The sequence below is a fragment of the Paenibacillus sp. JT22N7 genome (genome assembly GCF_059383875.1).
The window spans coordinates 1-57671 of sequence record NZ_JBXENY010000014.1; the positions used below are offsets into that span (position 1 = coordinate 1).

Here is a 57671-nt window from a genome sequence, read left to right on the forward strand (position 1 = left end):
AAGCACTCCATCAACTCCGCTCGACTTGCATGTATTAGGCACGCCGCCAGCGTTCGTCCTGAGCCAGGATCAAACTCTCCATTTAGGTGTTGTTTGACTTGCTCATTACTTTTTTTGTATCGCTTTACATTAACTAAGTTAATGTGGCAGTTTCACTCGTTGTTCAGTTTTCAAAGAACAATTTCTCTTGCTTGCGTTTCGTTCGTGTCTGCCGTATGTCTCAGCGGCGACTCATATAATATATCACAGGCGCCTAGGCAATTGCAAGTACTTTTTTCAAAAAACTTTTTCGGTGTTTTTCAACCCCGTATGTACCTGCCCTTGACGCGAGATATAGAATACCATGAACCATAAGAACAAGTCAACCCAAACGCAAAAAAATCAGGAAAGCCCTTATTCCAGGCTTGTCCTGATCACCTTTAGTCCATAAACATTGCCTTCCGCTGCTTGCGGATAACTACACCATTATGTGCTGCAGGCCTACAATAAGCGCAATACCCGGAATACCGAGTACGACCACCGTTGATATCGTCGCCGGATTAATGGGGATTTTAATATCAGAAATAAGACCGGAGTAATTCAGCAAATAAAGAACTGCGCAAGCACTTATCAAGTGCAAGGTGAAGCTTTTTGCCCATGACCATGAAAGACGATGTCGAACAATTACCGCAAGCAGTGCAACCGAAGAGAATACCAGAACCACGAGTAGGATCGTATTCATCATTGGACCGCCCTCCATTCCGACCAGCTCTTGCAAGCTCTTTTGGCGGTGCGGAGCAAAGAGTCATATCGCTTTTCAGCCGTAATAATGGCGTATATCGCATAATCAATCTGATCTTTGCCCAAAGCATAGTCAAAAAAACGGTTTGCATTTTCCCATTCCAGATGGGCCTCATAAATTTCCTGGCGCAGCCGGTCGGTCCACTGCAGGGCATCCATCTCCGCTTGAGCCCCATTAACCGACTTTTTCTCCGCTGTCTTACTGCCGATTCTCCATTTATTGAGCTGCTTCATTCCCTCACGACCTCCCGCTTGTCCATTCAAAAGCCAAGGCTGCCTTTATTCCATATATAAGCGGGGAGCCTTGCAAATAGAACTAGCACCGAGATCAATCAGCCGCAGCAGCTTTCTAAACGAAAAGGCAATACGCTATACGCACCAACCCTATGTATACTTCATATAAAAAAAGCTGCCCCTATCGTTTTGAACGATAAGAACAGCTTTGCCTACTTTAACCCAGCTCTCTGCGGCCTTCCAGTGCTTTGGACAGCGTAACTTCATCGGCATATTCCAAATCGCCGCCAACCGGCAAGCCGTGAGCGATTCGCGTGACCCGTATGCCAAAAGGTTTCACCAGCCGCGATATATACATAGCGGTTGCTTCTCCTTCGACATTCGGATTGGTCGCCAGAATAAGTTCCTGTACTCGCTCATCACTGAGGCGGCGCAGCAGCTCGGCAATTTTGATCTGATCCGGACCAATTCCCTCCATAGGAGAGATTGCCCCTTGCAGCACATGATAATGCCCCATGAACTCCTTCGTCCGCTCCATCGCCACCAAATCTTTCGATTCTTGTACGACGCAAATGACGGAGTTGTCCCTGAGCTTATCTTGGCAAATACGGCAAGGGTCCGTATCGGTTATATTGCAGCAGATGGAGCAATAAGTCAGATTGCGCTTCACGCTCACGAGCGCTTTAGCAAAATCAATGACATCGTCTTCCTTCATGCGAAGCACATAGAAAGCCAGTCTTGCAGCTGTTTTCGGTCCAATACCCGGCAGCCTGGTGAAACTGTCAATCAACTTCGCTATCGGTTCGGGATAATGCAACAGGTGTAGCTCCTTTCAAATCAGAACGAGCTGCGGCTTGTTTTTAGAACAAGCCTGGGATTTTCATGCCACCTGTAAATTTGCCCATGTCCTGGTTCGCGACATCGTCCACTTTTGACAAGGCATCGTTTACAGCTGTAATAATCAAATCCTGCAGCATTTCAACATCTTCCGGATCGACAGCTTCCGGTTTAATTGTAATATCAAGAACTTTTTTGTGGCCGTTTACGGTAACGTTAACTACGCCGCCGCCTGCTGTGCCTTCAACGGTTTTGTGGACAAGCTCTTCCTGTGCTTTCATCATTTGCTCTTGCATCTTCTTCACTTGCTTCATCATTTGATTCATATTGTTCATTATAATCACCTCTTATTTATAGTTAAAAATCCTCTTTCACAACGACGAGCTCTTCACCAAAAAGCTTAACCGCTTCTTCTACCCATTTAGGCTGGGCTGGTGCTGCGTCCGGCATATCCGATTGCAGTTCAAACGCTTCGTCCGGCGTTCCTGAACCATTATCGGTGGCCGATTGCCATTCTTTAATCATAACCGTTGCAAGCTGAAGGGGCTGCCCAAACACACTTTGCATAACCCGCTCAATAATTTCTTTATGCGTCGGCTTCTCCGTTGTTTCTCGGTGCATCGTATTTTTGAAAGCAACCAATACGTTGCCGTCCACAACGGATACCGGCTCGCCATCCATCAACCACGCATGAACCGTGATTTTGGTTTCCTTCACCCGCTGCAGCAGCTCGCTCCACTTCATGCGAACTTGCCCCGTTTCACTGCTGCCAGCAGCGGATAAATATGGCCCCAGCTTAACTGGCGTCCGAACAGATACCGAGTTAGAGCCGCCGCTGCGGTTATTAAAGGCAGGACGATTGCCATTCGCCCCAGCCCGAGCCGCTGCGCCGCTGGCAGACGCTCCTCCGCCAGCAGCTGGAACGCCATTTTGCAGCAGCTGCTCCAGCTTATGCTCAAGCTGCTCCACCTGCTGGCGCAGACGGCCCACCTCTGCGGAAGAACTCGCCGTCCCACCAGATGGCTGGGCAGCGTCCCCCGCAGATGCGCTTTCGCGGCTATCGCCGATGGTGCAAATTTTCATCAACGCGACTTCAAACAGCGTCTGCGATTGAGCAGCATGCTTCATTTCGGATTGATAGCTGTTCAGCGTATCAATCATGCGAAACAGGCGGTCCGGCGTAAAAGCATCCGCCATTGCCTGGAAGCGTTCTGCATCAACGACGCGTTCCGTCGCCGCTCCGCCTTGCGGGGCAAGCTTGAGCACAAGCAAATCCCTGAAATAATAAATCAGGTTTTCCATGCACTTATCCGCGCTTTTGCCCGCTTGCGTCAAGCTTTCGACAAGTGGCATCACAGCACCAACATCACGGTCGCGAACCGCTTCCGCGAGCTCGTAGAACTGGTCGGCCGCCATTCCGCCCGTCACATCGACAGCGCCGTCGAGCGTAATGCTTCCGCCTCCAAAAGCTGCTACCTGCTCCAGCAGGCTGATCGCGTCACGCATGCCGCCTTCTGACAGCCTTGCAATATAAGCAATCGCATCATCTTCGGCGGTAATGCCTTCTTCCTTGCAAATCTCATGAAGCCGCTCCGATTGCTCTGCAAGCGACACCTGCCGAAAATCAAAACGCTGGCAGCGAGAAATAATCGTTGCAGGAAGCTTATGCGGTTCAGTTGTTGCTAATATAAAGATAACATGTGCAGGCGGCTCTTCCAATGTTTTGAGCAAAGCATTGAATGCCTCTGAAGTAAGCATGTGCACCTCATCAATAATGTACACTTTATATCTCACTTCAGATGGGGCGTAGCGCACCTTATCCCGAATATCGCGAATTTCGTCGATGCCCCGGTTGGAGGCAGCGTCAATCTCCACAACATCCATAATATGACCAGCTGTAATACCGCGGCATGCGTCGCATTCGTTGCAGGGCTCCACTGCCGGGCCGGATTCACAATTGACTGCTTTCGCCAATACCTTAGCTGTCGTCGTCTTCCCCGTCCCCCGGGGACCGTTGAACAAATAGGCATGCGAAACGCGATCCTCTTTTATCGCATTTTGCAGCGTCTGCACAATATGCTGTTGTCCCACCATGTCCCGAAACGTCTGGGGACGCCAGGCACGGTACAAGGCAATATGAGTCACATGGACCGTTCCCTTCTTGTTTCCTTACAGGAATTCTGCAAAAATACTCTATAATACTCTATCTCTTATTATACATCATCAAAGCCTCAAGCCAAACAAAAAACACCCGCAGCACCATTCGAGTTCATCGAAAAGCGTCGCCGGTGTCTGTTAACATCCGTAATATAAAACTTTAATACCGTGCACCTGCCCTTGATTAATGTAACCCAGGCGGCACTCTTGCACCACAGCTCGAGCCAGGCACTCCCCCGGCACATGAACTAACTTACTTACGGCTGCTTCCTTCCGGACCTGACCGAGTTCACAAGCGTCCATTGCGGAGGACCCAACTGTCAACACTGCTCGCAAGCGCCAAACCCCGCATAGACATAACCTCAAACAGGAATTCAACCTCGCTAAAGCGGATTGCGAGTTACAGGGCACCGCTAACTCCCCATCTAGCACGGCAAAAATAAGTATAGCTGATAATGTTACAAAGCGCAACTTTTCTGAGGACAAGACATAAAATGCGCCTTGTCATCAAGCGTGAACAGCTTGCCCTTTCCTTGACGAAAGGCGCCGTTTCGCTTAAAAACGGGTATTATCGGCTCGTTTTGACCCGCACCTCATAGCGCGGCATATTATATTGCAAAGTCTCCTCTGCTTTATGCTGAAGCTGCTTCACCTGTGCATCGGACATGCCCGGCTTGGCAGTCAAATGAACGACCAGATGCTCCCCGTTAAAATGAATCCAGCTTTTTTGAACGCCGTCCATCTTCTTAATCAACTCGCCGACGAACTTGCCGTCTGAGCCATAATTTAAATACGAATGCTTATTCGGTATGTTCGGGTTGCTGTTGGACAGCCCCATATAACCGTCATGGCCATAGGATTGCATCTGCTGTTTATGATCAGGCTGGCCACAGCCGGCAGCACTTGACGCTGCCAGCAGCAAGACACCTGCCAATAACAGCATGCGCGAGCTTTTTAAAGGCAATACGCTCTGGTTCAATCTCATCAAAAAAACCTCCCTTATAACCATTAGAATGGCTACGGGAGGTTCTTGTATTCTGCCAAATATAGACAAAATAGACATCACAGCAATTAGATGCCGTATTTCTTTTTGAAACGATCGACGCGGCCGCCCACATCCAGGAACTTCTGCTTACCCGTATAGAATGGGTGGCATTGGGAACAAATCTCTACACGAAGGTTCTGTTTAATGGAACCAGTCTCGAAAGTGTTACCACAAGCGCAAGTTGCTGTAGTGATATGGTATGTCGGATGAATAGCTTGTTTCATCTCTTTCACCTCTTTCTGCCCTGAGCCACAGGCGGACCCAGAATTAAGTCATACATCTCTGCATTATAGCATAGCCCCGTCCTTGTTGTAAAATACAAAAGAAGGAGCTGTCCGTCACCGGAACAACCGCTCCTTCTGGGGCATCAAGATTGAATTAAGCTCGCAGGCGGAACATGCGTGAATGAGCCAATTACGACATCTGGCAGCTCGTCGCGGAAAATTTCCAGCATCTGCTTCATTCCATAAATTTCGCCTTGTGCCGGCGGAATCAAGGACAAATAGCTTTCCGGGTCGATGTTCAGGTTCCGCATTTGGATAAGCTTAAGGCCGGTCCGCTTTACAAAGCCGATCATGGCCTCCATCTCTTCCTCACGATCCGTCACACCAGGAAAAATCAAATAGTTGATCGACGTATAAACACCCTTGTCCGCCGCATATTTCAACGACTTCTCTACATTGGCGAGCGTATAGCCACGCGGCTTGTAGTAGGCATTGTAATGGTCATCAAGCGCACTGATGGTGCTCACACGCATCAAATTCAGTCCCGCATCAACAATGGCACGGATGTGATCTGTCAGCCCAGCGTTCGTATTAATGTTAATGTAGCCAAGCGACGTCTGGCTTCTCACCCGGCGCATCGCATCGACAATAATCCGCACCTGCGTTGAAGGTTCGCCTTCGCAGCCTTGGCCGAAGCTAATAATGGAATCTTCATGGCGAAGATGCTCCAGCATAATCTCCGTCACTTCGTCCACCGTCGGCTTGAAATTCATCCGGGTTTGCGGAGCAACAAAGCCGCTGTCATCCGGCTGTTCGGAAATACAGCCAAAACAACCCGCATTGCACGAATACGATACCGGAACCGCACCTTCCCAGCGCTGCAGGAACGTATTGGACGACGTCAAGCATTCATACCCCAGTGCACAGTTCGACAAATGCTTGTACAGACGATTTTCTGGATATTTGGACGTGATGCGCTCGACTTGCTGCTTTACCTCATCGCGGTCGCAATTGAGCGGATCCCAGCGCTCCGGATCATCGCACTGCTCAGCTGCAACATAGAAGCCATTGTTTTTCCATACGACAGCCGTATAACCGAACAAAGGCAGCTTTTCATTTTTATCCGCTTTGACATAGCCTGGCAGGGCAAGCCGCGTAAAGCCTTGCGGCAAAAGTGCGCCTACCGCCTGCTTATTGCCTGGAAGCAGCTGCATTTCGCCCGTATCCGGGTTCAGGCCAACCGCCTTCGTAAATGGCAAGCTTACAAGCGTCGCCCCTTCCGGCAACGGAATGAGCTCGTCCTCCATCATTTCGACAATCATATCGCCGCTGCGGCCTAAAGCTATATAGTGAGGATGATCAAAGACATTTCCTTGCTCATCAGCATATACAAGATTCATGATGTTCTCCTTTCAGGCAGCGCTATGAGCTATGCGTCGTGCGAGGGGCTGCCGAACGGCGTCCAGCCGCTGGCGTTGATGATGACGACGAACTGGTACTGCTGCTTTTGATCGTGCTGCTGCGCTGCGGCGGCTTCGTCTCTGGCATGGAATCGAGCGACATGAGAAATTCACTATTCGTTTCGCTGTTTTTCAGCTTTTTGAGGAAGCCGTCAACGAACTCGATGGAATCGTTCATATTTTTGCGAACTACCCATAGCTTCTCCAGTTCTTCTTGCGTCAGGAGCATTTCTTCTCGGCGCGTGCCCGATCTGCGGATATCCAGCGCTGGGAAAATCCGGCGTTCAGCCAGTTTTCTGTCCAGGTGCAGCTCCATATTGCCGGTACTTTTAAACTCTTCATAAATGATGTCATCCATACGCGAGCCTGTCTCCACAAGCGCTGTCGCGAGGATCGTCAAGCTTCCGCCTTCTTCCACATTCCGCGCCGCACCGAAAAACCGCTTCGGACGATGAAATGCAGCAGGGTCAATACCACCGCTCAGCGTACGGCCGGATGGCGGCACTACCAAGTTGTAGGCACGAGCCAGACGCGTGATGCTATCCATCAAAATAACTACATCCTTCTTATGCTCCACCAGTCGCAGCGCTCTCTCCAAGACAAGCTCTGTTACCTTAATATGATTTTCCGGCACTTCATCGAAAGTGGAAGCGATGACTTCGCCCTTAACCGAACGCTGCATATCCGTTACTTCCTCAGGCCGTTCATCAATAAGCAGTACGAACAGCTCGATTTCAGGATGATTGGTAGAAATGCTGTTGGCAATCTCTTTGAGAAGCAACGTTTTGCCGACTTTCGGAGGTGCAACAATGAGTCCACGCTGGCCAAGTCCAACAGGCGCAATTAAATCCATAATTCGTGTGGAAAGTTTAGAGGATGCCGTCTCAAGCACCAGTTTTTTCTGTGGAAAAAGAGGAGTCAATGCGGGAAAATGTAACCGTTCAGCTGCGAGTTCAGGACTCGTCCCATTAACTGCATTTACTTGCAGCAAACCAAAGTATTTCTCCGAATCTTTCGGAAGCCGGCATTTGCCGGATACGAGATCGCCCGTACGAAGATCGAACTTGCGAATTTGGGAAGCCGAAATATAAATATCCTCTTTGCTTGGCAAATAGTTGATAGGCCTAAGAAAGCCGAAGCCTTCCGGCAAAATTTCCAGGACGCCTTGCATGAACATCAGGCCGCTTTTCTCAGCCTGGGCCCGCAATATTGCGAAAATCAATTCCTTCTTCTTGAGTTGGCCATAATACGGAATTTGATACTGCTTCGCCAGCTTGTACAAATCCGTCAGCTTCAACTCTTCCAGATCGGCGATCTGAAGATCTGTCATGTTCTCACCACTTTATTCAGTTTTATGGTACAGCAAACCGCTATATTCCGATCTATCAGTATATACCAGAGTTGGCGCCGGATATTCCTCATCCCATTGAACCAGCGCCAAGCTCCAATCTTCCTGCCTATTTAGGAGGTTTCCGTCTCGCGCCACACATCGGCGCCTAGTCTGCGCAAATTATCAACCAAGTGGTCATAGCCACGGTCAATATATTCCACACCGCTTATTTCGGTAATGCCTTCCGGTACAGTCAATCCAGCAATAACAAGCGCCGCGCCTGCGCGCAGATCTGCTGCTCGTACCTTAGCGGCGTTAAGCGGTCCGCCTTCAATAATGGCCGATCTTCCTTCAACACGAATGTTAGCGCCCATGCGCGCAAGCTCAGGAACATGCTTGAAACGATTACTGTATACATAGTCGGTTAAAATGCTTACACCGCTCGCTTGGGTCAGCAAGCTCGTCATAGGGGACTGCAAATCGGTCGCAAAGCCCGGATAAACCAATGCTTTAACATCAATGGCATTGTACTTTGGAGCGCCTACGATGCGGATAGATTCATCCATTTCGTATACGGTAACGCCCATTTCCTCCAGCTTCGCCGTCATAGCTTCCATATGCTTCGGGATGACGTTGTCAATCAGGACATCTCCACGCGTTGCCGCGGCGATAATCATGTAAGTTCCAGCTTGGATGCGATCAGGAATGATGGAGTGGCGGCAGCCGTGCAGGCTATCCACTCCTTCAATCCGAATGGTTTCCGTGCCGGCCCCTTTGATTTTTGCGCCCATGGCATTGAGAAGAGTAGCTACATCTATAATTTCAGGCTCTTTTGCCGCGTTTTCGATTATCGTAGAGCCTTTGGCCCGAGAGGCCGCAAGCATAATGTTGATCGTTGCTCCTACACTTACCACATCAAGATAAATTTTCGCTCCCCGCAGCTGCTTCGCAGATATGCGCATCGAGCCATGCTCATTTGTTACAGTTGCACCCAGCGCTTCAAAGCCTTTAATATGCTGATCGATAGGCCTTGGTTCAAAATTGCAGCCGCCAGGCAAGCCAATAACGGCTTCTCCAAAGCGTCCTAGCATCGCTCCCATCAAATAGTAGGAAGCGCGTAGCAGCTTAACTTTTCCATTCGGCATAGGCTTTGCTTTAAGATTAGAAGGATCAATACGCATCATGTCGCCTTGCCAGTCTATGACCGCACCAAGATCTTGCAAAATTTCGCTATAAACAGCAACATCACTCAAATGAGGCAAATTGTCCAGCACAACCTCGGACTCCGCTAGTATTGCAGCGGGAACCAACGCTACGGCGCTGTTCTTAGCACCGCTGATTTGGACCGTTCCTTGCAGCGGACGTCCGCCGCGTATCATCAATTTCTCCATCAATTTTGTAGTCCTCCCGTTGTATCGAAAGAGAACAAAGGAAAAACCGCCACAGCGAGCACACGCCGCCGCATGCACACTGTTAGAAGGCGGTTCGTCATCCCGTGCTCCTGTTGTTACGCTTGATTGTTACTTCCGAACAAGCGGATTTTCTCTTGAAATACGGCTTGCTTTGCAAAGCGAGCAGGAGCCAGGTGCCTCCATGGATGAATGCCTTGTCCATTCGCCGACATCATTTTCGAGAATTGCAGAGCTGCAAGCCACTTGGTTCTCTGTGTTTACATTTATTTTACCAATACCTAATGCGATAGACAAATAAACAGCTTGATTCTGAGCCATTATACCATAATGGCGTCAGGAATGGTAAAGCTCTTTTGCCAAGGTACAAACCGTAGAATAATAAAAAAGGGCCCGCTAATCAGGACCCTATCGCGAAACGACTGCTGGAACCGCCTTCTAGCTGCATGTTCACCGCTATTCGCATTTCATCAATATCAAACGGTTTGGTGAAATGCATCAGAGCTCCGAGATCGGTCGCTTCCTTAATCATATCCAGCTCACCATAAGCCGTCATCATAATGACTTTTATGTCTTTATTAATGGCTTTCACATGCTTTAAAATTTCTAAACCGTCCATCCCGGGAATCTTCATGTCAAGCAGCACCAAATCAGGGCTTTCCTTCTTCACAATTTCCAAGGCAAGCTTGCCGTTGGAGGCTTGAAAAGTCGCATAACCCTCGCTGCTGAACACTTCCATCAAAAGCACACGGATTCCATTCTGATCGTCCACTATTAATAGCTTCTTTTGTTCCAAAATATAATACCTCCCACGACAGAGCGACAACAATTGGTCAGCTCTTCCATCATCGTTAATATATTCGCGGATCAAGTCGGAATATCCTTCTGCCCCAGGAAAAAAATTGGACGGTTTATACATTTATGTTACGAATACACTATCTCTCCGAAAACGCAAGCGCAGCGCGGACAAAACCGCGGAACAGCTTCTGTGGACGATTAGGTCGGGAAGTGAATTCCGGGTGGAATTGCACGGCCAAGAACCAAGGGTGATCCTTCATTTCCACCATTTCTACCAGTCTGCCATCCGGCGAAGTTCCCGAAATGGTCAAGCCAGCTGCTTCCACTTGCTCGCGGAATTCATTGTTGAACTCGTACCGGTGACGGTGACGCTCATAGACGAGCTCATCATCATATTCTGTAGCACCAAGCGAGCCTGGAATAAGCTTGCAAGGATACAGGCCAAGACGCATCGTGCCGCCCATGTCTTCAATGTCCTTCTGCTCAGGCAGCAGGTCAATAACAGGGTATGGCGTCGATGGGTTAATCTCCGAGCTGTTGGCGCCATCAAGGCCAACCACATGACGTGCATATTCAATAACGGCCACTTGCATGCCAAGGCAAATACCAAAGAACGGCACTTGCTGTTCGCGAGCATGGCGAATGGCAATCACTTTGCCTTCAATACCACGATCACCAAAGCCACCTGGCACGAGAATGCCGTGAACGCCCTGCAAACGGTCTGCTACATTGCTGTCCGTCAGCTCTTCCGCATTTACCCAGCGGATTTTCACTTCGGAATCTGCATCAATACCTGCATGAGCAAGGGATTCCACGATGCTGAGGTAAGCATCATGCAAAGCTACGTATTTACCAACAATTGCGATTTCTGTTGTTTTGTGCAGCGACTTCACGCGCTGAACGAGGCTCGTCCACTCCGTCATATCCGGCTCGTTCGTGCCGAGCTTCAAGTGGTTGACGACGATATCGTCCAAGCCTTGCTCGCGAAGCATCAAAGGCACTTCATACAACGTGGAAGCGTCGCGGCATTCCACAACTGCATTTGCATCAATATCGCAGAACAAGGCGATTTTGTGCTTCAGGTCTTCAGCCATCGCATGCTCTGTACGGCATACGATTACGTTCGGCTGGATGCCGATGCTGCGAAGCTCCTTTACACTGTGCTGAGTCGGCTTCGTTTTCACTTCACCAGCAGCTTTAATAAATGGAATCAGTGTAACGTGAATATACATCACATTGTCACGGCCAATATCGCTCTTGATTTGACGAATAGCTTCCAGGAATGGCAAGCTCTCGATATCGCCAACCGTACCGCCGATCTCCGTAATGACAACGTCGGATGCCGATTCTTTGCCTGCGCGGAATACACGATCCTTGATTTCATTCGTAATATGCGGGATAACCTGCACCGTTCCACCTAAGTAATCGCCACGGCGCTCTTTGGTAATAACGTTAGAATAAATTTTGCCTGTCGTTACATTGCTGTTTTTGGAAAGGTTGATATCGATGAAACGCTCGTAGTGGCCAAGGTCAAGATCCGTCTCTGCGCCATCATCGGTTACAAACACTTCACCGTGCTGATAAGGGCTCATCGTTCCCGGGTCTACGTTAATGTACGGGTCGAACTTTTGAATCGTTACTTTGAGGCCTCTGTTTTTCAACAATCGACCAAGCGATGCGGCTGTAATCCCTTTACCCAAAGAAGAGACAACGCCTCCGGTTACGAAAATATATTTTGTCACTGTGCCAATACCCTCCAAGCTCTAGTGTGTATTCCTATAGGTTTCCCAATCTATCCAATAAACATAGGCGCTTTCGCGCCACAGCGGTTTATCTGTATCATCAAACGAAAAGCCGGAGCCTTCCGTCGCCGAACATGTTCTTCTACAAACAAAAAAAGTGACACCCGTAGAGTACGGGGCACTTTTCGTTTGGCGTATTATTAAGCGGTTGTCTTAACCGAATCTAAAGCCCATGCAATAGTTTACTCTGACGTATACAACCTGTCAAGTATAAACGGCGCTGCCTGTCATACTTGGCGTCAGCGAGCGTTCTGCCCAGAAATAGAAGGGATGGTTAAGAAACCTCCTTACCCTTTCTTCGATTTCAAGCCTACACGATTCATGGGTGAACAAGGACTTACTTGTCGTCCTCTTCCTCTTCATCTTCTTCAAAATCGTCCGCTTCCTCGCCGTCTTCCAGCTCCTCATCCGAATCATCCTCTTCATCTTCCAGCTCTTCGCCTTCGATTCCGGTTTCTTCGTCTGCTTCGGCTTCTTCTTCAGCTTCCTCGAACTCACGATCTTCATCATAAACATCGTAGTCCTCTTCGTCCGCTGCGTAAGTTTCCTCTTCTTCATCCGCGAACAGATCATCATCATCGAGATCGTCGTCGTCGTTAATGATTCTGGAGCGTTTGGCGTTGGAAATTGGATCTTCGCTGCGCTCTACTGGATACCAGCGCTTAAGGCCCCACATATTTGTGCCGACGCAAGCGAAACGGCCGTCAATATTAATTTCAGTATATACTTGTGCAATGACCTGATTAATCCCATCCGTAGACAATCCGCGTATTTTAGCAATCTCCATCATGAGATCACGGTAGTAATACGGCGTATTAGCTGTCTTAAGAAATTCAAATGCCAAATCAACCATTGGCATTTCCTTAATCCGCTCAGGGTCCAGCTTCAAAGTGATGTTGCTGCCGCTCATATGGACACATCCTCTCTTGCCATCTTCATTCATTATCAAACTATAGTAAAACCTATTTCTTTCAAAAAAGCAAGCGTCAGCCTATCCATTGTAACGCTTGTCCACAAAGCTCACACCGCGATAATGAATTTATTAGCGCTAGAGCGGCTTGAACCGCTCTTCACAGCTTGGACAACAGGATAAAAAGCGAAGGAATCCCTTCGCTCTGACTGTATCCATCCGGGCCGCGCTGGCCGCTAACGTTCCGGAGAGGTAAGAGCCCCATAGAACTCTTACATCATCCTATGTGCGACTGTGCATTTTGACACGGTTTCACGCCTAATTATATCAAAAAAGGCAAGTGGCTCATGCAGCTTGCTCCTCTCCGTCATACAATAGCTCAGCATCGTCCGTCGGGAGGGGACGCGAAATTTGGACACCACCGTTTTTCTCCATTGGTTGCAAGGCGCGATGGCAAGCTCGGAGCAGACAACACCAAAGCGCATTATCCGTTTTTACCATCAGAGCGAGTACCAGCGCTTTATAAAAGACTGGTCGGAGCTGCCGGATGGCAAGGCTGCGCTTAAAGCCGTCAAACAGATGCCCATCATACGCGCTATTTCCTGTCGTCTGCCTGTCGAAGAAACCCTCGCCCGATTCTCCACAGGGGTATGGATTGAGGAAGATCGACGCATTACCGTTCATGCCGCTACACCCAAATCCTTAATGTCCGAAAAAGGAGTTCCTTGGGGCGTGCAGCATGTCAAAGCTCCGCAAGTCTGGGGCATGACTACCGGCCATCGCATTAAAATTGGCGTCATTGACACCGGCGTCGATTTCAGCCATCCCGACCTGCGCCAGTCGCTGTCGCGCGGCATTAATTTGCTGAACCGCAGCATGCTTCCGCATGATGACAATGGACATGGCACCCATATTGCCGGAACAATTGCAGCCGCCAATCAGATGCAGGGCATGATTGGCATCGCTCCGCGTGCGCAGATTTATCCCGTGAAAGCGTTCGACCACAACGGCAGCGCTTTCGTCTCGGACATAATACTCGGCATTGACTGGTGCGTAAGAAACCGGGTTAACATTATCAATATGAGCTTCGGCATGAAAACCCGCAGCAAAGCGCTGCTTACCGCCATTACCAATGCTTATAACGCAGGAATCATAGTAGTCGCCTCATCAGGCAACGACGGAAAACGCCGCTCGGTTGATTATCCGGCCCGTTATCCGCAAACGATTTCTGTAGGCGCGACTACACGGCTTAGGCGCGTCGCCCCCTTCACCAATCGTGGTGCCCATATCGATATTTACGCCCCTGGCGATAAAATCGTTTCCTCATGGCTGCGCGGCAAATACCATGAGATGAGCGGCACCTCCATGGCAACCTCTCATGTCAGCGGCGCCATTGCGCTGCTGCTCGCCTATAAACCGGGCCTATCGCCCGCCGACATTAAATGGATACTCAAGCGATCCACCCAGCCGCTGAGGGGCAGCAAAGCCCAGCGGCTCATCGGGGAGCTTGATATTATGCGCATGCTGCAAGCCGCCGACCGATGAGGTCAGCGGCTTTTTCGCTTGCTGCTGTCTTAACGCAAATCAGACTGCAGCTCGCGCGTACAGTCTGTTGCTTTCATCCCTCATGCCCGCTAGCAGCCGTGCAGCACCGCTGCGGCGCAAGCCCCATTTAAGGCTTCGCCGGCGCGCTGGAGGCGCCCTCAGACGCTGCGGCAGCATCAGTTGATGCGTTGCCTGCTGCATCTGCCGCCGGTGCTGTGGCCCCAGCTTTGCTTGCTAGGTCAGCAAGGCTGCGATTGATTTCTTTTTCAGCCTGATCCAGAATGGTCTTCGGCTTCCAGCCTTTCTCCATGCCTTTGGCAAGCTGCTCATTCCAAAGCTTCTGCACATCATTATCCAGCGCCGTGTATTTGCGCTCATGCATCTTGCTAGCGAGCTCTACATTAAGTGGATAAACGATTTGCCCGCCTAAAAATGTCGAAGGCTCCGGCTTCTGACTGCTCTTGCTCAGCACGGGAGCATAAGCCGGAACCGCATTGCCGAGACCGTATTTCGCATGATCGGTTACGACGTAGTTCATGAACGCCCATGCCATCTCCTTATGCTTGCCGCCGGAAGGGAGCAGAAATACGGAGCTGTTCTCCCAGCCGTTCAATTTCAGCGGCAGACGGGTTTGCCGCCACTTGCCTGCCGTTTCCGGCGCCCATTGCTCCAGCACAGAATCCCCCCAGATGCCCAGGTACACCATAGCCAGCTTGCCGTCACGAATTGCCTGTTCACCTGACTCTTCCCAGATGTTGACGCCAGGCACATGCTCCTTCAAGCGCTGCGTCAGGGCAATCGCCTGCTCAAACGTATCATTATTGAAGGCGAACTGCTGGTTATCATTCACCAAGCCGGTCTTTTGGGCGCTGGCGAATAGATTTATCGTCTCGCCGTACCACTGCGTAATGCGAACGCCTTTATTTTGCAGCGTATTGTTCATCTTGACCCAGTTGTCCGGGTCATCCATATACGTCGCCAGCTTCTCCGGATCGGTAGGGAAGCCGTATTTTTTCAAAATATCCTCGCGGTAATAGGTCACCTTTGGCGATGAGGAGAGCGGCCAGCCGATCAGGCGCTTTCCGTCGAACGAAAGGTTGCTGTCCCACAGCGGCTGGCTGAAGCCAGCCTTGTACTCGCCAGCATTGTAAGGAGCGTCGAGCAAATTTTCCAGCTTGTCGCTATCCCCAAAGTTCGGAAAGGCGGCACTATCGAGCATAATGACATCGGGAACGCTGCCTGAGGCAAGCGCTTCGGTATATTTTTCAACTTGATCGGCGTAGGTAACCTCTGTCACCTTAATCGTAACCTCCGGATGCAGGTCGTTAAAGGCTTTAATCGTGTCCTCCCAGCCGCCGTAATACGTCCAGAAGGACAAGCTGATTTTCTCCGCAGGCTTTGACGGAGACGCTTCCGGAGAGGCACCTTGCTGCTTCGTTTGGCCGAAGGCCAGATAGATACCTATCACAAGCACAAGCAGCGCAAGGACCACCCACATTTTTTTCATCACAAGACCCCCATTGTAAAATCATTCTGGCTGCAGCTGTCGTTGTCCCATTCAGAATACAGCTTTATTCAAGCGTTTAAGCAGGCGTTTGGCCTCCTTCCCATCGATACCGAGCCAATTCCCGCCCAGCTTGATATATTCGTTGCCCGTGATCATCAGGCTGGTTTTGCTGCTCCACCATTTGGCGGCGTTAAACTGCGGACTTTCGTAGCTGGCATAGGTGAGCCGAAAATGCCCATCCTCAAACGTTTGCTCAAAAAGATACCTCGCGCGGCGCATATGAAAATCAGAGGTGACCACAATAGCGGAGCTGAGCCCATGCTGGTCCATAAGCTCCCGTACGTAAGCCGCATTTTCTTTCGTGCTTCGCGCCTGCGTCTCCAAATAAACCCCGCTTGGCGGCAAAACAGCAAGGCGAAGCTCCTCTTGAATATAATGGTCGTTTGCGCTTGAAATAATGAGTGCTTCTGCTCCATATTGCTGAAAAACTTCCAGACCCTTCGCCAGCCGCCCTTCTTCGCCGCTCAGTACAATGATCGCCTGCGAGGGAGCAGGGTTCGGCGCAACCGCCAAAAAGTAGCCGGCGCGCCATACGGCAAGCGCAAGCATAACGAGCAGCATGCCGAGCGTCCATAAGGTGACACGTTTCCTTCGACTCCATTGCCGCTTCACGCCTCGTCCCCCTTAAAACTGAAAATAAATAAATGGTGTGGAGGCTGTTGGCATAAGCAATAGGAGTGCGAGCAATACGAAAAATAAAATAAACAAGCCGCCAAAGGTCGTTAGCTTAACGCGAGGGTAATCTTTCAACCGTACACCAACGATATGGCCGGCCAGTACAAGCACAAGTACGAAGCCCAAATAAGGGTAGAACCACATGAGGCCGCCGGTGTCGATGAGGAACATTTTGCGCAGCACCAGCCAAGAATGCTCAAAGCTTTGGGAGCGGAAGAACACCCAGGTGATGCAGACAAATACAAATGTAAGCGCCCATGCAGCCGTTCGGTACAGCCAGTGGTTGATTTCCTGTTTTTTGAGCACATGGTTGAAATAAAGCTTATGAATGACGAGCGCAAGGCCGTGCAGCAGCCCCCAGAATACGAAATTCCAGCTCGCTCCGTGCCACAGGCCGCCAAGCAGCATTACAAGAATGAGGTTAATGTTTGCACGGATAGGCCCTTTGCGATTGCCGCCGAGCGAGAAATACAAATATTCTCTCAGCCAAGACGACAGCGAAATATGCCAGCGCCGCCAAAATTCCGTCACGCTGCGGGACAGGTACGGCATATTGAAGTTGCGCGGAATGTCGATGCCCATACATTTTGCCGAACCGATTGCCATGTCGGAATAGCCGGAAAAATCGCAATAGATTTGCACCGCATACGCAATGACGGCGAGCCATACGGTTAGTGGCGAATATTCGCCGGGACTTGCGAATACCGGATCGACAAACATCGCCATATGATCGGCAATAATAATTTTTTTGACTAGACCAAAGATGAATATTTGTCCGCCTTCAATTAAGTTGCTGCGCTTGATGACGATGTCACGGGCCATTTGCGGCAGAAAATGCCGCGGCTTGAGAATCGGCCCTGCGATCAAATGCGGAAAAAACACGATTAAAAGCGAGAAGTCCCAAATGGACGACGGCTTAATGTCGCGCTTGTACACATCTATCGTGTAGCTCATTACCTCGAACGTAATAAACGAGATTCCCACGGGCAGCACGATCGAGAGCAGCGGAAACGTCATGCCAAACTGATCCAGCAAGCCATTCGCCGAATCTATGAAAAAATTAAAATATTTGAAGAAGCCAAGAATTGTTAGATTGGCAATGACGCTGAATATGAGCCAGCGCTTGCGCACCGCAGCCTCTGTTGCCCGGTCGATCGACACGGCACTCACATGGTTTATAAGCGTCATCACGATCACGAGCAGGACGAAGCGGTAATCCCATACGCTGTAAAAATAATAGCTGCCGATCAGCAAAACTGCTTTTTTCAGCGCATGTATTTTAATAGTAGATAACAGGATAAGCATTACGGCAAAAAACAGCAGATACTCCCAGCTTGAAAATATCATTTTCTCATCTTCCTTCGAAATAATTCGCTACTGCTTTGCTCACTAAATCATGCCCCGAGCTGTTCATATGCCCAGTTCCATACGTAGTGTTGGAGAAGCCATAGGCTGGCAGCCCCGTATCCTGATAGGCCTTCACAAAATCCTGTCTCATATTCAGCATCGGAATACCCTGCTCCTTGGCCGTACGCTCGGCTAGCTCTTCAAAATAACCCGGCTGCTGCTCATCCTCTGGCGACTGAAAATCGATTTGCGGTAAAAAAACGAAAACAAGCTGCGGATATTGTTCCTTCAAAATTCCGAATATCCACTTCACCAGCTCTGCATCCCCCGCTTGAGGCGTGAAGTCCGAGCCTTTCGTTTCTTCCGCTGCCGCATCGTCCTTCTCCAGCAGCTTTTGCATGTGGTCCGAGCCAACACGCACTACCGACAGCCGCAGCAAGCCGTAAAGAGCTTGAAGCTTCGCGGCAACCGCATTGCGGCTAATAAAGTCTTCATTAAAGACAAGCTTATACGAGTCTCCGTCCTTCTTGGCATAGTAGCTCGTATTTTCACCATATAAATCCTTGAGATCATTCTCATTAATTTGGATGACAACGGCATCCGGATCGACCCGCTTCTTATAAAAGTCCGCCAAATAGGCATAATGCGCAGGGGAGGCAGAGCTGCGTCCAGCATCATAGGTCATCACCTTGCGGGAATCCAGCTCGGGCATCCTTGTCTGCACTTGGCGAAAAAACTTCACTTGATCGCCAACTTGAAGCGCTTCCGTATAGGAGTCGCCCAAAAACAAAATCCGGTACTCTGCCTTGCGGGCAGCGGCCGTCTCATTGGGATCAGGGAAAGGCTGTGCGATGGCGCCTTCCGCATAAATTTTAGTGATGCCGTAGCCTTCCTGCCCATTTACATACAGCCCCGGGTTCAAGATGCGCCCCAGTTCCGGATGCTGCTGGAAGCCTGTCGTACGAATCGTTGTAACCTCCAAAATGCCTTCCCAGGCCACGAGCGCAACTAGCAAGGCCAGCAGCGCTTTACCCGCAAGTTTGTACCTCATTATTCCCACACCCCATTATCAACTTCCACTGCGCAGATACCTTCTACCTTGTACTTTCTACTTTCTACCTTAAATCTTTTGTTTTCGATGTTCTAAATCACAAGTGGCATCAGAAAACACGAGATTGAAGCACACAATTTCAAAAAAATATTTTGTGCATCACCTGATGTTAAGCAGCTGCAATCCAAACGACAGTTTAGAAAGTGATCGTTCCCTACGAATAGTAGAGCTGGCGGACACCAGAGCCGTTATTTCGGTAAAATGTCGCCTTTTATCCGCTAGCCGGACACCAGAGCCGCTATTGGTCCATTTCCCCTTTGTTTTTCGGGGTTTTGAAGGGAATAGCGGCTTCCCTGTCCGCATAACTGCCCATTCTTCTTATATCCGTATCAATAGCGGCATCTCAGTCAGCTGACACTATTCTTCCGCCAAGTAACCTTCTACCAAGTAAATACGATCGAACACCACACGAACCCCACACCTGTCCACGCAGCGCAGCCCTCTCTTCACCAAGCAAAGCCCTATTATCCGCCGCTATAAACCGCAGGGTAATGGGTGGATCTCGTAAAGATACCAAACGAATTAATAACCGCCTTGCCGCTGCCAGCTGTAACGCCGACCCAAATCTTCTTCACATTATCCTTCACGTCGAAGTAGATTGGGTCCGCCATATCGCGAGCAGACATATAAACACCGCCGTACGTATCGGCGAAATAAAAGCTGTTGTTGCTCATGCCGCGCAGCCAATTGCCCGAGCTGCTGAGCTGCTTGCCATTTTTGTCATAGCCGCGAACAATAACCCGTCCACCCAGCTCATCCTGCGCCGCCCGCTTAATAACGAACTGCTTAACGACCGAGACATCAACCATGGCACCCACAGCTACACAGCCATTGGCAAAAGTAACAAAGCCTTTGCTGCTGCTGATGCAGGCAAAATTATTCGTCGCTGCAGGCTCTCCGCCCGTATTGCTCAAGAAGGACATGCCGTCAAGCGTGACCGCAGTATTCGTCTTGCTCCAGCGCTCCGACAAATTAAACGATTCGCGCAGCGTGAACTGGTCAAAAAAGCTCGATTCCTGCGTCGAAACAATTTGATTGCCGAACTCCGACTGGTCATCCAGCTTGGCGTCGCCGTAGCTGACGTTAAAGGTGTTGTTGTTGCTTTTATTTTTCAACCGGGCCATATAAACGCCATTCGTCTCATTGCGAACATAATCAAACGTATTGTTTAGACCATGTTCAATGACGATTGGCACACTTTCGGCAGAGCCCGTCGTATTTCGCTGATTCAGCTCAAAGCTAGGCTTCACGAATACATTGTTGTTGTTATTCGTATAAGAGCCATCCTCCGTCGTAATGACAATGCCGTATCGGCTCTGCGACGTATTGTTGCCGCTCCAGACTGCAAAGTTGCCGCCCGAATACAAATTCTCATTGTTCCAGCCGGATACTTTGGCCTTATTGCGCTTGTTGGTCACCTTTAGGCCGATTTGGTTGGAGGTGATTTTGCCAAGCCGAATGTCATTATAGGCGAAGCCTGTCCCAATCCCGATCGTCTCTACACCTACGGAGAAATTTTCAGCACGTTGAATGTGGATACCGGAATTGTTCGCATTTATCACAAGAATGCCGATGGACTTGCGCGACTTGTCCTTGGACCAATCGACCAGCTTGCTTCTCCGAACATTAAGGCCGCTATATTCAGCTCCCGTTACTGTACTTTCCTCGCCCAGCGTCAGAAATGGCACATAGGCCGTTCCGGAATAAATGAGCGGGGCACGCTGATCCACCGAAATATTCGCTGGAATCACAATTGCCTTGGAGGAGCGGAATTCCGTTAGCTCCGGGAAAAGCAGCGTTACTTGCCGTCCCTTATCCCGCAGCGCCTTTGCCTTGGCAATCGCTTTGGAAATCGCGCTCCAATCATCCTTTTTCCCGTCACCTACTGCACCGTAATCCACTACATTGATATAAGTGGCATCTGCGCTGTTTGTCGCTGCGGCAGCGCTCGCCACCGGATTCCCCTCTACCTCCAGATGGAAGCCTGTGCTCCCGCCAGTAGTAGAGGTTTGCGCCTTGTCCGACTTCAGCGATGGCAAAGCCAGCGCGGCCAAAATGACGACTACCAAACTAATTCCCCAAATCCAGCTGCGTCTCATCGTGTTGTTGTTTCCCTCTCTCGTGAATCGGCTCATTATATCGTCCCATGCTTGCGAAGCGCTGCAACTTCCAGCACGATCGCTTCATCGAAGCCAATCGGCTTGAAATCCAGCTCTTTCGCCGCTTTGGAATAGTCAAAGTTTTTGTCCTCATTCAAGCGGAGAACCTTCTCGTAATTAATAATCCGGTTCGGTATTTTCTCTCCGATTCGGCCCGCGATGAGAGCAAGCTTATAAGGAATATGCAAAAATACAATCTTCTTGCCCATCGCCCCCGCGATCAGGCTAAGCAGCTCCTTGTATTTCAGCGGCGCCTTTCCCGCGACATCATATTCCTGGCCGCGTGTCAGCTCCTCGCGATTCAGCATCGAGACGAGCACCTTGGCCAAATCGTTGGCGTAGATCGGATGCATGAGGCCATCCCCAGCACCCAAAATCGGATAAACGGGAAAACGCTTCATGATTTTGACGAGCATATGGATGTTGCCATCCTGATGATTGCCGCAAATCATCGACGGACGAATAATCGTATAGGTCAGACCGCTGGCACGCAGCAGCTGTTCATTTTGCAAATCAATATGCGATGAGCTCTTGAACTTGCTGTAGATGCCGGTGCTGTTCACGTAATAAATGCGCTGGATGCCATGCTGTAGGCAAGCTTCAAGCACATTTTTCAGTTGATTGCGCGGCGCCAGATGCAGCACCTCCGTTATACCTTCATGGCCGAGAGCCTTCCTCACATCGTCTGCATCGCGCAAATTGCCGTAGACGAAACGCTCGCCTTCCTTCATCCAGGATACGTCGCTTGATTCCCTGACCATGTAGCATACTTGATCACGCTTGAAATCCCGCTGAATCTGCTCATATAGAAATCGGCCCGTCAGCCCTGTTATGCCCGTTACCAGAATCATTGCTCCTACCCCCGCCTTAAGCTTTAATATCGCTTGCTTTGAAAACTTTGAAAATAGTGATGAAAATAATTTTGATGTCAAAGCCGAAGGACATCTGCTGCAAATAATGCTCGTCCAGACGAACCTTCTCGTCATCGGAGATGGAATCCCGGCCCGACACTTGGGCGTAGCCCGTCAAGCCCGGCTTAATATCATTGATTTTCCGGTCATTTCGCTTCTCAATAAGGGAATATTGATTGTACAGCGCAGGCCTTGGGCCAACGACCGACATTTCCCCCTTCACGACGTTAATGAGCTGAGGCAGCTCGTCGAGGCTCGATTTTCGCAAAAATCTTCCCGTCTTCGTTATGTAGGATGCTGGATCCTGCAGCAAATCCGTCGCCACGTTCGGCGTATCTGTCCGCATGCTGCGGAACTTATAAATGGCGAACAGCTCGTTATTTTGCCCCATCCGCTGCTGAACGAAAAACACGGGGCCCCGTGATTCCAGCTTGATCAAAATCGCCACCACCAGCATGACCGGGCTAAACACAATCAGCGCAATGCCAGCGGAAATAAAATCGAAGGCTCTTTTCCCAAATTGATTGTACATGCGTCTCCACTCCTCCCCACACTATATGGCATCTATCTCTACAATCTCTTAAACACGGCGTTTTTAACGTAATTCGTCAAGCACCATAAGGCTTTAAACGGGTTCAGCTTCTCTACATCGCGGTACAGACGCCACATTTTGTAGACGGCTTTCACTTTATTGTTTGAAATCGAGCCTTTCACGAGGCGATAGTAGCTCAGCTCAACGGGCAGGCCGTAGGCCAAATGCCCTTTTTTCAAAATCGACAGCCACATGCCCGTGTCCTGCTTCGCCCGAATGTTCGGCATTTGCACCTGGCCGAGCTTATGCCGATCCAGCATGACGGTTAAACAGCCGATAATCGTATTTTTCAATAACGTATCGTAATTAATAGAAGGAACTACTCCGATCACACGCTCCGTCAGCTCCCCTTCCTCCGACATCACCCGGTAGCTCGTGAAGGAGAAACCGATATCCTGCGTACGCATAAAATCAAGCTGCAGCGCCAGCTTCGTCGGGAGCCACAAATCGTCGCTGTCCAGAAAGGCGAGATAACGGCCCCTCGACAAATTCATCGCAGTATTGCGGGCTACCGCCGCTCCGCTGTTCTTCTGCAAGCGATGCAGCTTAATCCGGCTGTCCAGCGCAGCTTCCGCCTCAATAATCTCGCAGGAATTGTCCGATGAACAATCATCCACGATAATCATTTCCCAATCGGTGAATGTCTGGGCTTTGACCGAAGCAATCGTTTCCTTAATAAAACGCGAGCAGTTGTAGGACGGCGTTACAATCGTAACGACCGGGTCCATCAAATTAGACACGAATATCCCTCCAGCTTATCATTAGGTGCTTGCGGCGCGGGCAGGCTTACTGCCTACTTCCTGAATAAATCCAGCGGCTTGCGCTCTTGGAGCGTAGCATAGGGCAGCAGCCAGGCTATCGCTACGTAACAGAACAACAATCGGTTCTCATTCAAATCGCCAGACACATTGGCGTTCAGGAACAGGAACACTACCGAGAAAACAGTAACTAAAGTGAAGCGGTCTGTCATTTTACCAGCTATAAAGTGCGCAGCTGCTCGAACCGCACCCCAGAATATCGCAAGAAACAGCAATACGCCAGCAAGCCCAAGCTCGCTCCACAGCTCCAGAAAAATATTATGCGGATAATTCGATACATCCTCATGGGCGAAAGCGATCGTAAAGCTGCCAATACCGCCGCCGAAGAAAAAATGATCCTGTATCATTTGCCACGCTACCGCATAACGCTCCACCCGGCCTTCCGCCGATTCTCCGCCTCCCGGCTGATTAAACAGCACCGAGATGCGATAAATGAAGGTGTCCATTACGCCAGAAGCTACGAGTGGTACTGCGAGCGCAGCGAGCAGCAAAATAATGAAAAAAAGCGTGCCTACTCCTTTGGAGAAGGTAATTTTGCCCCGGTTCACTTTCACAGACAGGAACATAATTAGCACGATCGTTCCGACCAGCGTAATAAGCGGCGTCCGGGCACCACTGACGGCAACCGATAGAAAGGTCAACGCCAGGAACAGGCTGGCGACAATTTTGGCCGGTGTCCGCAGCAGCGGATTGTATAAATATAAACCGATCAAGGCGATAACCGCGATGCCATTCGTTCGGCCAAGCGACAGATAATCCGAGCCAAGCACCTCAATCTGTCCAATGAATTGGCCAGCTTGCAGCTTCTCCAGAAACATCTGCAGGCAATAAAAGGTCATTAGCGAGGAGACGGCAATAATGCCGACGAAAAATCGCTCCAGCCCTTTTTTATCACGAATAAGCAAAAAAGGCCCGATGAAGGACCAGGCGGTCAGCAGCATGAAACGGGATGTTTTCTGAATCGCGAAGGAATAGCTTGTCGAATAAGAAAAGCTGAACAAAATGTAGCCAATCAGCAGCACAAACAGCAGCAGCGGAATTAGCGCCGGCTTCGGCAGCTCTTGGGATTGCATAAGGCGAACAAAATAAAGAAGCATCGTCACTGCCATTAGAAAAAAGGTTAAGTCGACGGGAAAGGAAATGCCCGATTTAATATAGCCGGATAATAAAAATACGCCCAGCAGAAATTCCCCTGACGCCAATATCGCAAACGGGGCAGCCAAAGCCCCCCACTTCCGCTTGGCGCCAGGCAAGAGCGTGGCCCCAAATGCATTCGATTTTAACATCAGTGACCACCCTCTCTTTCCTTCTTAAAAGTATGCTGTAAAGCTATACGGCGCTGCGGTTCTGGGATGTTATCGTCCGCTTCACGAAGGCTTTAACCTCCGACAAATCCGAACGGATAATGCCTTCCAAATGCTGAAGCTCCAGCATGACCGGCTCAATATCCTGCGCCATTGGCTTACCGATGAAAATGCGGTTGTTGAGTGTAGCCGACATGCCTTCAGCATCGGTCAGCAGCTCCTCATACATTTTCTCGCCCGGTCGCAGGCCGGTGAATTTAATGTCAATATCGCGGTACGGCTCGAAGCCGGATAAGCGAATTAAGTCTTTGGCCAGCTCATAAATTTTGACAGGCTTGTCCATATCGAGAATGAACACCTCGCCGCCCTTGGCGAAGGCGCCTGCTTGCACGACCAGTTGGGAAGCTTCCGGTATCGTCATAAAATAACGAATCATCTCCGGATCGGTTACGGTAACCGGGCCGCCCTCGGCAATTTGCGCTTTAAACAGCGGAATGACGCTGCCCCGGCTGCCCAATACGTTGCCGAATCGCACAGCTGCAAATTTTGTTTTGCTGTAAAAGCTGATCGACTGCACGATAATTTCCGCTACGCGCTTCGTCGCACCCATGACGCTCGTCGGATTGACCGCCTTGTCCGTCGAGACAAGAACAAATCGCTCCACGCCGTGCTGGTCACAGGCTTCGGCTACATTTTTCGTACCCATAATATTGTTCATGACCGCCTGCTTCGGATTGCGCTCCATCAGCGGAACATGCTTATGAGCGGCTGCGTGGAATACGACTTGGGGACTGTATTCGCCAAACAGCGCGAACAGCGTCTCACGGTCTTGTACATCGGCAATAATCGCCTCCGTCTGCAATTCCTTAAACGTCTTGCCCAGCTCCATATCAATTTGATAGATGCTGTTCTCCCCATGACCGAGCAGCAGCAGCTTGCCTGGCTTAAACGGCGCAATTTGGCGGCACAGCTCTGAACCAATGGAGCCGCCTGCTCCCGTCACCAGTACAACCTTGCCTTCCACGTAATTCGCGATGCCTTCGAGATCGATAGCCACTGGGCTTCTGCCGAGCAAATCTTCTACTTCGACATTGCGAATCGACGATGCCGTCACTTTGCCGAGAATAATGTCGTCCAGCCGCGGTACAATTTTCAGCTCACAGCTTGTTTCCTTGCAGAGATTGATAATTTCGGAAATATCCTTCTTGCTTGCCGCCGGAAGGGCGATAATGATGTGGTTGATCTCATGCTTCTCGACAACTGCGGCGATATCATTGCGATTGCCTAGTACGCGAAGGCCGCCAACGCGGTTGCCCCGCTTCTGCTCATCATCATCAATAAAACCAACCGGATAGCTGTTGTTGATGTATTTGTTTTGCTTAATTTCCTTAGCCACCATCGAGCCGCAGTCGCCTGCGCCGATAATCAATACTTTGATATCGCCAGTGCCTTTTTTGTTGTAGGTATCGCTTCTGAGACGCAGCGCAAAGCGCGTGCTGCCTTTAACGATCAGCGAAGATTGGAAGATGAACAGCAGCAGAGCTAGATCCACCCACTCCCACTTCAAAACGCTAAACAACAGTCCGCTGACGATAACGCCCAACGTGACCGCTTTGAAAATCGACACAAGCTCGCCGACGCTCGAATACTTCCATATTCGCTGGTACAAATTGTAACGAAGCATGAATAAAATCGTTGATGTAGACAGGACAGGCGCAAAAATAAGCACCGCATGCCAGTAGCTCGCTCCTTCGCCTTCATACATTAAGGCGAAGCAGATTAATGTGATGAGCGTACTTGTTAAAATATCAACGAATAACAAGAGTGGAATTCTTTTTTTCCACATCTCTCTTCTCTCCTCCTATACCAACTCACTATAATTGTAGACTCTATTTGGTCAGCAGCTGCGAGTAGAAACCAAGCAGCTTGTTCTCTTCATGCACCCAGTTCAGCTGTTCGCGTACGGCCCGCTGGCCATTACGTCCCATTCTCGCCGCTTTCGCCGGGTCGTTCTTTAGTTCATTAATCGCTCGCAGTACCGCCAGCCCATCGTTAGGATCGACCGCAATGCCGCATTGATGAAGGTTCACGAATGCTTCCCAGCTTGGAAAATTGGAGCAAATGATCGGCAGCCCTGCATTCATATATTCAAAAAACTTCGTCAGCTCTTTCTTCGCATAATGCTCCGTCGGCGGAAACAGTGCGAGACCCGCCAGCCAGCGGCTCTCGGCGTAATAAGCGTCAATCGCCTCGCGGGCGATAAACTTCTCTACACCGTCGATCGTTACGCGATCCGCCGCAGCACCGGCAGCTTCGGCAACCCGGTCTGCAATCGGCTGGGCGCATTTGCCTACATAATGCACATGAATGCGCTCATCCAGCTTTGCTATCTGAGCATGCAGCTCGGAGCCGCGATCCAATGTGACATTGCCCGTGTACAGCAGATGAATGGCATCATCGTGCTGCGCTGCGCCAGCTTCCGCGTCTGCAGCAGGCTTGTCCGCCATCGGCTGCAGGATCGGATAGTTCAGCACATCTACGCCGCGCAAATATTTGTCCCGGTAATATTTTTCTGCCAGCACAATTTCGAACTGATTAATACAAAGCTTCTCTACAATGCGATAAATGCTCGCAAGCGTATTTCTAGCCCAAACCGGCAAATATTTCTTCTGCCGAATGCCCGTTTCGTAATCCTCATGGATGTCGTAAACGACATGATTGGATTTATTTTTGAGCAGCCACCCTACCCAAATCAGCTCGGGATCGTGAAAATGGTACACATCCGCCTCAAGCTGCTTCGCGAGCCGGTAAGCCTGCCAGCTGTTCTTCGTCATACGAACCCAGCGGTTCGCTGCTTTCTGAAGCTTGATCAGCTTGAAAGCCGGTTTTACTCGGTCCAGATCCGGATGGTCCGTCGCAATCAGCGTCACATCATAGGCCGCATTCGCGAGCGAGGCGCATTCTTTATGGAAAATGCGGGTATCCATCGGATGGTGCACCGTTGTCATATGAACCACCTTATGTTGAACCATTGTAAACCACCTTCTGCCTGAAAATTTAAGCTTGCCGTTTTCTGCGCACCTTGCCCAGCACCTGCTGCATTTTGCCCCGGAGCGCCGTTCTGCTGGTATGTACCATTACTTTAGGGAACAACAGTACAACCACTGCAAACCATACCATCGCAAAAATGCCTGATACTACAAGATTTACAAAGCTGACCATCCCAAGCGGCCTGATCGCCTCCGTCACGGCATATAAGCCAATCAGCGTCCACACACTGCCGAGCAGCGCAGGCAAATGCGCCTTCCCCAGCTCCCGCCACGTGCACGACAAAATCGTTTTACACAGGTACAGCATATTGAAGTAGTGCAAGCTTATGGCAATTAAAACGCCGAAAGCGGCCCCGGACAAGCCCCAGCGCATGCCAATCCCTGCGCCCGCGATAACAAGCAGAACATAAAGCACCTGCCGTGAAGCCCGTTTGTACACATACCCTCTTGCCAATACGAGTGAATTGCTGATTTTGTAAGTTGTACGGAATAACATGCCAACGCATAAAATTTGGAATGGAATCACGACCTCCGTCCACCCGCTTCCCAGAACGACAGCGACAATCTCGGGAGCTAGCAAATAACAGATGACGCTAATAGGAGCAACAAGCAGGGATGTATAAGAAATGCTTCTTATATAAGAGGCTTTTAGCTGCTGAAGATCATCCTGAAGCTTGGACATCGACGAAAACAGCACTTTATCGAGCACTTGCCCAAGCAGCGTAGCCGGAAGCACTGCCAGCTGATAGGCTCTGCCGTACAATCCCAGCGCAGCTGCGCCAAGCCCGCGGCCAATGATCAAATTATCGCTTTGGACCGCCAAATAATTGCTTAGGCTGTCGATGGTTGCGCCACCGCCAAATCGCAGCAGCGATTTCGCTGCCTGTGCATGTCCGCTCGTCTTTTCCCGCAGAAACCGGGGCGGCTGTGCGGCAATCAGCATCGTAAAGCGGATAGCCGTCTGCACCAAATGCGCTGCTAACAGCGCCCAAATGCCATAGCCATACACACCGAGCATAATGCCGACGATGCCGTAGCCCGCCGTATAAGATACGATTTGCGACAGCGATAGCTGACGGAACTTCAGCTCCCGTTGCAGCAAAGCTTCAGATACAATGGCAACGCCATTGAGCGGAAACACGAGCGCCAATATGCCCAGCACTTCTGCAAGCTGCGGCATTTTGAAAAAACCTGCCAGCAGATCAGAGGACAGCCAAAGCACCGCTGCCACTACAACGCCAAGCATTGAAGAAATAAAGAAGGAAACCTGCAAGTCGACCGTGTTAATTTCCTTGCGCTGAATAATGGCCGGACCTACACCAATACTTGCAAACAAGGTCGAGAAGCTGACGATTACGAGCGCCATATTAATGAGTCCAAACTCCTCGGCACCGACGAAGCGGGCAAGGACGACAAGCACGACCATCTGGATGACATTTTGCAATCCGGTTCCCGTGAATGCCCACAGAAAGCCCTTGCGGGTTCTGCGGGTCAAGCCAGCTTCCGACACGTGATTATCCGATTTGGCTGGCATAAGCGTTAATATCCGGGCGGCCGATGGAAGCATACACGAATTGCCGCTTCTCCATCTCTGCCAAATCAAATATGTTGCGTCCGTCGATCAAAATTGGCTGCTTAAGCCGCTTTTTCACTTCATCCAAATCCATCTTCACCACTTGCGGCCACTCGGTCAAAATGACGCAGGCATCGCAGCCGTCGACCGTTTGCAGCAGATCATCCGAATAAACAACATCTGTGCCAATAACCAGCTTCGCTTGTTCAACCGCTACCGGATCATACGCATGCACTTCAGCACCGCGGCTGATAAGCTCGCGAATGATCGGAATCGAAGGCGCAGAGCGCATATCATCTGTCTCCGGCTTAAACGCCAGACCGAGCACAGCAATTTTTTTGCCTGCTACAGAACCTACAATTGTATCGATTTTTTGCACAAAATGGATCGGCTGATTTTTGTTCGTCGTAATAACGGATTCAATCAGCTTGAATTCGTACCCGACATTTTTGGAGATGGAAATGAGTGCCTCGGTATCCTTCGGAAAGCAAGAGCCGCCAAATCCGATACCGGCATCTAAAAATTTATTTCCAATGCGGCTGTCCAGTCCTAGCCCGTAAGACAAATCGACCACATTCGCACCGACCCGCTCGCAAATATTGGAAATATCGTTAATGAAGGAAATTTTCATCGCGAGGAAGGCATTGCTGGCATATTTAATCATTTCAGCCGTTTCAATGTTGGTCTCGACAATGGTCGTGTTGAATGGTTCATGGAGCTCGCGAATGAGCTGCATCGCCTGTTTGCTTTCAGCGCCGATGACAGCGCGCTCCATATTCATGCAATCCTTAATGGCCGTACCTTCACGCAAAAATTCCGGATTGGATACGACATCAAAGCCTGCCTCTCTTCCGCCTAGATGCCCCCGAATGATCGACTCTACCCGTTTGCCTGTTCCAACAGGCACTGTGCTTTTGTTCACGACGACTTTATAGCCGTTCAGCGACTTCCCAATCGTCTCGGCCACACCGTCAACATAAGTCAGATCCGCTTCGCCGGTTGGCGACATTGGCGTGCCCACTGCAATATAAATAATATCCGAAGCCTGAATAGCCGCTTCCACGTCGCTTGAGAAGGCAAGTCTTCCCGCTTGGCGGTTCGCGTGTACCAATTCAGCAAGGCCCGGCTCATAGATTGGAATTTGACCGTCATTCAGCTGGTCAATTTTGTTTTGGTTAATGTCGGCACAAATGACATGATGGCCTTTCTCTGCGAAGCAAGCGCCGTTCACCAGGCCAACGTAGCCTGTACCAATTATCGTAACTTTCATTATGCATTCACTCCACTTTTCGCACGGCTTAAAATCTGTTCAAGCGATTTAATTAAATCTGCGGAAAACTCCTGACGTTCGAGTGCGAACTCTACATTTGTCAAAATAAAGCCCGGAATTTCACCGACATCGTAGCGTCTGCCCTCAAATAGATATGCGAGTACGTCCTCGACTTGGTTCAGCTTTTGCAGCGCATCGGTCAATTGGATTTCCTGGCCAGCTCCGACCTCTTGCTGCTCAATCAGATTGAATACTTCCGGCGTCAGCACATACCGCCCCATAATGGCAAAGTTGGAAGGCGCTGTGCCCAGCTTCGGCTTCTCTACCAGATTGTTCACTTTAATAAAACGATCATTCACCTCAGATGGATCAATGATGCCATAACGCGCCGTTTCTTTATCCGGTACATGCTGTACGCCGATAACCGATTTGCCCGTTTGCTCAAAAGCATCAATCAACTGCTTCGTGCATGGCGTCTCGCCTTTAACGATGTCATCACCAAGCAGCACGGCGAAAGGCTCATTGCCGATAAACTTGCGTGCGCACCAAATCGCGTGCCCGAGACCTTTTGGTTCTTTTTGACGAATATAATGAATGTCGACCTTGGAAATTTCCTGTACCTTCTCAAGCAGATGCAGCTTTTGATTTTTCAGCAAATTCGCTTCCAGCTCAAACGCATTGTCAAAATGGTCTTCAATCGAACGTTTGCCTTTACCCGTTACAATAATAATTTCTTCAATCCCGGATTGTACGGCCTCTTCTACAATATATTGAATCGTTGGCTTGTCCAGGACGGGGAGCATCTCTTTCGGCATCGCCTTTGTTGCTGGCAAAAACCTCGTTCCAAGTCCGGCTGCCGGAATAATCGCTTTTGTTACTTTCATCGCAAATCCCTCCCAAGTTAGATAAAAAGTGGTTACACTTCAATAAACACGATACTATTTATCTGAACATCCGTTGCCGCAAGACGGCTTTTCCACTCCTGTGCAACCGGAGCGAGTACCCGGTTCTCCTTGATCACGAGCGTATGCCAATCGACCAGCTCTGCAATCGTCTGCGCTTCCGAGCAATGAACATAAGAAGGCAATTCCCAGATTACAACTTCGTAGCTATCCCGAAGCTGCGCCATCAATTCCTCAGCCGACGTTTTCATGGAAAGGCCTCCGCCTACCACGCATACTTCGATGTAATCCAACTGCTGTCCGGCGGTTTTGATTTTGCCATAAAAGCCTGGGCTAATTGACCATTCCGCATAGCCTTTTTTGCCGGAAGCCGTACTTGGCAGCTTGCCGTTCGGGTTAAACCTCACCCAAGCGACCTTGCTTTCCACAGCCAGCTTCTGCGCCAGCTGCTTGCTGATATTCCCGCTCGCACCTTTGCGGTCAAGCGTTCCAAAGGCCAATGTACGCTTCCCGCTTTTCTCCATCACATGGCGGTAACGCATTGCACGCGACTTCGCTTCCTCTGCCGCACGGCGCTTCAGCCATCCCCCATAAAACGGGATAGCAGCTTCCGCCCAGCTGGCGAGCTTCGTCGTTTCCATCGGAACCTCGGCGAATATCGCTTGCACCTCCGGCGCTGTCTGCAGCTTGCGCGACATCATATGCAGCAGAAGCCATAAGCACAATAGGATAATCAGTCCGCCAACAAATGCGAGCAGCACATAAAATAACGGATTGGGGTTCACATAAACCGCCTTCTCCGCACTTGCTTTATGCAATAAAACTACGTTGTTGATTTTAAACAGCTCCAAGCTTTGCGAACGGAACACGCTAACGATGGTGTTGGCAATGGACGCTGCCTGCTTACGGTCACCATCGGTTACGGTAATTCGGATAACCTGCGAGAGCTCGACGCTTTTCGCGCTAACTTTGGCAGCCAGTTGATCTGTGCTGTAAGGCAGGCCAAGCGCCGCAATTACCTGCTCCAAAATCAGTGGATTTTTCAAAATCACATTATACGTATCCATCAGCTTGAGACTGCCTTGAATGGAAGTGAAATTATCACTTGTCTCTTGTGAGGTTATTACAATTTCAGCCGTTGCCTTATAAGACGGAGGACTTTGCATTTTCACATAGCCCACTGCGACTGACAGCAGCAGTGCCGGAATAATGACAAACGGCAATCTGCGGATGATCAGCTTAACCATTCTGTGTATTTCCAAATCTCTCATCCCCTTGCAAAACAATCATTCGCCCGTCATAGCCTGGCGTTCATTCCTATTCAGACTGTCTATGACTTGGAGTTCGCTTCTGCTGGTACAATGCCAGAACGCAGCTCCTTGCTTGGCGGTATGCTGCTGGACTCCCCCAGCAGCAGGCTTAAATCAAAAGCTTCATCGAATACAATGGCCGCTGTCATCTTATTGCGTTTGGCCCAGCTTACGCGGATAAGACGACCGTTTGCCTCGAACGCCGAGCCGATAATTTGCAGCCTGACCTTCTTGCCTTCATGCATCGCCGCCTTCTGCGGGAGTTCAATTCGGCAGCCCGTGTAGCTAATATCAAGCAGCTGTGTCCGGTAGCGCTCTTCTTGATCGACCACGATCGAAGCGCGCCGCTTCAGCCTAACTCTCGGGGACTTGCGATTTATCGACTTATAGGTGTACTTGAAGTTAGAAAGATAACTGGTCACAGAAGTCCACACGCCCGCCTGGAAAATGCCCTTAACGAACTCATCCGCACTGCCATATACTTCAGCAAGCCATTTGCGCTCCTCATCAATGTTGCTCCAATGAAGCTTGAAGCCCACCTGAAATCCGGAGCCATGCTTATCATAAAATATTTTTTCGGCAGCTACGCGTATAGCGTCCTGGGATAACGGAATATCCAGCTCCATGCGCTCTGGGAGCGGCAAAATCGAGTCCGTATAAATACGGCAGCCTGTCTCGCTAATATCCAGTGTCCTGACGTTTTCCATCTTCAGCTCTTCATCATCCATATAACGAAGCGTGAGCGGCAGCTCCTTGGCAAAGCGTTCCGCCTCCCGCATGCGCGGGCGTTCAAAACCAAGCAACAGCGCGAGAAGCAGGAATACTCCGTTATAACCGAGCCAAAATAAATTAATAAGCATAGGCTGCAATTCATTTTCTCCTGCACCCGCAATACGCCCCACATTTAAACCCATCAGTACAATCGACAGCGCAAGCAGAACAAACAATGGCATCATATAACGATAATTAATAGACGTTTTGTTCTGATAAATGCCTTTCGGCGTCACTTCAAAGGGAATAGCCTTGCGGAAGATTGTTTCCTGAAGGGCTGCGAGGAATAGCGTTGGCGTCATGGCCGTCTCGTAAACATTGTTCCAGAACACATTAAGCTTCTTATTCGTTAAATAAGGTACAACGGTAACCGAGAACAAGAAATACGGCAGCCAGAAAATAAGCAGTTGTTTCAAGCTTGTTTCAAGAATCGCCACACCAAAGGTCAAAAAGAGCATAGGAGACAATATGTACATAAAGCGCGTAACGCCAAAGTACCAATACAGCAGGTTGGAGAAATAAAGCAGGCGCTGCATCAAAGATAAACCCTTAGCCTCAAGCGGATTGGACATCCTCGTCGTCTGTATCGTGCCCCTTGCCCAGCGGGCCCGCTGTTTGATTTGATCGGATATGGACTCAGACGTTAGTCCTAGTGCCAGCACCTCATTCAAGCAATAAGAATCAAATCCATTGGATTGAAGCTTCATCCCTGTAGCCAAATCCTCTGTTATCGTACCGATAACGAAACCACCAATATGGTCAATGGCGCTGCGCCGGAAGATGCAGTTGCTGCCCACATAAATAACAGCGTTAAAACGGTCTCTTCCAGATTGAATAAGCCGCATAAACATATCTTGCTCGTTCGGAATGTTGCGCCCTTGGTAATAGTTGTATTGGAAAATATCTTCGTTGTAAAAAACTTGGGGCGTTTGTACGTAAGCAAGCTTCTCATTCTCTGCAAAAAATCCTACCGTTCGCTGTAAAAAATCCGGTTTGGGCATCATATCGGCATCTAAAGTAAGGAGCAAATCGCCCTTCATCTTCGTCAGCGCATGATTCAAATTACCCGCTTTAGCATGTTCATTTCCGGGACGATCGAGATAATGAACGCCTAAACCTTCGGCTAATTCTCTCATTTCCGCTCGCTTTCCATCATCACACACCCAAATGTTTAACAGATTTTCCGGATAATTCAAGTTTTTACAAGCAAGTATGGTTTTTCTAACCAAGGATGGCGGTTCATTGTAGGTAGCGATCGTAACATCCACAGAATAAAGGTTGTCAGGTAATGGCGCAGGCTTTCTTTCAGTGGGTTTTAGCAGAAGAATGTGGAATAAAACGGATTGAAAAATAGAAATGATTTCAAAAAATAGTAACAACGATCCAAAAATTAATGACCAGCCAGATGGGAGTGTTTGTACAAGTCTCCATACTAGATACACGATCATGATAGCAATGGATAGCGTTGTTAATATGTACCTAGCTTTTGTTTTCAAATAACCCCAATCCTTTGCGCTCTATTTATTCGCCATAATTCCATTCCTTTTCTGACTAATCTACAACATGGATTGACTATACTGTCTAATTTCGCTGTCGATATTTGTTAAATCGGCCGGAAATATGATATTTTTGGCGGCTAAGGCTCAAATTCAAAGTTATCTTATCACAATCCTTGCCCCTTTAAAAGTTAATTTTTCTTCTTAACATTGTAATCTTATTGGCAAAAGTGTAGAAAAAAAGCGAAAAAACTCTAATTTTACGCGGTTTACGCGAAATTAGAGTTTTCTCAGAATACCTATTTAGTATTATATCAGCCAGTGTTTGATAGAGTTGAGACCAGGACTTGACGACTAGCCCCGTCTAATCTTTTAAAGCGTTTTTTGCAGCGTTTGGTAAGCGCTCAGGCTATCAGCCGACGAATCGATATGCCAGTCCAGCTCTTTGTTCTCGTTGAACCAGATCAAGCCTTTAATTTGGCTGTACGCTGGCGATTGCACTTGATTCATCGCATCAATAACCCATTCGTTTTTGCTGCCGCCGCTTTCTGTTGTGCCAGTTTCAGCGATAATGATCGGCTTGCTCGAAATGCTTGTCAGCGCTTGGTACGAAGCGTAGAATACGTCGTTAAAGCTTCTCCACGAGCTCCACGATTCTTTCGTTCCAAAGTTGTAGCCATCGATCGAAAGCAGGTCTACGTAAGCATCGCCTGGGTACATAGCTGTAAACGATGCGTTTTTGCCAACATTTTCAGCGTTTACGTTGTACATGAATTTCACATTCGTTGCGCCTTGCTCTCTGAAAATCGTAACGACACGTTGGAATGCCGCTTTGTAAGTCTCGTTTGTGTTAACTGTGCTGTCGCCAACGCCCCAGCCGTACCAGTTGCCATTGCCTTCGTGGAAAATGCGAAGCCAAATTTCAGGGTTTTTGTTAGCTGCTTGCCAGTTAACCAGTTGTTTTGCCGTTTGTTTCAGGTAAGCGTCTACTACGCCTCTATTAATATCAGCAGTCGAATATTCTTTGTAATTTTTATTTTTAAACTCAAGGGTAAGTAGGTTAATCGAACCATTATTATTTACATAGTCCATAAAGCCCTTCCATTCATTAATCCCTTGGTTCGAGTTGACAAAAGTATGTACAACATCTTGGTGTCCACCGATTAGTTGCTCGTAGGCAGCGATGTTGTTCAAGCTTTGGTTCGGCCAAGTGCCGATCCATGCTCCGTTGTAAAAGTTGGTTTGCGCGCTAGCAGGGAGTGCCCAGAGTAATGTCGAAGCGAGCATAAGGAGTGTAAGAGCGAATTTTGTAGTTTTCATAGTAAGTTCCTCCCCCGAGCGAATGATGGTCGTGGTCCGAAGAACACGCCGCACCTTCATCAGGCAAAGGAGGCTATGTCGGGCTTCGGCAGCTGGCGAGCATATCCTGTTTAAGGATGAAGCCCCTATAGCTTTGCGCACATCAGGTTTCCCTGAGTTTGCCTTTTCGTGTAAGCAATAAAAAAAAGATAGTCCCTGCTCCCGAAAGAACAAAGTCTACCTTGATTAATAAAGGAAGAATCGATGTTGAATTCGGTAGCTGGCGAGCATATTCCGTTAGGAATGAAGCCCCTGTAGCTTTGCGCACATCAGGTTTCCCTGAGTTTGCCTTTTCGTTAAACGATCTAGGTATAAAGTACGAGCTAAAGTAATATGGTGCTATTGTACACCTTAAGCGCAAATTTCGTCAATTTATTTTTTCATAAATTTATACAACGAAAAAATATCCATTAAAGTAGCAAATCGCATACACAATATGAAGCAGGAAAAACATCATGAAATAAAACATTTGCAGCGCCTTATTATTTTTCAGCACATCCGCAAAATAAATGTAGAAGGGGAACGCAACCATGACATAACGTGGAATGCTCTGCAAAAATTCGGCGCTGGCGAACGGAATGAGCATAAGCAGCAATCCATAGGCAAAAAACAGCCATTCATGAGCATTACGGCGAATATCTTTCCAGCGCATAATAAGAAAGGCAGCAAAAATGACGAGGACGGCATTCGCGATAATAAAGGCAAGCAGGCCATTTTCCCAGCCGCCATTTCCTGAGAAATAAGGCTTTTGGATAAAATGAATATAGTTCGAGAACGGAGCAACCGTCTTGCGATACCAGTTGATGCTTTGCTCGGTAATCGGAGCCAGCAAATCGCCAGTAAGCCATTTCATGTACAACAGATAACCGGCTAGCGGCAGCGCCGAAATGATTGCATAGCCTAAATACTTCGTGTCCTTCCACTTGAAACGGTACAGCCTGTGTTCGATCAACAGCGTACCCACAACGAAAAACAAGTTGACGAAGCCCAAATTGCGCGTCACAGCGGACAAGCCCCCGAACAGAAACGCGAGAAAATATCGTTTTTGCATCGCATAATAGACGGTCATTAGCGACAGCATGAGGAACAGGCTCTCTGTATAAGGCACGGCATAGAAGATGGCGGTCGGAAAAATGAGCAGCAGCAGCACCGCGACTTGGGCGTGCTCCTGTTTCAGTCCTCTTTTTAAACAAATGCCATAAAAATAAAAAAGTGATACGAGCAAAAACAAATTCGATAAAACCGATCCCACGACTGTCGCATCGTATTTAGAAATAGACTCCACCAAAAAGACTAACAAAGGGTATAAAGGGAAAAACACCCAATTTGCACTAGGATGCGATTCGTTGATGTTATACGTATCATAGCCATTTTCGGCAATTCCCAAGTACCATACGCTGTCAAATTTCCTTAGATCCTCGAAGCTCGGCTTCTTCAGCTGTGAAATATCCGTCTGGATCGAGAGCTGGCTCGATGTGAAATCATGCCCCTGCACGACCGTATAGTCCGGCGGAATTTGATAGTTCGAAAACAGATTCATGCCGAGAAAGCCTGCAAAATAAAGCAATATTCTCGTAATGACAAACAAGGAGAGCAGGAAGATCAAAACTTGCGTATTCGATTTTGCTTTAAGCAGCAGCGATTCCATTCGTCACCTCGTCTCTTGTAATTGCTGCGATTTCGTTTCCACCGGCACAACGTTATGCAGCACGGTTTCCACGAAGTATTTCGGGCGTTTCTTCGTTTCAATGTAAATTTTGCCGATATATTCGCCAATTAGTCCAATGCACAGCAGCTGAATGCCGCCAATGAACCAAATCGAAAGAATCATCGAGCTCCAGCCGGATACCGTGTTGCCCTGCAAATGCCTGACGAATACATAAAGGGCGAACACTAGGCTCATGACCGACATAAAAAAGCCGACAACCGACACCGCGCGGATAGGAGACACGCTGAACGAGGTAATGCCTTCCCATGCGAAGATAAGCATTTTTTTCAGTGGATATTTCGATTCGCCGGCGGTTCGCTCCAGACGATCGTAATACACACTGTCGGATTTGAAGCCGATGGTAGGAATAATGCCACGCAGGAATAGATTGACCTCCTGGTACTCCTCCAGCTTGTCAACGATCTTCTTGCTCATCATCCGGTAATCCGCATGATTATAAACGACATTTACGCCAAGCTTAATCATTAATTTGTAGAAAAATTGCGCGCTGAACTTTTTGAACATCGTATCGGTCGTTCGTTTGTTCCGCACGCCGTACACGACTTCATAGCCCTGCTTGTACTTCTCAATAAACTGGTCGATCACCGTAATATCGTCCTGCAAATCGGCATCGATGGAAATAATGCAATCCGCATATTCCTTCGCCGTCAACAAGCCTGCCAGCAGTGCCCGCTGATGCCCGACGTTCCGGGAAAGCTTCAGCCCGCTCACAAAACGGTTGCTCCGGTGAAAGGAATCAATGAGCGACCACGTTTTATCTCGGCTGCCATCGTCTACAAGCAGCATTTTGCTGTGCTCGGACACCTTTCTCTCCTTCACCAGCCGTTCCAGCAGCAGGGACATTTGCCGCACCGTTTCCGGCAGCGCTTCTTCCTCGTTATAGCAGGGCATGACGATCGATACAATAGGCAAATCGGACTCATCGCCTCTCATGACTTTTCCCTCGCTCTCTATGATGTTGTCCATTTTTCGACAATTAGTATAATAGCATTCCTTGGTTAAAGTAAAGTTAAATCGCTGCTATTTGGCTGGGCATTTTTCTTTAAAACGTATTATGCACCATTTTCAAGAAAAAAAGCCCTTGCTGCAAGGGTAGCTGTCTGCCACCGCTGCCGCAAAGGCTGATCTTTGTTGCATGGGAATATTACATTTGCTGAGGAGCCGAAACGCCCACGAGGCGGAGCGCATTCGCAATGACGGTGCGAATAGCGCCAAGCAGCGCAAGGCGCGCCTGAGTCTGCGCCGCGTCCTCGGTAATGACGCGTTCTGCTCTGTAATAGCTGTGGAACTGGGAGGCCAGTTCATATACATAGCGAATGATGCGATGCGGCGCATATTGCTCCGCCGACTCCGCCACTTCCTGCGGCAGCTCGCCGAGCTTGCGCAGCAGGTCGTATTCAGCCTCCGACGTTAGCTTGCTGAGGTCGATCTGTTCAAGCGGCAGCAGCGCGAGGTTCTGCTCCTGCGCCTGGCGGAAAATGCTGCAAATACGCGCATGCGCATATTGCACATAAAACACCGGATTCTCGTTGGATGTAGAAATCGCGAGATCCATATCAAAATCCAGATGCGAGTCCATGCTGCGCATCGTGAAGAAATAACGGATGGCATCTACGCCTACCTCATCCATCAAATCCTGCATCGTAACCGCTTTGCCGGTACGCTTGGACATTTTCACCTTTTCGCCGTCCTGGAACAGGCTGACCATCTGGGCAATCAACACGACCAGCTTGCCTGGGTCGTTGCCTAACGCCTCCATCGCCGCTTTAACGCGCGGAATGTAGCCATGGTGGTCTGCGCCCCAAATGTTGATCATCCGGTCGTAGCCGCGGCTGTACTTGTCCATATGGTACGCGATGTCCGGCGTCAAATACGTGTAGGAGCCGTCATTTTTGACGAGCACGCGGTTTTTATCGTCGCCGAAAGGCATCGTGTCGAGCCAGGTTGCGCCCTCTTCCTCATAGACGTGGCCCTTCTCCTTGAGCGCCTCAAGCGCCTGTTCAACCTTGCCGTTCTTGTAAAGCGACGTTTCGCTGTACCAGATATCGAAGCCGACGCGGAAGCGATTAAGATCATGCTTGATCTTGTCCAGCTCGCGCTCCAGGCCGAACCTGCGGAAAAACTCCAGACGGTCCTCTGTGCTCAAGCTCAGCAGACGATCGCCCTCCTGCTCGGCAAGCAGCTCTCCAAAGCCGACAATATCCGCGCCGTGGTAGCCATCCTCCGGCATCTCCGCTTCCTTGCCCAGCGCCTGCTGGTAGCGCGCTTCAATCGACTTCGCCAGGTTGTTCACCTGATTGCCGGCGTCGTTAATATAATATTCGCGGGTTACTTCATAGCCCGCATATTCAAGCACATTGCACAGTGCATCGCCTACCGCTGCGCCGCGTGCATGTCCAAGATGCAGGCTGCCCGTCGGATTCGCGCTGACGAACTCCATCTCCACGCGCTTGCCTGCGCCGATTTGCGTCCGTCCGTAGTTGTCGCCACCTGCGACTACCTCGCCAACGACGGCGTACAAGTAGCTTTTGTCCATGCGGAAGTTAATGAAGCCTGGGCCGGCAATTTCAGCCGATTGAATCGATGCTTTCGCATAATCGAGATTCGCGATAATCGTTTCGGCAATCATCCGCGGATTTTTTTTCGCCAGCTTGGTAAGCTGCATCGCTGCATTGGTCGCCAAGTCGCCATGCTCTTTATCCTTAGGCACCTCCAGCACGAATGCTGGCAGCTCCTCGCGCGCTGCGAGCCCGCCCGCTACTGCCGCGTCGGCAATAGCCGCTTTTACCTGCTCATACAATTGCTCTAATACATTTCCACTCATCGTTACTGTTCCCCCTGAATATGCAGCCGAATATGAAATCGGCCAGATAAATGCTCGTCAATCCACAAATCATATTTCCACTCTATTGAAAAAGGAGGCTCCGCCAGCTCTCCCGCAGCAGCGCCAGCCGCATGAAGCACAAGCTGCTTCGTCTCCGTCTCCATTTGAAAATTCATAAATGGGGACCGATAGCGCCCAGCCCGCTTGCCGCCCACAGCGAAAAGCTGCTCCGATTCTACCGCTCCCCTGCGCGTAATAAGCAGCTCGCCTTGGCGATAGCGAATAAGCGACCTGATTGGCTCCGCATTCGCTTCTCCCTCGATCGGCTCCTCATAGCGGATATAGAGCGAGCGATCCTTGCGAAACAGCTCCCCGCGATGCTCACCCACCTGAACAGCGCCATCCTGCCTGCTTTCCAGCTTAATGCTGACGTTCATTCTTTCTGACATCCTCGTGCTCCTGTATCTTCAGTCTTGACGTATGCTTCTACTATATACACGTATCCTTCCAATTTCAACGATTACCGTTGATTACTGCTCCTCTAGAAAAGGAACAATGCCGCGCCACGCTGCGATCCGATCTTCGAGATTTCGCATTTTCTGCGTCGGAATCGGGCTCGTGGACGGCATCTTGAGCAGCGCCAGCGAGTCAAACGCCGGATGCTTGCGAAAATATTTTCGAAACGTATCGTACGCCTTCGTACCATTAAATGCAAAGCAGCGCAGCCCCGGATATTGCGCCAGCAGCGCAGGCAAATCATTCGGCTTCTCATCCTTAATGTTCACATCAAGGCTGCCTTCGCGCTCGCAGGATTCAATGACGTCGAACACCGCCAGCCGATGCTCCTGCAAAAAAGCGAGCCGCTTCGCATAATCCTCATCCGGCGCCCCAGCATCAAACAACCCGTACACCATTCCCCAAAAATAGTTCCGCGGATGACCGTAGAACTGGCGATGCTCCAAAGATTTCACGCTCGGCGCCGTCCCCAGCACCAACACGCGGGCCCGCTCATCAATGACGGGAGGAAAAGAATATACACGCTCTGTCATCGCTCTGTCACCCCCTGCCAGCTGTTTTAACTATTATGGCATTTTTGGCGGGAAATTTCTCGCACGAGCAAGGTGAAACGGCTGTCGCCACCCTTTGGCGGCGCAGCGCGTTTCAGTCCGAGAAATATAGAGAAAGGATTGTGTTAGGATACCCTTTCCTATATTTCAAGGTGAAACGGCTGTCGCCACCCTTTGGCGGCAAAGCTACCGTTTCGAGGGTGAAACTTATAAAGTCTCATATTTCAAGAAAGTGTAAATTTTACAATTATTGCTTCCGATACTATAAAAGAGATGGATATAACAAGATTATACTTAAAAAGCAGCTAGGAGGGAGTATCATGCAAGCATTAAAAATGCAACAAAAGAAAGCAGCCGGTGGACCAGCTGCCCCAGCAAGGCTTTCTATTAAACATGAAGGGGAAGCTTTTCCGCTTGAAAATATGACATTGACGATGGAGAAGCACCCGAATGAGCATACCAAGGTACGGCTGAGAGGTATAGCCAGCGAGGAAACAGTTCTAAAACTGATGCGTTCCGCCAGTATGAATGCTGACATTGAGCTGTTCTATGAAAATAGCGAGAGCAATCGAAAGATTTTCCATGGCATTATCATTCATATGGACGCAGAGGCGCAAGGCATTGAAGCTGGCGCTGTCCATTATTTGACCATTGAAGCACTCTCACATACGTATTTGATGGATATCGTCACCAAACAGCGCTCCTTTCAAAATATGAATATGACGTACGAGCAGCTGATTAAAGAGGTTTTAGAAGACTATCCCAAGTCTGATTTTTTACACTACGGCACTGCTGGGGATACTTTGAACGGTATTACACTGCAATATCAGGAAACGGATTGGTCCTTCATCAAGCGGATGGCTTCACGGCTCTATATTCCGCTCATTGCTCACTCTACATTCAACTCTCCCAAATTCGTGCTCGGCGTAGAAGAAAACACGGCCATATACAGACTGGAATCTGCAAACGAGAAAGTATTTAAAAATGTCGAAGCGTTTCGCAGCCATGCAAATAACCACCTGGCAAGCGTTCAGGAATCCGACTATCTCGTCTACGAAATAACCATTACTGGCGAGCATGCAAAATGGTTAGAGCTGGGAGAACCCGTCCTTTACAGAGAGCGTACTCATTACGTCCTATCGGTCGTCACCACGGTCAAAAACCATTTGCTCTCTCATACTTATCAGCTTTCTCGTTTAAACGGCTTTTTCACTCCACCTAAGTTTAACGAAGCCATTGCAGGATTAACCTTGCAGGGCAGCGTCATTAAAGTATCGCGCAATGTTTTAAAGGTTCATCTGGACATCGACCCCTCTCAATCCGAAAACTCCGCCTATTGGCTTAAATATTCAACCTTCTACGCCACCTGGTATTGCATGCCCGAAACAGGTGATCGCGTAAATGTGCACTTTCCAACCAAGGATGAGTCCGATGCGCTTGTCATCAATTCGATCAAGCATTCCTCATCCGGGGGAGCAAGCCGGGTACAAAGTACCGCGGGAACGGGAAACGCAAGCAGCGCAACAAGCATATCGGCGGTGTCAGCGACGCAAGCAGCCCCTTCTATACAAGCGGCAAGCACTGGCGGAGCCAGTGCGGCTAGTAAGCCGAACTTTGAATTCAGTTCTCTAGCTGAAGACAATAAGGTGAAAATGATTGTTACGGAAGGCGGAAAAATGATTATTTTGGACGACAATTCCTCCAGCGTCTCCATTGTATGCAATGACAGCACCTTCATTCGCATTACGGATGGAAGCGGCATTTCAATCTCCACCGATATGGATATTACATTTGAATCAGGAGCAGACATCAGCTTTACGGCTGAGGAAATGATTTATATGAAAGCTACGGATAAAATCGCGCTGCAATGCGGCGAAAGCCAGATGGAGATCACGCCGGAGGAAATTAAAATCAAAAGCACCGACATTAAATTGAATACTTAATTGAAATACGCAAAGGAGAGATTTCCATGCTTGTTACAGGTGCTAAGAAGCCTGATGAAATCGAGCAATTGCTCACGAAGCTCGTCATGAGAGGACTGCTCGGATTGCCTGTAGTCGGCGTATCGGTGCATGCTCTAAAGCTCAGCAAGAAGAAGCTGAGCAACAAGCTCTATATGAAAGATATACAGTCTGCAATCAGCGACCATTATAAAAACCAGCAATAAGAGGGGATTTAGGTGAATACAGCAGAAGCTCTGGACTATTATTTGGCAAAGGACGTACTACCCGCCGCTAAGGCATTATACAGACAAATTATGGACTATTTTATTAAACATAAGCAAGGGGTACTGAGCGAGTTTGCAGCCGGCTTTCGGCGATGCTGTACGTTTTTGCAGGAACAGCGCGCCCAGAGTAACGAGCATATAAATGCTTCATATATCCAATACTCACTCTTGCTCAGCCAAGTGCTGCTTTCTAGGCCAGCCTATCTCATTGAAGCTTTTGACGACGGCTATTACCTCGGAAAGCAGCTCGCCGCAGTAACCTATCATCCTTACTGGCTGTTTGATCCACTCTTCGCTTTCTATGAGCAGATCAAGCAAGCAGCCAAGAAATATGTGCAGAAGATCAGCCTTCTGGAAGTAGAACGCATCTTTCTCATTGAGCTGAAGCAATATGAGAAGCTCATGGCCTTTATCGCCAAAGAGGCCATCGAAGCGATTCTGGATACGCCCGAATATGAGCATTTGCCTTATGAAGGGGAGGTACAGTTCCGAATCGGCGTCTTCCGCGGGGAGACCGAGCTGCTTTTCATTAAAAATGAAAAAAATGATGCCGTCTGGAGGGAAATCCATGCAATACTTTCGCATCAGACAAGATAACCGGACGGAGAATGCCATCCTTCCACAGCTGAACGTGACGAAGGAGCTGTGGACGAGCGAGCAGCCATTGTTCATCCCCGTCAAAGCCAGAAATAATAGCGGGCAGCTTCATTTTCTCCCTTTCATCGAGAAACCAGTCGCCATGGTTAGCGACGCCGCTAAAAAAATATTTGAAGTTTACCAGAGCAAAACCTTGTACCGCCCTTGCGCCGTTGGACATTTAGAGCAGGGCCGAACAGAGGTGTACTGGCTCATACAACCGCGCATCCTCCCATGTCTGCATGAAGCTGCCACCTATTTTCCAGACGGCTCCTTGAAGGAAATCGTCATTGATCGGCAGAAAGCCGGATTCAACAAATGGTTCATGCTTGATCAGGTTAGGGAGGCCTGCTGGATTGTAGATACCGAGGTTTTAGAAAGACTTTGCAGGGCTGGCATTACCGAAATACAAATTTTGCCCGTCCGAGCCCTATGAGAGGAGAATGAAATGGATAAAACGTACGCCGTCGAGACCGCTCTCCTCAGTTGCGAATATGGCAGCAACCCCATTCCTTTGCAAGTGCCTGAGCATCGCCATATTTATGCTGGAGATAAAAAGCTATCCAATATCACAGATATTGACGCCTCATGTATTGGATGCTTCGGTTCGTGCAGCAGCCCCTATCTTTTAACCTACAACCCTGCGGTAATGGATGAGCACAGCATCAGCAATATCCAGCAGGCACGAGCCTTTGTTACAGGCAATGCCTGTACGTCTCTCGTTAAAATTCCGTGGCAAAATGCCAAAACCGATGTGCTGGCCGGCCATTATCAGGCTTTGCTTGAAGGAAGCTGGACCGTATGCCAGAGCGGATTCGGCATCATCTCCGTCTTGCATCATGGTCAGACACCTCAGATGACTCTGGAGACCGCTATGGCTCAGCTTGCCCAGCTGGAGCAGGCAATAGATCAGTATATGAAAGACCATAATATCAATCCCAAAGAGAAAGAAAAGCTGCTGGCGAGCCTCCTGCTCTGGGATGATTATGGTGAAACCTTCTGGGAGAAGGAAAGTGATGCACATACACGAGGACTTGCCGGCTTTTTAAAAAAATCAGACCCTGCCCTGTTTAATTTTTTTGAAAGAAAGATCGTATTAAACGAAGGGGTGCCTGGTCAGGAAGTAGATCTAACCTACTTCATAGGATTGATGACAGGCTTCCGCAGCCGCGTCGATCCTTTGGGAGCCGTCAGCCCGGACATGTTGAAAAATGAAGGCATGATGAATGCTTATCTCGATGCCGCTCAGTTAGACATGGGACGTACCGACGCAGCAAAGGGAAAGTCTCTGCTTGCGTTAGTAAATGAACGGTACGGCATGGACAGCGGGGCGAATGGGCTGAATGCCACGCGCTATACCGATTATGTGGAGTATGTAGCACCTGCTATTGAATGGTATAACCCTATGACTAATGTGCTGGAATACCAGCAGTCGTCGGACGAGGAAAAGAAGTTCACTATTTTAAAAAATATGATCAGCGGACAGCTGGAAATGAATCATTCTACTGAAAATGCCGAACAGATCACCGACCAATGGCTCCAGCTTATTCGCACGGGCCTAGCTGCTGAGCAAACACGGTAGAAGGAGACGGCAATATGATAGAAACCTGGGGTTATCATACGATTTTACTGGAAGGCCTGGATGGTGTCCTTCACCTGCAAGAGCTAAGCATTCATCAGCTCATCCATGCACACGCCACCTTCTCCCTATCCTTTATGCTGGATGAGTCGAAAGCGCCAAGCTATATAAACGCCTCGTTTAACAATCGGAAAATCGTGCTTAGACATCGGGAGCAGGAACGGGAAATATTGTTTAATGGCCTCATTCGCAATAGCCGCCTGGAGCGGATCGACGGTATTTATTATGTGCATATCGACGGCATTTCCCATACCTATCATTTGGATATTGAGAAGAAAAGCCGCTCTTTCCAAAACCAAAAACTGACTTATGATGATGTGTTAAAGCTGATCATGAACGATTATGCACATGCCGATTTTATATGGCCGGACGATTGGTGCAGCAAGCCGGTTGGGCGGTTCCTTCTGCAATACGAAGAGACCGATTGGGCTTTTATCCGGCGGCTCACCTCCTATGTGAATAATGGATTGATTCCAGAAATTAGGCGGGAGGGCCCAAAATATTTCGTCGGCTTGCCTGAAGGACGCGATGAGCGCCTGCTTCCTCTTACACCGTATCGGATGACGAGGCAAGTGGCCCGTACCCAGCGTATCATCCAAAACCGAACCATAGCGAGCCTTCACGATTCCGACAGCCTGCAATATGAGATTAAGAACCAATACGCCTGCTATGAGCTCGGTGATCGGCTGCGGTTTCAGGGCCATTCGCTGGTCGTTGTGGGAAAGCACAGCCAGCTGCACCCCGCAGACGGACTGCTGCGCTACACGTATGTGCTCGCTACGCCACGAGGCGCACAGCAAGAGCGGCTCTACCACGACAAGCTTTCCGGGCACTCGCTGACAGGAACGGTCATTGCGGTTAAAAGCCATTATACCAAGCTGCATCTGCACATGGATGAAAAGCAGGAGAAGGAAACGGCAACCTGGTTTCCTCAGCCCACCTATTTTACCGGAGGAAGCGGGAAAGGCTACGGTACGATGCCAGAGATCGGCGAAGTATTAAACCTGCATTTCCCTTTCCCTCATGAGGATGGCTGTTATATTATCAGCTCCGAAGGGAATGACTATGAGGCGATTGCCCAAAGGGTTGAAGCCTCCAGTAAAAATCCGGAGCCTCCTCCCAAGAAGACAAATAACGCTGTGTCAGCAGGATTAGCTTCCCCGGCGAAAGAAGCACCACCTCGCAACCGGAATCCCGGGCCAGCACTAACAGACGATACCATGTATCGTACGAAGCAGTGGTTCTCACCAGGCAATCAATCCTTAATGCTGAACGACCATCAGATTAAACTGCATGCCAGCGGGAATACCTCGCAGATCACGCTGCTGGAGGGCAACGGCCTGCTCGTAAACAGCACGAGTGGTATGGATTTATCCGGCAAGAATCTATCTATCAACCCGGATCACGCTGGAGCAGACGGCCCCGTCCCCGGGCCCGGCCTAACGGTTAGCTTATCCGCCACGGAGTCCCTCGCCTTCATTTGCGAGAACAGCAGTCTGCTCATGCAGAAGGATGATAAAACCGTACATTTTGTCGCTGATAAGGTCAGTCTGGAGAGTCCCAGCAATCCGATGGATTTCATGGTCATGTCTGCCGACGCTGTGGGCGCTCGGTTGGCCGCTTATGAGGAAGCTCGGCAACGGAGCCTTCCTGTATTTTTCCCGGATGGCACTCTGATTACAGGCCGTACGATGGACGAGAATGCCCTCTACCACTATTATATAAGTGAAGTGTACGATCCCTGCTCAGCCATGCCGCTCGACTTTGACGCCTGGCGTCTCGCGCATTACGGCAAAACCAAAATGGAGTCGTTCCGCGACTACTGGTCAACAAGCGGCGATTTTATCCTTAAAGGCAATTACGCCGACGAAGTCAACGCGGGCGGGGTTGGCGGAAGTATACTTCTAGGTCTGACTGGTGCCGATCTTCCTATGGATGTCCGCGATTTATTCCACAATCTCACGAACTGGGAGTGGAGCTGGGGACATGCGGGAGAAACGGGGTTAAATACGTTATCCTTCTTCCCTGTTGTCGGCGCACTTAAAAATTTGCGTTTTGTAGACGAACTCACTGACATCGCCGATGTCGTCAAGGAACTCAAGAAGATGGGCGCCGTGAAGTATACTGGAAGCTCTGGCGCTATTCAAGTCCTTCAAAAGCTGCCTGATGGCTCCTATCAGGTGCTTGATGAAAGCGGCAAACTCATTAAGAAGCTGGATAATGAAGCTGCTGCTTTTGATGAACTCGGGATTAAGATTGCTGAGGGGACGGGTAAAGCTAGCTATTCTCCTAAATTAGAAGGTCACATCAAATACATTGACCCTGAAGTACCTAGAAGCCGAGGTATTGGCGGTGCGCACAATAAAGTAGAATTCTACAAGAACGATGTTAACGTATTGAATGTTGAGAAGCACCCATCAATGCCAGGAGTTGAAAAAGTCACATACCAAATCCCTTCCATAGATGGAAAAACGGGTGAAATTACTGGATGGAAAGCAAAAGAATATGTAAAAACTATCTATGATCCAAAGGTCATATCTGATGAGGAGTATATTAAATTTGGCAAAGAGGCGGCAAACAATGCTCTTTCTAAAGGGAAACTGGGAAGAGAGTGGGAAGGTTACGATAGCAATGGTGTTAAATGGATGGGCTATGCTGATTCAGATGGAAAAGTAACATCCTTTTTTCCGGAATTTTAGTAGAGAGGAATTTATAAATATGAGGAGTAAGTTGCAGGAAAAAGATCTGTTAGAACAAATTCATTTTCCAGTAATCGCTTTTTTTAATACTGTTCCTAGTTCAAACTTTATGAGGACGGTTGAGCAAATGTCAGTAGGCATTGGCACTGGAATAAATGCGGTAGATTGTTCATTTCCAGATGATGTTGAAGAAGATGAGGAAAAGTTTGATGGTGTCAGGTTCTCTGTACATGATGAAGAAGTAATTTTAAACTATGTGACATTTTATTATTATCTAAATCTGGCATGCAAAAACTATGTAGATGCATTTCCTGATGACCGTAATGAGTTGGAGAACTATCTGTCTAGTATTAGGAAACGATATTTGCATTAGTTTCTCGTAAAGAGGTCTATTGGGGCTACCCAGTGCCGAACGAACCCATCAATCAACCAATAACACATCTAACCCATGTAAATCAAATTGAACTAATATTCCACATGCGAGTATAACAACTCCATGTGGTTTCTTTTTGTTCAAAAAAATATAAGACAAGCTTTTGCAAGAATTATTTCGATCAGTTGAAGAACAATCACAGTTATAATTCAGCTGTCGATGCATACGAAAAGCAGAATCCTTCGGCTATCAAACATGCCAATAAAGAACTGGAATCAATTATAATCATAAGATGAAATAAGCATTTAGATTTTCTTTTATAAAAGAGAATTGATCTTTTTACCGATTTCGCCGATGAAGTCAATGCTGGCGGGGTGGGCGGAACCATCCTTTTAGGTCTCACTGGCGCCGATCTTCCCATGGATACTCGCGATCTATTCCACGAACTTTCACTTCTTTTTGGTTACAGACATTGGCAAATCCTCAAAAACACCAATAATCTATAAAATAAAGCTCGTATTAAAAAAAGTGGGAGCGGAATAAACCTATGACAATCAGCGCCTTCATACTTGAACCGCAAAATGATTTTGAAAGAAGCTTTTTCATCCCAATAGCTACTGAAGCTTTTTTCAAACGGTGTTGGCTTCCCGCTATCCAATCGTTAAACTTACAATGGACTGCCATTTTTTCAACAGGCATTAATGTAGAGAAAGAGGATGTGCCCAGTATCTGTGGCGAGCTTCATCAAATTCAAAAATGGGCAGCTCAACATTTAGAGCAAGAGGAACACACAAAATTATCTGAAAGAATTACTAGGCTGCTGCAAGAACTCCCCCAAGCTTTTCAACGTGAAAATGCTGTTGTGTTTATTGGGTAAGCCTTATATCCATCCCCAATCCTCTTCCCCATTCAAAAAAAACACCCGCAGCCTGAACGCCATTTGTAAGGCCTCCAAACTAACGGGTGCACGTTCATTTTTCTAAAAGACTTCTTTCCAAACCCCTTTACTGCTTAGCAACTGTAACGTAATCAAAGTCTGGCAATAATGTTCCTGTTGCGTCTCCCAACTGATCTTTATTGTCACCATTCACCTTGACGTACTTGATTTGAATGTCGGCACCTGCATTAATGGCATCACTAAACCTTACGGAGTAACGATCAGTAAAGTCTATTCCAACACCTGACCACATCAGCTGCGAATTGCTATCATAACCACTCGTGTGGAACAAAATACTGCCTCTGAGTGCATATTCGATACCATCTACCTTTAATACAAAACCAGCTCCTACTCCCAAGTTGCCAATTTCATATCCGTTCTCAAAAATGAGCTTAATCTGTCCTGTGCTTCTTGTATATACAGCCGTAGGACTGCCTGGTTCTGCAATTTGTACAGCAGAGGTGGATACAAGCTCAATAGGGTAAGAGTCTTTCGCATAATCGACTATTCCTGCTGTATTAATGCGTATTTCAGCATCTCCTTGCGGCAATGCGGTATCAAACTTAATAAGATAAGCCATATCCGTTAATGAGTAGCTATATGAAATGCTTGACGGAGAGAAGCTACCCTGTCCCGCTATATTCATCACAAAGTCTTCTTTCGTCAATCCTCTGATCTCGTTATCATCGGGGTTCCAGCTTGGATTAATCATGACTTTGGCCGACTTGCGATCCGAGCCGATTTTGACAGTTGCCGCATATACGGAAAGCGAATTAATTCGTTTATTCGAAAAAGCAGCCACTTTATTTCGGGCATCCGTTAGATCCCGCAGCGTAGAACCCTGATAACTGATCGCAAGTACACTAGCATCCGATTCCGATATGCCACTTACTCCAAGTTTGACGTATGATTTAACAATTCCATAAAGAGATTCTGAGTTGTGCAAGCTCACCTCTTGTATCTGGCCCGCACTCAAAGCAAACTCGCTCGCAGCAGGCACAGCACTGCTATCTAGCTTTTTATCGAAATAGACATAGACGGTATCGCGCGATTTATTAATGAATTTAGAGCTGTCATACGACTTTGGCGGAGTGGAATCCAACGCCCCTATCGTTTCCCGATCAAACAGAATCGTTGTGACCTTGCTTGACGTATACTGATTCACCGTATCCATAATAGCAAATTCAATTCGCAGTTCTCCTTGAGTTGCTGCGGAAGGTGCTACTCCAGTATTAAATTCCTGCACTTGATTGACATCTGCTGCTTCAATCTTAAAGTAAGGCCACACATTTCCTTGCACGATGTCGTTATTCACACCCGCATGCCCTTCAATAACAGCCTTTACATCAGACTTCCAGCGTCCATTCATTGCATTAACTACCATATACAGTTCAGCTGGCTTATTTAGCGCATACTTGACGCGAATCGTGCCATCCTTTACATAAGCTTGCGGATAATTAGCAACAAAATAGGGATCAATAAAATTTTCAATCACGACATCATTGCTTCCAACCGCTCTGACAATCACTTCATATTCTTTCGTTCCGAAGGCTTTGCCGCCCAAAACCGCTGTCAGCTTGGCGAACTTGTCATTTTGGCTGTCTCTTGCGACGATACCCGTATTCGAAACCGCTTGCTCATTGTCCGACGTCCAGGATATAGTCACGCCCGGGAAAGCGGGCAAAGCCGCTGGCAGCGTCAGATTGGATACAACACCCATCTTGCTTTTATTGCTGCCAAGATAGACAGACTCAATTCCCGCGAATACTTCATCGGCATTGACTGCTTTCTCTACCGGGCCAAATGCTGGGCTTAGCGCCGAGCCGCTTACTTGCTGCTCATCAGCAGAAGCAAGCACCCGAATGTATTTTCCACCTTCCGCTGGCGTGAGTATATAGCTGGAAGAGGAAGCACCTGTAATCGGAGCATAAAAACCTTGCTCTGTATCTGAGGAATACCACTGGTAAACTACATTTTGATTAGCTGGTGCCCCCTCGTAATGAAGTGTTCCAGCAGTTAGCTCACTTCCAAATGCAAGGTCCCCTGTAATTGCGCCAATCGTCTGCAGGACGACCGTGCCAAGCGGACGATAAGTCAGCCATACCGTTGTGTCAGAAAAACCTTCCTTCGACAATACCAGCTTGAATGGTGTAACCACATCCGGCTGTTCAATAGCAAGCTTCAGAACAAAGCTTCCCTCCTGATGCTCCGCTGTCAATCCTTCACCAAACACAGGATTGTACGTTGAATCGTTGACGGTCAATCCCACATTCGAAGTATCTGTCAACAGCTGGCCATTACTGTCCGTCAAACTAATGACGGCATACAAGGCATGTTCGCCTTCGGAGTCTGCTTGCAGAGCCGCTTGAGCCGTGAGCGCTGCGCTGTATTGATTTTGGACAACGAGAGACGGCTGAATTGCACCGATGCTTACGCTTGCGCTATTTTGTCTCTCAGCCTCCTCTAGCTGTGTTTCGCTGGCGATGAGCGCTCCTTCATAGTTCGCGAGCTTGATGCTAAAAGCCGGTGGAAGAACCGACACAATTGCGCTGGCCGTATAACCTCCGTCCGCTGTTGTTACCGTAACCGTTCCAGTACCGAAGGCTTTGGCTGTGACAACGCCTGTCTCGCTCACAGCGATTATATCCGCGCTGCCTTCCGCAATGCTCCATATCAGGTTTTTATTCGCAGCGTTTGCCGGAGCTACCGAGGCTGTAAGCTGCTTGCTCTGACCCACATTAAGCGAAAGCTGTGCAGGATTAACTGTAACTCCGCTAACCGCAACGCTCTGACCGCCGCTATTGCTGCCTCCGCCGTTTGAACCACCTGATGAACTACCCGTTGAACTGCCGCCAGCGCTACTCGTTGAGCCGGATGGCTGCACGATCGCACCATTTACGGTCACGGTGAAGTTAGCGCCGCCTGCCTGCGTTACTTTTTCAACCGAGGCACCGCCTGTAATAGTCGTTGCGGCTCCAGCTACCAGCTCTTTAATACTGCCGGAAGCTGTAATTTCAACGTCCGCTGCCTGATTCACAACTTTCGTGAAGCTGCCATCCAGCTTGATCTCCTGCCCTGCCAAAATATCTGCCGGAATTTCCACCGTTTCAAACCCGCCCCCTGTAAGCTCCTTCGTTACAAGCATAGCGCCGCTTTCCAAAATCGTTACCGACACAGAGGTGCTGCCCGTCGCAAGAACGCGCACCTTTCCGTTATATTTATTGACGACCAAAGCCCCTTTTACATCGACATTATTAAAAATAATCGAGTGCTCGCCGCCGCCTTGCACATACACGCCACCTGTAATCGTAACGTTGTCGAGCGTAACTTCACCTTCGCCAACACCTTGGGCAATATACAGGTCGCCCGTGATCGTCATATTTTTCAAAAAGACATCCGTCGTATTAATCAACAGATTCCCTTGCACATCCTGCGAATATTCACCGGAAACAGAGATAAGCTCCTCTACCAGATGATCAAAAAGCGTAACCGCCTCTGCGCGTGTCAGATTGGCTTTCGGCTGAAACGTGCCGTCCGGTCTGCCGCCAATGACCGCTTTTTCAACCAAGCCTTGAACAGCCCCCTTCGCCCAAGCGGCAATTTGGTCGCTATCCTTGAAGGTTAAGACCCCTGCTTGCTCCCCCGTCTGAAAAGCTTTCGCCAACATGACAGCTGCTTCTTGGCGCGATATTTGGCTGTCCGGCAAAGCTTTGCCGTTAGAGCCTTTGAGCACGCCAGCTGCATATAATTTGGCAATAGCATCGTAGTGCCATTGATTAGTACTCACATCAGAAAATGAACTACCCTTTGAATTAACATATTTCATCACATTATTAATCATAGTTGCGAATTCCGCTCTCGTTACCGAATCATTAGGACGGAATGCACCGTTGTTTCCCTTCACGACGCCGTAGCTGCTCCACTGCTCTATCGCGCTGCGTCCCCAATGGCCGTTCGTGTCATTAAATGCGGCCGTTGCAGTTGTCGGCGTCGAACTAGCGCCTTGCTCTGCCGCCGATGCAGCAAGTGCAGGAACTACGCCAGAGAACACAGTCAGAAACGCTGTGCTTAGTGCAATGATCTTTCTGGATAAAGCCTTCTTCATGATTTCCCAATCTCCCCACTATATTTTTCTCCTACTGTATTGCAAGACTTCAAAACACAACCTTATACCTATAAAAAGTTAGGAAAAAGGAGTATTAAAGACCCACATACTAGTATATTCGGATGATATATGGCGAAATTAAAGGTTTTCCATAAAATTCATTAGCACTAAATCATTTGTACCCTATTAATGTTCACTAAATCTTCATATTATTTAAGTACCATAAAAAAATGGTACTATTTTATGCATGCCTGTAGCCTTAAAATAAAATTATTTCAATTTATAAATTATCTCTAATCGTAATTTTGCAAACATTCACAAAATAAATATGCAACTCGCAGCAAGGAGCTGATCAAATGAGCAAAGCACGCAGTATGCTTAACCTATTAGCCGCATTCATGGCACTTTTAACCTTCTATTTTTTAATGACAAAGCAGCAGCTGTTCGGTTCGCAGTGGCTTATTGGGTTTGCAAGCAGCCTGGCAGGCTCGATTCTAAGCTTTTGCGGCCCGTTTCAGGCTAGAAAACAATCCATTTGGCACGCAGCTGTCGCTTGGGTCAACTTCCTGCTGTTCGGCTGGTACATTTTTATGTTTTCACCGCTCGCCGTGCTTTTTTTCGGGCCTTAAGCTGAGGCAAGCAAAGCCTCTTCGCTTACCACCTGGCCTCACTTACCCATGCATGAACAGCCCCGTCAGCCAAGGCAGCAGCGCCAGTGAGATAAAGGCGGTCGCGATCATCGCAATGCTCGCAATCGATCCCGGAACAAGCCCAAACTCAAACGCTTTATGAGCACCAGCGCTATGCGCGCTGCTCCCCATTAGAACCCCTTTTGCGATATCGCTGCGAATGCGTGCCATTCGAATAACGAGCGGCCCGATAATCGTGCCAAGGATGCCTGTAAGCAGCACGAAAATAGCCGTCAAGGTAGAAATGCCGCCGATCATATCATTAATGGCCAGCGCAATCGGCGTTGTCGTCGAGCGCAGCAGCAGCGAGTCAATCAGGCTATCGCTCAGCTTCAGCGAACGGCTGAACAACAGCGCCGCCAGCATGCCGACAATCCAGCCCGATAGAACGCCCGCAATAATTTCAAGCACATGCTTTTTCATAATAGCTGCATTCTTATACATAGGAACCGCCAAAGCAATCGTTGCCGGGCCAACCATGCTGCTGAGCAAATGGCCGCCTTCATTATAATTTTGATAAGGGATTTTCCCTAATGCCAGAATAAGAATGACGGCAATCGGTGTCACAAGCAGCGGAGACAGCAGCAGCATGGGCTTCAAGCGATGAAGCCGCTTTGCTCCCCAATAAATGCCTACTGTCAGCAAAATATAGATCAGCGCCATCATCCTCTTCCCCGCTCTTTCCTGCTCGCTACGAATTGCGTCATTACGCCAGCGCACACCATGACGAGAATAGAAGTCACCACAATAACGAGCAAAATTTGCACGCCGCTCCCCAGCAATAAATCTTTAAACTGCATCATGCCCGCAGCAGGAGGAATGAAAAACAACAGCATTTCCGCCACCAGCCACTTCGAGCCCAGCTCGACCCATTCCACCTTGATCACTCTAAAATGCAGCAGCAGAAAGACGAGAATCAGCCCCAAAATGCTTCCCGGCACCTTCAAATGCAGCCAAACCGATAATCCATTAAGCGTCCAAAACAGTGCTACAAAAAAGAGAACCTGGACGAGTCCAAGTGTTATTTTTCTTATCATGCGTATAGCCCCTTCCTTCATCCAGTGTATACCTGCGAATTGACATAGGTAAAATGAATAATTAGAATGATCTGTATTGATATTATCTATGCCAGAAAAATAGGAGTGCCTGAATGGACATTCGTCATTTGGAATATGTGCTGGAGGTCGTGCGCCATGAAAGCTTCACGAAAGCAGCCGAGGCCCTGCATATTACGCAGCCTACCATTAGCAAAATGATTAAAAACCTGGAGGATGAGCTGCAGACTCCCCTATTCATTCGATCCGGGAAAAAAGTGCAGCTGACCGATGCAGGTCAAGCTATCGTAGCCCAGTCGCAGGATATTGTCCGCCTGTTCAAAACCTTGCAAAACGAGCTTAACGATGTAACTGATTTTCGCAAAGGGCTGGTGCGCATTGGCCTCCCGCCGATGATCAGCTCGATTATGTTCCCTGAGATCGTCAGCCTGTTCGTGAAGCGCTATCCCGGACTGACGATTCGGCTGATCGAGGAGGGCTCGCTGACCGTAGAGGCCGAAGTAGCTAGCGGCGCCATTGATGCCGGGATTGTCATGATGCCTGTGAGAAATGACCAATTCGAGGTTTTTCCGGTTCAAAATGCAAGCCTTAGAGTCGTCATGCACCGCCAGCATCCGCTGGCAGGACGCAGCAAGCTGACGCTGCGCGAGCTTGAGCAGGAGGCGTTCATTATGTACCGCGAGGACTTCGCGCTGCATGCCCGCATCATAGACGAATGCGCACGTCTCGGCTTTAAACCCAAAATCATGCTCGAAAGCTCCCAGTGGGATTTTATTTGTGAAACGGTGGCGGTTGGACTCGGCATCGCTCTGCTGCCCGAAGCCATTTGCCAGAAACTCGATACGTCGCGCATCAGCACGATTGCTATGGTAGATCCCGTCATTCCTTGGAATCTTGCGATGATCTGGCGTCGAGACGGGTATTTATCGTTTGCCGCCCAAGAAT

Annotated in this window: 49 protein-coding genes, 1 rRNA gene, 1 other RNA gene and 2 riboswitches (1 of these 53 running past the window's edge); of the genes, 11 read left to right on the forward strand and 40 right to left on the reverse strand. The window is 48.9% G+C overall.

What is annotated here, in order from left to right; translation table 11 throughout:
- From AC50Y5_RS28970 to rpoE, 15 genes are all read right to left on the reverse strand, one after another.
- Positions 1-85: ribosomal RNA gene (locus tag AC50Y5_RS28970) — 16S ribosomal RNA — on the reverse strand; the annotation flags it as partial.
- A 372-nt stretch (positions 86-457) separates the two neighbouring features.
- Positions 458-724: a pro-sigmaK processing inhibitor BofA family protein gene (locus AC50Y5_RS28975; RefSeq protein ID WP_235533203.1), complete on the reverse strand. Its 267-nt coding sequence runs from the start codon at positions 722-724 to the stop codon at positions 458-460.
- On the reverse strand, positions 721-1014 hold the full coding sequence (locus tag AC50Y5_RS28980) for a DUF2508 family protein (protein ID WP_494864893.1): 294 nt from the start codon (positions 1012-1014) through the stop codon (positions 721-723). Before AC50Y5_RS28980 ends, AC50Y5_RS28975 begins: the two co-directional genes overlap by 4 nt.
- A gap of 217 nt (positions 1015-1231) precedes the next feature.
- Positions 1232-1831 (reverse strand): recombination mediator RecR, encoded by a 600-nt coding sequence (gene recR / locus AC50Y5_RS28985; RefSeq protein ID WP_046229552.1) that lies wholly within the window; start codon positions 1829-1831, stop codon positions 1232-1234.
- Between the two features lie 43 nt (positions 1832-1874).
- The gene (locus AC50Y5_RS28990; protein ID WP_056037661.1) at positions 1875-2186 is read right to left on the reverse strand and encodes a YbaB/EbfC family nucleoid-associated protein; all 312 of its coding nucleotides are present in this window, start codon (positions 2184-2186) and stop codon (positions 1875-1877) included.
- A 22-nt stretch (positions 2187-2208) separates the two neighbouring features.
- Positions 2209-3996 (reverse strand): DNA polymerase III subunit gamma/tau, encoded by a 1788-nt coding sequence (gene dnaX / locus AC50Y5_RS28995; RefSeq protein ID WP_056037660.1) that lies wholly within the window; start codon positions 3994-3996, stop codon positions 2209-2211.
- Positions 3997-4174: 178 nt separating this feature from the next.
- Positions 4175-4442: signal recognition particle sRNA large type (gene ffs, locus AC50Y5_RS29000), an RNA gene on the reverse strand.
- A gap of 134 nt (positions 4443-4576) precedes the next feature.
- Positions 4577-4993: a hypothetical protein gene (locus AC50Y5_RS29005; RefSeq protein ID WP_494864895.1), complete on the reverse strand. Its 417-nt coding sequence runs from the start codon at positions 4991-4993 to the stop codon at positions 4577-4579.
- 86 nt (positions 4994-5079) lie between these two features.
- A complete protein-coding gene (gene rpmE, locus AC50Y5_RS29010; protein WP_056037655.1) occupies positions 5080-5277 on the reverse strand; it encodes a 50S ribosomal protein L31 in 198 nt (65 codons plus the stop codon).
- 143 nt (positions 5278-5420) lie between these two features.
- Complete coding sequence (locus tag AC50Y5_RS29015) at positions 5421-6677, reverse strand: radical SAM family protein (protein ID WP_494864898.1); 1257 nt, start codon at positions 6675-6677, stop codon at positions 5421-5423.
- Between the two features lie 22 nt (positions 6678-6699).
- Positions 6700-8067, reverse strand: a complete 1368-nt coding sequence (gene rho / locus AC50Y5_RS29020) for a transcription termination factor Rho (protein WP_056037649.1) — start codon at positions 8065-8067, stop codon at positions 6700-6702.
- A gap of 131 nt (positions 8068-8198) precedes the next feature.
- Positions 8199-9458 carry a UDP-N-acetylglucosamine 1-carboxyvinyltransferase gene (gene murA / locus AC50Y5_RS29025; RefSeq protein WP_056037646.1) on the reverse strand — a complete coding sequence of 420 codons (1260 nt, stop codon included), beginning with the start codon at positions 9456-9458 and terminating at the stop codon, positions 8199-8201.
- Between the two features lie 418 nt (positions 9459-9876).
- Positions 9877-10272, reverse strand: coding sequence for a response regulator (locus AC50Y5_RS29030; RefSeq protein WP_056037642.1), 396 nt, complete (start codon positions 10270-10272; stop codon positions 9877-9879).
- A 139-nt stretch (positions 10273-10411) separates the two neighbouring features.
- A complete protein-coding gene (gene pyrG / locus AC50Y5_RS29035) occupies positions 10412-12016 on the reverse strand; it encodes a CTP synthase (protein WP_056037640.1) in 1605 nt (534 codons plus the stop codon).
- 397 nt (positions 12017-12413) lie between these two features.
- On the reverse strand, positions 12414-12986 hold the full coding sequence (gene rpoE, locus AC50Y5_RS29040; protein ID WP_056037638.1) for a DNA-directed RNA polymerase subunit delta: 573 nt from the start codon (positions 12984-12986) through the stop codon (positions 12414-12416).
- 411 nt (positions 12987-13397) lie between these two features.
- Here rpoE and AC50Y5_RS29045 point away from each other — a divergent pair, with 411 nt between their 5' ends.
- Positions 13398-14531 (forward strand): S8 family peptidase, encoded by a 1134-nt coding sequence (locus AC50Y5_RS29045; protein ID WP_056037635.1) that lies wholly within the window; start codon positions 13398-13400, stop codon positions 14529-14531.
- A 127-nt stretch (positions 14532-14658) separates the two neighbouring features.
- Here AC50Y5_RS29045 and AC50Y5_RS29050 read toward each other — a convergent pair whose 3' ends face one another.
- The 22 genes from AC50Y5_RS29050 to AC50Y5_RS29155 all read right to left on the reverse strand — a co-directional run bounded on the left by AC50Y5_RS29050 (position 14659) and on the right by AC50Y5_RS29155 (position 42348).
- Complete coding sequence (locus tag AC50Y5_RS29050) at positions 14659-16038, reverse strand: ABC transporter substrate-binding protein (RefSeq protein ID WP_056037632.1); 1380 nt, start codon at positions 16036-16038, stop codon at positions 14659-14661.
- A 51-nt stretch (positions 16039-16089) separates the two neighbouring features.
- The gene (locus tag AC50Y5_RS29055) at positions 16090-16710 is read right to left on the reverse strand and encodes a YdcF family protein (protein WP_494864910.1); all 621 of its coding nucleotides are present in this window, start codon (positions 16708-16710) and stop codon (positions 16090-16092) included.
- Between the two features lie 12 nt (positions 16711-16722).
- Complete coding sequence (locus AC50Y5_RS29060) at positions 16723-18120, reverse strand: MBOAT family O-acyltransferase (RefSeq protein WP_056037626.1); 1398 nt, start codon at positions 18118-18120, stop codon at positions 16723-16725.
- Between the two features lie 4 nt (positions 18121-18124).
- On the reverse strand, positions 18125-19171 hold the full coding sequence (locus tag AC50Y5_RS29065; RefSeq protein ID WP_494864916.1) for an SGNH/GDSL hydrolase family protein: 1047 nt from the start codon (positions 19169-19171) through the stop codon (positions 18125-18127).
- A gap of 524 nt (positions 19172-19695) precedes the next feature.
- Positions 19696-21366 (reverse strand): pectate lyase family protein, encoded by a 1671-nt coding sequence (locus AC50Y5_RS29070; RefSeq protein WP_494864918.1) that lies wholly within the window; start codon positions 21364-21366, stop codon positions 19696-19698.
- Positions 21366-22241 (reverse strand): SDR family oxidoreductase, encoded by an 876-nt coding sequence (locus AC50Y5_RS29075; protein ID WP_494864920.1) that lies wholly within the window; start codon positions 22239-22241, stop codon positions 21366-21368. The genes AC50Y5_RS29070 and AC50Y5_RS29075 overlap by 1 nt, the downstream gene beginning before the upstream one ends.
- A 16-nt stretch (positions 22242-22257) precedes the next feature.
- Positions 22258-22833, reverse strand: a complete 576-nt coding sequence (locus AC50Y5_RS29080) for a sugar transferase (protein ID WP_494864924.1) — start codon at positions 22831-22833, stop codon at positions 22258-22260.
- A 38-nt stretch (positions 22834-22871) separates the two neighbouring features.
- Positions 22872-23621 carry a glycosyltransferase family 2 protein gene (locus AC50Y5_RS29085; RefSeq protein ID WP_494865027.1) on the reverse strand — a complete coding sequence of 250 codons (750 nt, stop codon included), beginning with the start codon at positions 23619-23621 and terminating at the stop codon, positions 22872-22874.
- A 65-nt stretch (positions 23622-23686) separates the two neighbouring features.
- Positions 23687-24997: an O-antigen ligase family protein gene (locus tag AC50Y5_RS29090; RefSeq protein ID WP_056037609.1), complete on the reverse strand. Its 1311-nt coding sequence runs from the start codon at positions 24995-24997 to the stop codon at positions 23687-23689.
- Positions 24998-25040: 43 nt separating this feature from the next.
- Positions 25041-26861, reverse strand: coding sequence for a polysaccharide biosynthesis protein (locus AC50Y5_RS29095; protein ID WP_056037606.1), 1821 nt, complete (start codon positions 26859-26861; stop codon positions 25041-25043).
- Positions 26862-26904: 43 nt separating this feature from the next.
- Positions 26905-28047 carry a glycosyltransferase gene (locus AC50Y5_RS29100; protein ID WP_494864933.1) on the reverse strand — a complete coding sequence of 381 codons (1143 nt, stop codon included), beginning with the start codon at positions 28045-28047 and terminating at the stop codon, positions 26905-26907.
- A gap of 25 nt (positions 28048-28072) precedes the next feature.
- Positions 28073-29599 (reverse strand): lipopolysaccharide biosynthesis protein, encoded by a 1527-nt coding sequence (locus AC50Y5_RS29105; protein WP_494864935.1) that lies wholly within the window; start codon positions 29597-29599, stop codon positions 28073-28075.
- Positions 29580-30908, reverse strand: coding sequence for a UDP-glucose 6-dehydrogenase TuaD (gene tuaD, locus AC50Y5_RS29110; RefSeq protein ID WP_056037599.1), 1329 nt, complete (start codon positions 30906-30908; stop codon positions 29580-29582). Before tuaD ends, AC50Y5_RS29105 begins: the two co-directional genes overlap by 20 nt.
- Entirely contained in the window at positions 30908-31792 is an 885-nt protein-coding gene (gene galU / locus AC50Y5_RS29115) for a UTP--glucose-1-phosphate uridylyltransferase GalU (protein ID WP_056037596.1), read from the reverse strand. Before galU ends, tuaD begins: the two co-directional genes overlap by 1 nt.
- 32 nt (positions 31793-31824) lie before the next feature.
- Positions 31825-33072, reverse strand: coding sequence for a Wzz/FepE/Etk N-terminal domain-containing protein (locus AC50Y5_RS29120; RefSeq protein ID WP_494864938.1), 1248 nt, complete (start codon positions 33070-33072; stop codon positions 31825-31827).
- 68 nt (positions 33073-33140) lie between these two features.
- Positions 33141-35339, reverse strand: a complete 2199-nt coding sequence (locus tag AC50Y5_RS29125; protein ID WP_494865029.1) for a glycosyltransferase — start codon at positions 35337-35339, stop codon at positions 33141-33143.
- Positions 35340-35759: 420 nt separating this feature from the next.
- On the reverse strand, positions 35760-36707 hold the full coding sequence (locus AC50Y5_RS29130) for a glycoside hydrolase family 26 protein (RefSeq protein ID WP_056037586.1): 948 nt from the start codon (positions 36705-36707) through the stop codon (positions 35760-35762).
- Positions 36708-36791: 84 nt separating this feature from the next.
- Positions 36792-36880, reverse strand: a riboswitch (cyclic di-GMP riboswitch).
- Between the two features lie 78 nt (positions 36881-36958).
- A riboswitch (cyclic di-GMP riboswitch) is annotated at positions 36959-37046 on the reverse strand.
- 88 nt (positions 37047-37134) lie between these two features.
- Entirely contained in the window at positions 37135-38394 is a 1260-nt protein-coding gene (locus tag AC50Y5_RS29135; RefSeq protein WP_494864940.1) for a mannosyltransferase family protein, read from the reverse strand.
- A gap of 3 nt (positions 38395-38397) precedes the next feature.
- Positions 38398-39408: a glycosyltransferase family 2 protein gene (locus tag AC50Y5_RS29140; protein WP_494864942.1), complete on the reverse strand. Its 1011-nt coding sequence runs from the start codon at positions 39406-39408 to the stop codon at positions 38398-38400.
- Between the two features lie 211 nt (positions 39409-39619).
- Entirely contained in the window at positions 39620-41299 is a 1680-nt protein-coding gene (gene argS, locus AC50Y5_RS29145; RefSeq protein ID WP_494864944.1) for an arginine--tRNA ligase, read from the reverse strand.
- A gap of 2 nt (positions 41300-41301) precedes the next feature.
- Positions 41302-41748, reverse strand: coding sequence for a YwiB family protein (locus AC50Y5_RS29150; RefSeq protein WP_494864946.1), 447 nt, complete (start codon positions 41746-41748; stop codon positions 41302-41304).
- Positions 41749-41829: 81 nt separating this feature from the next.
- On the reverse strand, positions 41830-42348 hold the full coding sequence (locus AC50Y5_RS29155; protein ID WP_494864948.1) for a DNA-deoxyinosine glycosylase: 519 nt from the start codon (positions 42346-42348) through the stop codon (positions 41830-41832).
- Between the two features lie 338 nt (positions 42349-42686).
- On the opposite strand from AC50Y5_RS29155, the gene AC50Y5_RS29160 reads away from it, so the two are divergent.
- The 8 genes from AC50Y5_RS29160 to AC50Y5_RS29195 all read left to right on the forward strand — a co-directional run bounded on the left by AC50Y5_RS29160 (position 42687) and on the right by AC50Y5_RS29195 (position 50817).
- On the forward strand, positions 42687-44309 hold the full coding sequence (locus AC50Y5_RS29160; protein ID WP_056037570.1) for a contractile injection system protein, VgrG/Pvc8 family: 1623 nt from the start codon (positions 42687-42689) through the stop codon (positions 44307-44309).
- 26 nt (positions 44310-44335) lie between these two features.
- Positions 44336-44533 carry a hypothetical protein gene (locus tag AC50Y5_RS29165; RefSeq protein ID WP_056037568.1) on the forward strand — a complete coding sequence of 66 codons (198 nt, stop codon included), beginning with the start codon at positions 44336-44338 and terminating at the stop codon, positions 44531-44533.
- A 12-nt stretch (positions 44534-44545) separates the two neighbouring features.
- On the forward strand, positions 44546-45190 hold the full coding sequence (locus AC50Y5_RS29170; protein ID WP_056037565.1) for a hypothetical protein: 645 nt from the start codon (positions 44546-44548) through the stop codon (positions 45188-45190).
- Entirely contained in the window at positions 45162-45665 is a 504-nt protein-coding gene (locus AC50Y5_RS29175; RefSeq protein WP_056037562.1) for a hypothetical protein, read from the forward strand. The genes AC50Y5_RS29170 and AC50Y5_RS29175 overlap by 29 nt, the downstream gene beginning before the upstream one ends.
- 12 nt (positions 45666-45677) lie before the next feature.
- Positions 45678-46811, forward strand: coding sequence for a DUF4280 domain-containing protein (locus tag AC50Y5_RS29180; RefSeq protein WP_494864951.1), 1134 nt, complete (start codon positions 45678-45680; stop codon positions 46809-46811).
- A gap of 14 nt (positions 46812-46825) precedes the next feature.
- Positions 46826-49567, forward strand: coding sequence for an EndoU domain-containing protein (locus AC50Y5_RS29185; protein ID WP_494864953.1), 2742 nt, complete (start codon positions 46826-46828; stop codon positions 49565-49567).
- 31 nt (positions 49568-49598) lie between these two features.
- Positions 49599-49940 carry a ribonuclease toxin immunity protein CdiI gene (gene cdiI / locus AC50Y5_RS29190; protein WP_235533145.1) on the forward strand — a complete coding sequence of 114 codons (342 nt, stop codon included), beginning with the start codon at positions 49599-49601 and terminating at the stop codon, positions 49938-49940.
- Between the two features lie 547 nt (positions 49941-50487).
- The gene (locus AC50Y5_RS29195) at positions 50488-50817 is read left to right on the forward strand and encodes a hypothetical protein (protein WP_056035013.1); all 330 of its coding nucleotides are present in this window, start codon (positions 50488-50490) and stop codon (positions 50815-50817) included.
- 127 nt (positions 50818-50944) lie between these two features.
- Here AC50Y5_RS29195 and AC50Y5_RS29200 read toward each other — a convergent pair whose 3' ends face one another.
- Complete coding sequence (locus AC50Y5_RS29200) at positions 50945-54982, reverse strand: S-layer homology domain-containing protein (protein ID WP_494864956.1); 4038 nt, start codon at positions 54980-54982, stop codon at positions 50945-50947.
- A 356-nt stretch (positions 54983-55338) separates the two neighbouring features.
- Here AC50Y5_RS29200 and AC50Y5_RS29205 point away from each other — a divergent pair, with 356 nt between their 5' ends.
- On the forward strand, positions 55339-55611 hold the full coding sequence (locus tag AC50Y5_RS29205; RefSeq protein WP_494864958.1) for a hypothetical protein: 273 nt from the start codon (positions 55339-55341) through the stop codon (positions 55609-55611).
- Positions 55612-55653: 42 nt separating this feature from the next.
- Here AC50Y5_RS29205 and AC50Y5_RS29210 read toward each other — a convergent pair whose 3' ends face one another.
- Positions 55654-56337: an LrgB family protein gene (locus tag AC50Y5_RS29210; RefSeq protein WP_494864960.1), complete on the reverse strand. Its 684-nt coding sequence runs from the start codon at positions 56335-56337 to the stop codon at positions 55654-55656.
- On the reverse strand, positions 56334-56708 hold the full coding sequence (locus AC50Y5_RS29215) for a CidA/LrgA family holin-like protein (RefSeq protein WP_056035023.1): 375 nt from the start codon (positions 56706-56708) through the stop codon (positions 56334-56336). Before AC50Y5_RS29215 ends, AC50Y5_RS29210 begins: the two co-directional genes overlap by 4 nt.
- Before the next feature lie 113 nt (positions 56709-56821).
- Here AC50Y5_RS29215 and AC50Y5_RS29220 point away from each other — a divergent pair, with 113 nt between their 5' ends.
- Positions 56822-57671, forward strand: the 5' portion of a protein-coding gene (locus AC50Y5_RS29220) for a LysR family transcriptional regulator (protein WP_494864962.1). Its footprint extends 44 nt past the window's final position; the window shows 850 of its 894 coding nt (coding positions 1-850); its start codon is at positions 56822-56824; its stop codon lies off the right edge, out of view.

Coding starts and splice junctions, on each gene's coding strand:
- AC50Y5_RS29165 (WP_056037568.1), top strand. CDS start 44,336: ATGCTTGTTACAGGTGCTAAGAAGCCTGATGAAATCGAGCAATTGCTC.
- AC50Y5_RS29100 (WP_494864933.1), bottom strand. CDS start 28,047: ATGGTTCAACATAAGGTGGTTCATATGACAACGGTGCACCATCCGATG.
- AC50Y5_RS29150 (WP_494864946.1), bottom strand. CDS start 41,748: ATGTCAGAAAGAATGAACGTCAGCATTAAGCTGGAAAGCAGGCAGGAT.
- rho (WP_056037649.1), bottom strand. CDS start 8,067: ATGACAGATCTTCAGATCGCCGATCTGGAAGAGTTGAAGCTGACGGAT.
- galU (WP_056037596.1), bottom strand. CDS start 31,792: ATGAAAGTAACAAAAGCGATTATTCCGGCAGCCGGACTTGGAACGAGG.
- AC50Y5_RS28975 (WP_235533203.1), bottom strand. CDS start 724: ATGATGAATACGATCCTACTCGTGGTTCTGGTATTCTCTTCGGTTGCA.
- rpoE (WP_056037638.1), bottom strand. CDS start 12,986: ATGAGCGGCAGCAACATCACTTTGAAGCTGGACCCTGAGCGGATTAAG.
- AC50Y5_RS29185 (WP_494864953.1), top strand. CDS start 46,826: ATGATAGAAACCTGGGGTTATCATACGATTTTACTGGAAGGCCTGGAT.
- murA (WP_056037646.1), bottom strand. CDS start 9,458: ATGGAGAAATTGATGATACGCGGCGGACGTCCGCTGCAAGGAACGGTC.
- AC50Y5_RS29050 (WP_056037632.1), bottom strand. CDS start 16,038: ATGAAAAAAATGTGGGTGGTCCTTGCGCTGCTTGTGCTTGTGATAGGT.
- AC50Y5_RS29140 (WP_494864942.1), bottom strand. CDS start 39,408: ATGAGAGGCGATGAGTCCGATTTGCCTATTGTATCGATCGTCATGCCC.
- AC50Y5_RS29075 (WP_494864920.1), bottom strand. CDS start 22,241: ATGATTCTGGTAACGGGCATAACAGGGCTGACGGGCCGATTTCTATAT.
- AC50Y5_RS29160 (WP_056037570.1), top strand. CDS start 42,687: ATGCAAGCATTAAAAATGCAACAAAAGAAAGCAGCCGGTGGACCAGCT.
- AC50Y5_RS29195 (WP_056035013.1), top strand. CDS start 50,488: ATGACAATCAGCGCCTTCATACTTGAACCGCAAAATGATTTTGAAAGA.
- AC50Y5_RS29015 (WP_494864898.1), bottom strand. CDS start 6,677: ATGAATCTTGTATATGCTGATGAGCAAGGAAATGTCTTTGATCATCCT.
- AC50Y5_RS29080 (WP_494864924.1), bottom strand. CDS start 22,833: ATGTACAATCAATTTGGGAAAAGAGCCTTCGATTTTATTTCCGCTGGC.
- AC50Y5_RS29215 (WP_056035023.1), bottom strand. CDS start 56,708: ATGATAAGAAAAATAACACTTGGACTCGTCCAGGTTCTCTTTTTTGTA.
- AC50Y5_RS28980 (WP_494864893.1), bottom strand. CDS start 1,014: ATGAAGCAGCTCAATAAATGGAGAATCGGCAGTAAGACAGCGGAGAAA.
- tuaD (WP_056037599.1), bottom strand. CDS start 30,908: ATGAAAGTTACGATAATTGGTACAGGCTACGTTGGCCTGGTGAACGGC.
- AC50Y5_RS29005 (WP_494864895.1), bottom strand. CDS start 4,993: ATGAGATTGAACCAGAGCGTATTGCCTTTAAAAAGCTCGCGCATGCTG.
- AC50Y5_RS28990 (WP_056037661.1), bottom strand. CDS start 2,186: ATGAACAATATGAATCAAATGATGAAGCAAGTGAAGAAGATGCAAGAG.
- AC50Y5_RS29210 (WP_494864960.1), bottom strand. CDS start 56,337: ATGATGGCGCTGATCTATATTTTGCTGACAGTAGGCATTTATTGGGGA.
- AC50Y5_RS29155 (WP_494864948.1), bottom strand. CDS start 42,348: ATGACAGAGCGTGTATATTCTTTTCCTCCCGTCATTGATGAGCGGGCC.
- AC50Y5_RS29090 (WP_056037609.1), bottom strand. CDS start 24,997: ATGTTAAAATCGAATGCATTTGGGGCCACGCTCTTGCCTGGCGCCAAG.
- AC50Y5_RS29135 (WP_494864940.1), bottom strand. CDS start 38,394: ATGGAATCGCTGCTGCTTAAAGCAAAATCGAATACGCAAGTTTTGATC.
- rpmE (WP_056037655.1), bottom strand. CDS start 5,277: ATGAAACAAGCTATTCATCCGACATACCATATCACTACAGCAACTTGC.
- AC50Y5_RS29180 (WP_494864951.1), top strand. CDS start 45,678: ATGGATAAAACGTACGCCGTCGAGACCGCTCTCCTCAGTTGCGAATAT.
- AC50Y5_RS29085 (WP_494865027.1), bottom strand. CDS start 23,621: ATGGACCCGGTCGTTACGATTGTAACGCCGTCCTACAACTGCTCGCGT.
- AC50Y5_RS29125 (WP_494865029.1), bottom strand. CDS start 35,339: ATGATCGTGTATCTAGTATGGAGACTTGTACAAACACTCCCATCTGGC.
- AC50Y5_RS29200 (WP_494864956.1), bottom strand. CDS start 54,982: ATGAAGAAGGCTTTATCCAGAAAGATCATTGCACTAAGCACAGCGTTT.
- argS (WP_494864944.1), bottom strand. CDS start 41,299: ATGAGTGGAAATGTATTAGAGCAATTGTATGAGCAGGTAAAAGCGGCT.
- AC50Y5_RS29205 (WP_494864958.1), top strand. CDS start 55,339: ATGAGCAAAGCACGCAGTATGCTTAACCTATTAGCCGCATTCATGGCA.
- AC50Y5_RS29060 (WP_056037626.1), bottom strand. CDS start 18,120: ATGATATTTTCAAGCTGGGAGTATCTGCTGTTTTTTGCCGTAATGCTT.
- AC50Y5_RS29175 (WP_056037562.1), top strand. CDS start 45,162: ATGCAATACTTTCGCATCAGACAAGATAACCGGACGGAGAATGCCATC.
- AC50Y5_RS29070 (WP_494864918.1), bottom strand. CDS start 21,366: ATGAGCCGATTCACGAGAGAGGGAAACAACAACACGATGAGACGCAGC.
- AC50Y5_RS29130 (WP_056037586.1), bottom strand. CDS start 36,707: ATGAAAACTACAAAATTCGCTCTTACACTCCTTATGCTCGCTTCGACA.
- AC50Y5_RS29105 (WP_494864935.1), bottom strand. CDS start 29,599: ATGCCAGCCAAATCGGATAATCACGTGTCGGAAGCTGGCTTGACCCGC.
- AC50Y5_RS29065 (WP_494864916.1), bottom strand. CDS start 19,171: ATGAGGTACAAACTTGCGGGTAAAGCGCTGCTGGCCTTGCTAGTTGCG.
- AC50Y5_RS29095 (WP_056037606.1), bottom strand. CDS start 26,861: ATGTGGAAAAAAAGAATTCCACTCTTGTTATTCGTTGATATTTTAACA.